Here is a 57,671-nt window from a genome sequence, read left to right as displayed (position 1 = left end):
ATCTACTCTTAGAAAGTCTGGGAATTGATAAGTGTTGTGGTCAATAACAGTTAAGAGTTAGAAGTTAAGAGTTAGGAGTTAGGTTTGTCTCCATTAATAACTCATCACTCATAACTCATCACTCATAACTTTTTACCAACTAGACTTAACAACTCCAGGCAAAAGACCCTCATGTGCCCATTCCCGCAGCACGTTCCGAGACAACCCAAAATCGCGGTAAACGCCTCTAGAACGACCAGTCAACCAGCAACGGTTGCGGTGGCGGGTGGGCGCACTATTCCGGGGTAGCTGTTGAATCTTCCGGTGGATTTCTAGCTTATCCAAAGGAGATGCTGCACTTCTGAACTCTTCCAAAAGAGCTTCCCGCTTGTCAGCATACTTTTCTATCAACCTGGTGCGCTTTTTTTCGCGCTCAATCATGCTCTTTTTAGCCATATATTCTCTAACTTAATTTAAAGACACCGTTTTCCATTCTACAATCTCTCCATCAATTCTGGGGTTACTTGTGTCGCTTATCCTACAACCACTGGCTGATTCGCAGCAGGACATAAATCAGCAAGCTCACAAGCAACGCAGATGGGAGAGCGGGCTTTACAAATAGCACGACCATGATAAATTAGCCGAATTGACCAATTTTCCCAATCAGGCTGCGGCAATAAACCCATTAAATCTTGCTCAATCCGAACGGGGTCTGTATGTTCAGTTAAACCCAAACGTCCGCTGAGGCGCTTGACGTGAGTATCTACTGTCACGCCAGCGTTAATGCCATAAGCATGAGCCAAGACTACATTTGCTGTCTTCCGCGCCACACCAGGAAGCTTTAACAACTGTTCCATTTGGTTGGGGACAACAGAGTTAAACTCACTTACAATCATCCGACAGGCGGCTTGAATGTTTTTAGCTTTATTGTGATAAAACCCTGTGGAACGCACCAAACTTTCTAATTCTACCAAGTCAGCGATCGCCAAACTCTCAGCATCAGGAAACTTACCAAATAAAGCTGGTGTCACTTTATTTACCCGCTCATCAGTACACTGAGCCGAGAGAATCGTTGCCACCAAAAGTTGTACTGGCGTTGAGTAGTTCAGAGAGCAAGTAGCATCTGGATAAAGACGCTTCAAACGAGCTAAAATTTCTAGCGATCGCTTCTTTAAAGGTAAAAGTTTCTTTTCCCTACTCCCCACTCCCTACTCCCCACTCCCTATTTTTACTGGAACAATTTTTGTACCCACTCCAATTGACTAGTTAATTGAGTGGTTTCTTTGACAATCAGAAAAATTCCTAAGCCTAAGAGTAACACCAAACCGGTTTGCATTACACCTTCTTGAATCCGGGCGGGTACAGGCTTACCGCGCAAACCTTCAATCAGCAGAAAAGCGAGTTGTCCGCCATCCAGAGCAGGTAAAGGCAAAATATTGATAATAGCCAAGTTAATGCTGATAATCGCCGCAAAAGACAACAGATTTACACTATTATCCTCAGCTAATTTCGCACCTATTTTGACGATATTAACTGGACCAGAGACTTGTCCAGCAGTTTGTTGAAAGTTGGTAATTAACTGACCAAAACCGCTGAGTGTCCCAACAAATAATTGTTGAAATCTATTAGCAGCAAGACCGAAAATTTCAAAAGGACTATTAGGGCGGCGATAAATTGCTGTAGCATTTGGACTGAGTGCCACACCAACTACGCCTTTGCCATCGGCTCCCAGTTTCGGCGTTAATTTCAGGGTTTGTTGTTGTTTCTCACGCAGAATTTTCAGTTCGATTTGCTGATTGGGATGAGTTTGAATTTCTTTTGTCAGCAAAGGAGTTGATTTATCAGAAGCCGGGAGTTCTTGACCGTTAACAGCCAGAATAATATCTCCTTCCCGAATTCCTGCTTGATAGGCAACAGATTCTTGATTAACAGGCTGTACAAGGACACCAGCTTGATAGGTTAATTCCTTGGGAATGCCGACAATACCCAATTGCAGAGCCAACACCAAGTAAGCAAATATTAGATTGGCAATTACTCCGGCACTGATAACTATCGCTCGGTCTAAAACTGGACGGTTACGCAGTAGATTTGGGTCATTGGGTGGAACATCGCTATCGGGGTCATCATCGGGAAAGCCCACAAAGCCGCCCAAGGGAAAAGCGCGGATAGCATATTCGGTTTGTGAACCTTGGTACTTCAAAAGAACTGGGCCAAAACCCAAAGAAAAACGGTTAACGAGAATGCCTTGAGAACGGGCTGCAACAAAATGTCCCAACTCGTGTACCAAGATCAAAACAGCCAAGACTGCGATCGCTGCTAAAACTGACATAGAGTAAATTAGTGAAGATATTAAGCTATAGTTATCTCCATTCTAATTGGGCATTGGGCATTGGGGAGGCAGTGCGGTCTTGGGGTCTCTCCAAGTGGAGCAACTGCTGTCATGGGGCATGGGGCATTGGTAAAAGACTAATGAAAAATTATAAAACTTCACGTCCCAAGTAAGGTTGCAATACTTCTGGTATCTTCACCGTTCCATCAGATTGTTGATAATTTTCCAAAATTGCTGCCATCGTCCTTCCCACCGCCAAACCCGAACCATTCAGAGTGTGTACGAACTGAGTACCTTTCTTCCCCGCCTCTTTGAAGCGAATATCAGCCCGTCGCGCCTGGAAATCTATAGTATTGGAACAGCTAGAAATTTCGCGGTATTTGCCAGAAGAGGGCAACCAAACCTCTAAGTCATAAGTTTTGGTAGAGGCAAATCCCAAATCTCCAGTACTTAAATTTACTACTCGATAAGGCAACCGTAAAGCCTGTAAAATTGCTTCTGCATTCCCCACCAATTTCTCCAGTTCATCAAAAGAGGTGCTGGGTTCGACAAACTTCACCATTTCCACCTTATTAAACTGATGCAGGCGAATTAATCCCCGCATATCGCGCCCATAACTACCAGCTTCGCGGCGAAAACAGGGAGTAAAAGCACAATGGTAAATAGGCAAATCTTCAGCAGCGAGAATTTCACCTCGGTAGAGATTTGTAACTGGAACTTCAGCTGTCGGAATCAGCCACAAGTCATCATCAGCGCATTTAAAGCTTTCTTCCGCAAACTTAGGTAATTGACCGGTCGCCGTCAAAGACTCAGTATTCACTAACAACGGCGGACTGACTTCCACATACCCAGCTTGAGTATGGAGACTCAGCATAAATTGAATTAATGCCCTCTCCAATGCCGCACCAGCGCCTATCAATGTCACAAAGCGACTTTGGGCAACTTTTACAGCTCGTTCGACATTGAGAATACCCAGCTTTTCGCCAATTTCCCAGTGAGGGAGAATATTCGGATTTTGGGGAATGTATTCATCACCCCAACGGCGCACTTCTACATTATCTTCCTCATTCTTACCAAGGGGTGTAGAGTCGCTTGGCAAGTTGGGAAGTGCCAACACAAGTTGGTGAATTTCAGCTTTGAGTTCTTTTTCTTGGGGTTCCAGTTGACTCAACGTCGCTTTAACAGAGTTACCTTCATACCGCAAAGCTTGAATTTCTGGGTCTTGAGGATTAATCCCAGATTTAATTTTCTGCCCGACAATTTTACCAATTTCGTTGCTACGGGCTTGCAGTTGACTACGCGTCCCCTCAAGTTCCCGTTGTTGCCGATCTAACAGTAATATCGGTTCGATGTCGTATTTACCACTACGACTATTCAATCTTTCTTGAACGAATTGCGGATTTTCCCGTATTTGCTTGATATCCAGCACAGATTTTTCTCAGTTTTTAGCCTATTATCTTTTTGTCAATTACAGTTAACACATAAGCATCCAGCATATAGTAATTTCGGTTTGCTGTGACTGGGAAAACAAAGTTTTTTAGAAAAATCAGTCTTAACCTATTATCAAAATTTTACTCTAGCATCACTCCCAGGGCTACGAAAGCAGATAATGCATTCAACCAATCATGGACTAGTATTTGAAGTCACTGTCGTTTCAGCAACCTGAGCTAGAATCTGACCATTGCCATTAGCGTTTTCAGTTGCGGCAAAAGTCTTTTGAGTAATATTCGGTGGTTCCTTCTCGTCTCTATTTTGCCCAGGTGAAGGTAGCCAGTAGGCAAGTACACTTGATAAACCACCCCAGTAAAGCGCAATATTCTTCTCATCCCCTGGTGAACCAAGTTTGAAAATGCACAGTCCCAGTACGATGCTACTAAAGAAAACCTGTACGCCAAATCTCCAAGCTTCTTGATTAAATTTCCGTCCTAGTTGATTTTTCATAGTGTAAGACTTCCAAAAAAGATGTTTATCATCCCTGTGCCACTTTTTAGCAGGATGTTTTTTTCAAATAATCTATAGTTGTCTTCACACCTTGGGCTATATGTTACGGAAAAGTAGAATAGGATTACGCAATTAATTTGCTAAATAAAAAAAGATAAGGGGAAATTATTTACTCTCCCCGACTCCCCACTTGTATTAAGGTCGGTTAATCCGATTGAGTAACCAAAGTGACGCCACCAGCCCTGCAAAGTGCGCTGAGACGGTGTTGGTGTTTGCCTGTACCACAAGCATATCTAGACCGCTAATAATTCGGGTAGGGTCAAAAAATTGGGTAGTTATCGCTTGCGGAGAGATGGATCTTGCTACCAGTGTGCCAACGATCGCTTGCGCCCCCAAAAGAGTCACTAGCGTTCCCCCTAAATTCACCCACACCCCTAAGCGTAATACTTGCACAGTCTCGCTTTTCCGAGGGCGGTTGCTGGGATTGGAAGATTCCAATTGCTTGCCAATTCTAGTGTAACGGTAAGCTAAATAAATCCCCCCACCCAAAACAACCAATCCACAAATTGCTAAAAATACACCAAAGCCAGTCCCAGGATTATTACTAGGACTGCCAGTTTTTTGATTGAAGACGGCGAACAGCAGCACAATTATGCTAGAAACAACGCCTAGCACTAGCTGAATCCAGAAGCTAATCCAACCTGTAAGGCGAAAAGTTTGGGCAATTGCCCTAAGAGTTGAGGAAGATGATGGGGCATCGGGAGTTTGTGACATAGTACCAATGTGCTGCGCTTGATTAAGGGACAAGGGGAAACGGTGACGTGGGGACATAGAGAATTCTTTCCTCGTGTCCTCGCTTTTCCCTATCTTCTTTCTGACTTTTCACGGTATTTAGAAAACCTCTCTTCTATTTCTCTCTGCTTAAAGGAGAGAGACTTTGAATTTTCCCCCCTTCCCGAAGCGGGAAGGGGGTTAGGGGGTTAGGTTTTCGTGGGCTTTTCCACATAACTTGAAAAGTCAGGTTTTTCCCCCGCCTTTGAGTCTTCTTTAGATAAATTTACTATCACACTTGCCACAAGAGACAAGAGATTCTCTTGTCGAGGAAACCAGCAATGGTTGCTACTTAAGTGTTTTCACTGGCGTAGCAGCTTTAACCCAGACATATCCCTTAGCGTAAGCTTTGATAATCCGCACTGGGAAAATTACTGTAAAACAAAGTGTTTATTAACATTTACAGACAAAATAGCATTTTACCTGTAAAATTTCTTCGATGGCATTTTATTGCTTAAGCGGTTCTAACCACTTTGGCATCACTTAACACCAAGATAGTGACTTCGCCACTGTCTGTTCGCTCCTCAACACACTGTATCGAGCTTAGGTAGGGATACATTATTTTGTACCCCTAAAGCTCGCAAACTCTTCCCACAACTTCACAGACGTGGGTGATGATTTGGTGTTTACGCAATGGATATCTAGTCTAAGTAGCTTTATATGTATTACTCACTTAGCAGTAGCACTGTATACTGACTACAAGGATTGTAGACCTTACCCTAAGGTATTTTTTTAGCCATTCACTAACCATGAAACTTGAGGATATATATCAATTTTTTGAGAATCCTCCGCCAACTTACCTTTGTCAGGAACTAGCAGTTTGTTACATACTGTCTGTTTTATTACAAGGTGAATCCTACGGAACCGAGTTGATCGAGCAATTAGAAACTGAGTATCCCATCTATCGGCTTTCAGATACCGTACTTTATAGTGCAATCAAATTTCTGGAAGACCAAGGGGCAATCACTGGATATTGGAAGAAACTCGAAGGACGGGGACGCCCCAGGCGGATGTACCAAGTTTCTCCCGAATGGCAAGTTCAAGCTCAGGATTTAGCTTTTCTGTGGCAACACTACATTAATGGGAGGACAAAGTAATAGGATTTTAGATTTTTGATTGTGGAAGAGTCGCTGGTAATCGCTTTTTGGCGCTCTACTTTGTCGCAATCATTGTTCAAATTGGTATAACGAATAATTGATAATGAATAAGTCTCCTCCAGTCAAACATTAACAATTCGTTATGGATACTGCTATTCTGCCATCTACGTTCCTGCTAACCTTGTTGTTATCGGTTGGGCTGTTTTTCTTTATTCGTGCCTCGACTAAAGACCGCACAGAAATAGTGCAACTGGTATCTGAGCAAGACGAAGTTGCTTTAATGTCTCAATTAAAAGAGTATTTTCGATCGCGGTCTTACCGAGTGGCAGCGGTAGACCGAGAACAAAACCAAGTGACTTTTGAAGGTTTTGTTCGCCCCAGTTGGTTCTTAGCTATATTCCTAACTTTACTCGCAGCTACCGGGATTGTTTGTCTATCTCTGGTTGTATACCTGCTTTTTCCTCGCCTGAGTACCGTCGTTCTGGCTATGGTTATGCTGTCGCCTTTAAGTGGTCTATTTTATTGGAAAAAGTCTGGAAGACTTGAGAAGGTGTCGCTCAAAGTAGAAACAACTCAGAGCGAACAAACCTCCTCAAGTAGGATCACCGTAGTTGCCCATCGAGATGAACTCAGTGAGTTGCAAAGGACTCTACAGCTAAAGCCTGGGAAATAATTGTTGATTTTCGTGACCATCTTTTAACTATGATATGCAGACTTCTGACCTGACCTACTCTTTAGGCAATGGAAAGTAGGAAGGAGGAAATCAAGACTAGTGCTTTGTCAGTTTTCCCCGCGACTTGTGTCGTGGGGAAAAAATTTAAATTCATTAACTTAAATTCATTGACAGAGCTTTCTCAATATCTACGGCATAAGAGCGCAACTTCACTAGCACTTTTAGACGCGCCTGGCTCCATACCAACTCCCTTCTGCATTATCAAAATAGTATCAACCCATGCAATCTAGCGTGGTTTGAGACAGGTTTACTTTCCAACTACCTGGACTAGATTTACTGGCAATCAGCTACAAACTAAAAAAAAATTAAATTTTGCATAAACTTAGCAATTTTGCCAGTTAATGATAGTCAGGAGCCACATTCAATGCCTAAGATGACCATTTATAGGTTCACCTACCAGCTAAAGCAAGAGGTTCCTGACCTGGCGAAGGTTCTAACACCCTCAAACTAGGAAACAAGAAATGGTTTTCCTCTACGTATTGAGCACCAAACAGTCCCTTTTCTGCCCAGAAATAACGATCTGTAGTGTGTTCATTGCGCTTTACGAGTAGCAACGCTGGTGGCAAAATCCCTTCAGCTTGAATGAATCTTCTCGCTGCTGTCACAGGCTTTTCTTCGCCACTTTCGATGCTATATTGAGGCACGTGTTCCAAAATGCGCCGTCCTTCCTGACGACGACGACTCTTCCTTTTGCGTCTCCTTGCCAATCTATTGTCCTCCTCTTTCAAGCTATAGATTGTAGTGATAGCTACAAAATCCGTCGTCATTATATAGGTTCTAGTTCAGAATATCAATAGTTTTTAACCTTTTAATATAAGAAAGTTAATATCTTTGAAGATAGACAAAACAAAATCACCTAAGAATATAATCCCTTAGTAGAAACCATCTCTAAGAAAATTTTAGTTAAGCTTTATTAAATGAGTGAGGTAAAAATTAAGTATCCTCTCTTACATCATGCCTCAAAATCTATAATCTTGAGCAAGAGCTAAAAAATGTTAATGTCTGCCAGTTCCGATTTTCTTGCTCTGTGTCGAGAGCAAATAGCACTGCTAACCCAAGGGCTGGGAGCAACTTTAAGTATTGTGTACTTAACACAAGAATTGGTAGAGACTCCTTCTGGTGATGCAAAACTTATTCCTGTGGTAATTTACCCCGAAACAGCATTATTACCAGGGGAGGAGACTGCTGAAGCGACGGCATACAAGCAACTTCAAGTTGGAAATGTGTTTGTATTACCCAATCATCACCGAAGGTTATTGACAACAGGTTTAGAATCTCCAAATTCGTCACGGGAGTCTGAGATACCAGATGCGTCTCAACCCGATCTAAAAGAGGAATACCTACTTAGTGGCAACCAAATTGTTTTACCTCTGGTCTATGAGGGTGTGATGATGGGGTTACTAGTGACAGGTAGAAAAGATCGGGCATGGAATGAACATGAGCAAAGTCAGATTCAACGGATAGCCCAAACATTAGCGATCGCATGTATTTTAGATCAGAGACGAGCCTGGTTTGAGCAGCAGTTACATGAGCAACAAATTCTTCAAGAAAAACAGCGGGATTTGCTAGATAACCTGTTGCATCAGTTTCGTAACCCATTAACGGCGTTGCGGACTTTTGGCAAACTGCTGTTGAAACGACTACGACCAGCAGACGCTAACCGAGATGTGGCAAATAGTATTGTGCGGGAAAGCGATCGCCTCCAAGAATTGCTGCAACAATTTGAGCAAGTAATTGACTTGACAGAGACAGATTTAGCACCACTTCTGACAGAAGATGAAGTATTTGTAGAAGCAACTATTCAAAAAGACGCGAAGCCGCCGCTATTATTGCCGGGAACGGGAGATAAAGCAGTTGACTGCTCACTTACAGATATATTAGAACCATTATTAATATCAGCCAAAGCGATCGCCCAAGAGCGAAAGCTAAAACTCATAACTGAAATTCAACAAAATTCATCCCTAGTACGTGCCAACGTCAAAGCATTACGAGAGGTGTTAACTAATATTATTGATAATGCTTTGAAATACACTCCCACTGGTGGTAAAATTTTGATTCAGGCGGGGCAAAAAAAAGCGAATTTTCAGGGAATAGTGATTAGTGATAATGGCCCTGGAATTCCACCCCAGGATTTAGAACATCTTGGAGAACGGCATTATCGAGGTGTACAAGCGCAAACAGAAATCCCCGGCACAGGTTTGGGGTTAGCGATCGCTAAACAATTAATAGAGCAAATGCAGGGCGAAATCGAGGTTTTCAGCCCTGCAATCAACTCTAAGCTAACTTCACCCAATGCACCGGGAACTACATTTATTATTTGGTTGCCGGAAGTTGGAAAATAGTTAGGAGTTAGGAGTTTGAAATTAAAAACTGGCTTCAATTCATAACTCCTCACTCATAACTCTTCACTCCTAACTATTTTAGTGAAACCAACAAGTTTTGATTGATTGTCATTTGTAAATCGGTATTTGGGTCAATGGCAATTAAGTCAACACTTTTCTTACCGAAGAACAGACCAATCAATGCACCGATACCAGCGCCACCCAAGACTTCTTCTGTGGCAATGGCGCGATCGCCTGTAACAGCAGATACCGCTGCGGCTGCACCTGCGCCTAATACAGTATTTCTGATAATTGCACCAGTACTAGTACCCTTGTTGACGGTTTCAGTTTTGGTAATCACGTCAGAAGTAGCATTAAGCTGATACTCTTGACCATTGGTCAAAACCAGTTTCTCAGCAACGAATTGAGAACCGCCTGTAGCAGGTTTGAGTTGACCAATAACTTGACTACCAGCAGGAATCACTACAGATCCGTCTTGCGTAACCACGTTTTGGGATACTGTCAATGTCAAGGGCGATGTTTCATCTTTGGTAACGAGAATTTTTTCTGCCTTGTCATACTTCACAGGAATAGCAGTCCCTTGGGGAATTGTGACTGATACAGGTGTTGGGGTAGTAGACCCGACAGCTACAACATAAGGCGAGTTAATTGCTGAGGCTTGATTAGAACTAACTAATGCTTGGTAAATAAAAGCAGCTACCTGGGCGCGAGTTGCAGTTGCAGTTGGATTCAGGAACTTCACATTCGGATAGTTCACCACAATTTGCTTTTCGGTTGCCGCTGCGATCGGGCTACGGGCATAGCTAGCGATGCTAGAGGCATCGTTGAAATATTGCAGAGTGCTTTCAGTATTAGCACTGGGGCTATATTGCAGACCGTTAGCGAGGGAAACTAAAACCTGTTCGCGGGGAATAGCTTGGTTAGGCTCAAAGCGATTACCAGGATATCCTGATAAGAAACCAATGGTATAAGCTTGCTGAATGGCACTCGATGCCCAATAGTTGCTAGGCACATCAGCAAAATTGATTGGCTGCCGTTGCTGCGCTTTTTGGAAAGCTTTATTGACCATCGCGGCAAATTGAGCGCGTGTCACTGGTTCTTCTGGGCGGAAGCTACCATCAGGAAATCCGGCAATTACACCTCGCTGTGACAATTGTTGAATAAATTGTCCTGCCCAATAGTTAGATGAAACATCAGAAAAAGTAGTTTGAGCTAAAGATGGCGAAGCTGTCATGAAAGGCGCTACAGTACCGACTGTGACGCTCAAAGCCATAAGTGCAGCTGTTCTAGATTGCCAACGATTTAAGTTAAACATTATTTTTTACTCCAGTTAAATTAGTTTTTTTACTGTTAATTAATTAGACATTTACTAAAGTCTTAGGTTCCATTTTTTTGTGCTTTTTGTAAAAGCCATTACTTTAGTCATACAGTGACAATCTAAAAATCTCCATCAAACGGAGTAGGTAATAGAAGTAGTATCATTACCCGATTATCTCTTTACAGAATTAAATTAGTATTGGGATAAATGTCGATACTTAGTAAAGACGATACAGAGATAGAGTAGTTGCTGAAAAATGGATTTTTTAGGGTTAAAAATTGAGGCGATCGCACACTATATTTAAAGTGGCGATCGCCTATTGAATAACTATCTAAGTCAAGAGATTCTAATTGTGACCTATACAGGTGTTGAAGTAGTAGACCCAACAACCACTGTATACAACGAATTAATTACTGAGTCTTAACACAACATAAGGCGAGTTAATTGCTGAAGCTTGATTAGAACTGACTAATGCTTGGTAGATAAAAGCTGCTACTTGCGCCCGTGTAGCATTTGCAGTTGGCTTCAGTAACTTCACATCAGGATAGTTCACCACAATTTGCTTTTCAGTGGCGGCTGCGATCGGGCTACGGGCATAGCTAGCGATGTTAGAGGCATCGTTGAAATATTGCAGAGTACTTTTGGTATTGCCGCCAGGAGTATATCCCAAACCGTTAGCGAGGGAAACTAAAACCTGTTCGCGGGGAATCGCTTGGTTAGGCTCAAAGCGATTACCAGGATATCCTGATAAGAAACTAATCGCATAGGCTTGCTGAATGGCACTAGATGCCCAATAGTTATTTGGCACATCAGTAAAATTGATTGTCTGCCGTTGCTGTGCTTTTTGGAAAGCTTTATCGACCATCGCAGCAAATTGAGCGCGTGTCACCGGTTCTTCTGGGCGGAAGCTACCATCAGGAAATCCAGCAATTACACCTCGCTGAGATAATTGCTGAATAAATTGTGCTGCCCAATAGTCAGATGAAACATCAGAAAAAGCAGTTTGAGCTAAAGATAGCGGGGAACATCCCACTTTCGTAAGTTTATCTTGTGAAGGATAAGTCACTGGTTCACAAACAAAACTTGCCAACTTAGGCTCTACATCAGTCCGTGTAGGCGGATTTTGTTTATCTAGTTGCGATTTCCAATCACCAGATATTTTTTCTATAGTGGGATGCTTACTTAAAAACTCTGAGTCTGCAACAATATCGTGAGTCCCCTTAACACTGATCTTAGAACTATTTATGTAGATATTATAATCATAAACAACGTTTGTGTTTTTAGTGTTGTTATTAATATCCTTCCCAGGAAAAGCATAGAGAATGTTCCTGAGAATTCTGACATCAGATGATGTATGAGCAAATATTTGCCCCCCTTTAATTTCTGGACTCTGATTATTTAAAACTGCTGTGTTATTTACAATATCAACATGATCGCTGAAAAAGGCATGAATCCCCGATCCACCATTGTTAAATGCCAGATTATTTTGAACTAAAGTACGTCCTTTATATGCACCCAATTTGGGGTTGCCATCATTTCTTGTACTATCGATAATAATGCCATTACCGTCTGTGATCTTTCCAACTGCAATCCAAGGGATGTACATACGATTGTTGTAAGTTTTGTTGTTGGTAACAAACATCTTGTATCCCTGCTTGTTGTCAAAATTCCAATTGCTCAACATCGAAATGCCACTGCAACCATAAACGCTATACCAGGCATTATTGAACACCACGTTATTATCTACTGTCACATAATCCGACTGAATCGCTGAAATACCTGCTCCTCCGCAGTCATGCACTTTGTTGTTGACAATACGGATGTGATGAACATGACCATTAGTTCGTCCATCCACATTTATACAGTTTCCACTTGTCAGCGGATTTTGTTTGTTAGTCTTCTCACTCATCGCATAATCAAGGGTTATATTGGCATTGTTTCCTACTACTTCCAGCCCATTGATCTCGATATACGAAGCTCCACTTGAAATTAGGATACCGTTCCATGTATTGTGCTGAATTTTTGGGAAATGCCCAGGATACGCTTTATACCTAATCCAGGCATTTGCAGTTCCAGAACGTTTAATACTTATTACACTCCCATCTTTGGGTGAATTTGTGTATACTCCGTTCATAATCAAAACTGTATCACCGGGGTTGGTAAGGTCTGCTGCCTTTTGAATTGTCCTAAAGGCGGATGATGTAGAAAGTCCGCTATTTTTGTCGTTTCCACTACCACTAACATAGTATGTTTTCGGTGTTGAATTCGCGCTGATTAGCTCACGACCGGATAAGCTAATTTCCTTGTTAGCGGAAACCTGACGGACATTTTCAGCTAAAGATACTTTTATCCTTTCTCCCTGAGCCAAAATATTTAATACTATGGGAATTGCCAGATATGCGCTTAAACCGAAACCTTGAAGTACCACAATAGAAGGCTCCTTTATCGTCACTACTTAATAAAAGTACCAGGATATTTCGTAAGTTTGAATACTCTTTTGGATAGAGAATACAATAGAGTCAAATTTACTAGCTATCCCATAGCATACTTAAATAAGTATTCCAATAAATATTGATACTAATTAAGACGATATAGAGGTGAAAGAGTTGCTGCTAAATATAATTTTTTCGGGTTAAAAAATGAAAGCGATCGCACACTATAGTTAAAGTGGCGATCGCTGATAAGGGATGATTAAATTCACAACTGGAATGAAGTTAAATCTAGTAGCGAGAACGTGGTACTAAATTCAAGTTAGAATTTAGTGTAAGCCTTAAATCCTGTGCAGGTCTGATGACAAAAGCATTTACTTCTTTTTTCCTCAATAGTACACTAGCACCCGCACCCGCAGCCGCACCAATAACAGGTTTTAAATCGTCAATTCTGTTGTTACCAGTAATTAGTGAACCTAAAAGACCAGCACCCCCACCAATAGCTGCATCAGTTAAAACCTGACCTGTGCTAGGCCCTTGTGTAACTTTTTGAGTTGTGGTGTATGTCCGAGAAGTTGCATTAATCGACTGACGCTGACCGTTAGAAAATTCTAATTCTTGAGCTACAAACCTTACGCCTTTTCCTTGGTTATCATCTGTATTTCTTGTATCTCTTGAATAACTATCTAAGTCAACAGATTCTAACCGTCCATTAACTTTAGTACCAGCAGGAATTAAGACATTTCTATTTTTGTCGATAATGTCATTGGCTATTCTCAAGGTTATAGATTTACTTTCCCCAGGAGCAATAGTAATTGTCTCTTTTTCGTAGGTGACAGGAAAAGCAACCCCAGAAGGAATGGTCACGTTTCCGTATTGTGCAGTTCTGTTTTGTCCAATGTATTGAGCATTAGCAGGAGCCAAGCTGAATAGGGGGCTAATGGCGCTTGTAGTAACGGCCATTGTCATAAATGCAGCGGTTCCATATTTCCATTGATGTAGGCGAGTCATAAGAGCATTATCCTTTGTGTATGTGATGTATTTAATGACGAGGATTCACTGAGTTTGTTTCTGACTGTTTTTAAACCTGTCTATAGGCGTATTCCGAAGATAAAAGTACTTATATATGATGTGGAGTATCTGCGATCGCAATCACTCTTCAGAATTTTTATCCTGCTAATGTGCGTCACTCCAAATTAGATGCGAGACACTTATAAGACGTAAATGAGTATCATTTTGTTCCAAAATGCTGTTTTACTACTCATGTCCACATATCTAAGCCATTGAATAGAGGCGAATCGGCTGACTGCGAACTCTTACTTTCATTCTAGATTGATTTGCTAGGACTTGGGAAATATTTTCGCTTTTTTAACGAATGATTTACTATCTGTTATATAGGTATTTAAGATTACTGCTGACGCTGTTTAATCTCTGCGATCGGTAATAACAAAGTATCTTCTATTTGCTGTCGCACCTCACGGCTGACATAACAATCGCTATTTAGACAATCTACCAGTAATTTATTGGCATCATGATACTGCTTAAGTAATTCTTTTTGCTTATCGGTGAACTGCCAATCATGACCAATATTACGATGTTTAATCATCACTAATTGTAATTTTTCAGTCCAAGTCTGACTGTTAATTTGCCACCAATGCTTAAATCTCTCCTCGTCAATTTTTGGATCAGGAAGTTGCTCTTGTAGCTCTTGTAGTGTTTGCTCCAACTCAGGCACAAGGGCAAGGTCATGGGCATGCACCAGATCAAGAGCGCATTTATGAGAAAAAGTCAGAGTATTTGAAAGAGCAATGGCACGCTGGTAAGACAAAGCATCTTCCAGTGTATAGCGATAAAGGGAACGCACAAGGGCAAGGGTATGCTCAAGGGCACGAGAAAACGCATCGGTATTAGTATATTTCAGCCGATAATCAAGGGCATTAGCAAGGGCAAATTTCCCGTCATTTGTAAGGTCACGATCAAGCTTAAGATTTCGGTTATCATGAAGGTTAGAAGGAGAAAAAATACGGTTAGTACTTGTGATATGCCAACAGGTAAGGTCAAAATAAAAAGATCGAACTGCTGCTAAATTATAGGGAAACTTAAAAGAAATAGATTTTTGATTTATCCATGTCATAAACTTCTGCAACTTATTATTAATAGCTATAATTCCATCTATTTTCTCTTTTATTAATAGCAATAAATTATCTGCACTTGGTGACATTCCAACTACAAGCAGAAAAACTTCCCGCCAGCTTTTCTCGTTAATGTGGCTAACTAAATTTTGTAAAGCCTCCTCTGAAGACTGTTTCACAAGCACAAAATCTCTAGCAGTAAAATACTCGTGAAATGTCAGATGGGAAAATGAGTAAATTCCTTTAGCCCGTTCTACTAATAACCCATGTTGCGATTCAATGGACTTGAGAACTCTTTCACTGTCCATTTGCAATGCTTCTTGGTCAAGATTAGCATCAGGTAAATTGCGAATATATTCTGTAATATATTGTTCAGCTACTTTCTGCTTAAAGAAATAGTCGCCCTGAGCAAATGTAGTTAGGGCAATTTTGCTGAGTAAATCTTCCTTGCGTTGGACTGATAGTTTTTTATAAACCTGCTCACGCTGAATTCCACGTTTAGCGTCCCATTTTTTCAATAACGCATCTAATCCTTCTTTGTATAATTCAGAACGATTTGCTGGAAAATCCCCTGATTCTTCAAATGCCAAACATAGCAGCGTCAACAGTAATGGACTTGCCGCAAGTTGTTTAATGCGGTTATTTTCTTCGAGACGTTTAATAAAACTCTCTGGTTTGACAGGTTTATCTTTAAACCAGTTAGTTGCAAATGTAGTAATTTGTTCATGTGCAAAATCAGCAACTTCAACCTCTGTAAACTTATCAAAAGTATATTCGTTCGCTGCAATACGGCAAGTAGTTACAAAATAATTTGTATAAAACTTTTGAGGAAATTTTGTCCATAGCCATTTCAGTAATCCACCAGGAAAAGATATATTGTAAATCTTTTGGTATTTATCTGAGTCTTTTTTGAAGTCTTCTGAGTATTTTAAAGAGTCTTTTTTGAACTCTTCAGATAAATAAAAATCGTTAGAAGATTCCCGAATCTGATATATAACTCTACTGTTGTCCTCTTCTCTAACTTCATCTAGTCCATCAAGCAAAACCAATACTCTACCGTGTTTAAATAAATCAGCTACTTGAGTAGTGACTATTCCGCAACTAGAGAATAGCTGACTTATATATTCTAGTAATCCCGGTTTATTTGCAGCTTCAGCAAAATCTTTGAGTGTGATAAAAATTGGCACGCGATTACCTTGAAACTTACCTTCAATACACTGAATTGCTAAATACTTCAAAAATGTGGTTTTACCTGCTCCTGGCTTACCCAAAATCATCAACTTAGGATATTTTTCTACCGCCTCTAGCCCTGGTACTCGTTTTTGAGTAATTCTGCCCAGTCCAAAGCGATCAAAATCTTCGCTAGTACACTGTTGTAATAATTCATCAATTCCTAGTCGTTGTCGTCCAGTGATTTTTTCCAGAATATTGACGCTGGTATAGATGTCATTTAAGCCAATGGGTTGAGTCATATCTAGCACTCGCATTGTGCCGCAGCGCTCTTGAATGAGGGGTTTTATCTTTTCGCGTACTTCGTGGACGATCGCATCAATATCAATGCTGTTGTCTTGATTTACCTCTGCTTCACTGGCTGGTTCAGCGACTATTTCTTCCCACTCTAGGTCTAGCCTGTCGCAAATCTCGACAAAGAGATTGCGGTCAACAGGTTTACCTGTAAAAAATTTTCCGATCGGCTGGCGAGTTACTTCTAACTCTTCAGCTAATGCCTTTTGAGTTAAAGAATAACGAATTAAAGCTTTTTTTGCTTTTTGGATACCTTCTAGAGAACTGCAAAGCGATCGCCCGGACATAAGCTAACCATTAGACTTTTGCTGATTCTAACTACCAATTTGGCAATTCATCCTCATCGCATACACAACTCACTCATATCTCAAACCTGTATTTAAGCCTAGAACAAACACTCACCTGTCAAAGTATGGATGTAATGATTCAAACCATTTAGGAGGGAGTCGATGTTATCCAAGAAATTTCCTTTAAGAGATGAAGTGCTGGCTGTCGTAACGCTAATTATGGTGATTGGTTCTCTCACTCTTGCTGTTATAGATGAGAAGAGTCGCCCTCCATTTCTAGATTTAACCAAATTTGCTGTCGGTACATACATTGGATTGCTGATACCTCGGTCAAAGTCAAGCGATGTCTAGGACGGGTTACGCCTACGCAACTAGCCAATGACAAATTAGATAAGAAAGATCCCGACTGATTTTAAAAGTTAGGGATCTGTAACTTTCAATTCTCACAAATCCCATAAGAATGTTTTCTTCTCAGACAACAGCAAGAAATAACAAAAGCCTCCTGGAGAGTTTCATTTTTCTCCGAAGACAGTAAAACTTTTTCATGCAACAAGAAAAATTCACTCATCATATTGTAAATTTTTGTAAATTTGATGTCTTCAAGACTAGAAACCTGATATCTAGATAGCTAAACTAACAAACAGTGCATCTGTACTGTTAATTATTAAAAGTAGATGTGGCGCTATAGCGTGAATGATCCCAGTACAACTTATCCTCAAAAACTTCCTCAGTTACCGTGATGCAACTTTAGATTTTGGTGGTTTGCATACGGCTTGTATTTGTGGTTCCAATGGTGCGGGTAAATCTTCTCTTTTAGAAGCAATCACTTGGGCAATTTGGGGTGAAAGCCGTGCCACTGCTGAAGATGATGTCATCTATTCTGGTGCGAAAGAAGTTCGGGTTGATTTTACTTTCCAAAGTAACCAGCAAAAATATCGGGTGATTCGCACCCGAATTCGGGGAGGTACTAGTGTCCTTGAATTTCAAATAGAAATACCATCTGGGTTTCGCTCACTCACTGGCAAAGGAGTAAGAGCAACCCAAGATTTGATTTTAGAACACATCAAGCTCGATTACGATACATTTATTAATTCTGCCTACTTACGTCAAGGTCGTGCAGATGAATTCATGCTCAAGCGTCCCACAGAACGCAAAGAAATTTTAGCAGAGTTGTTGAAACTCAATCAGTATGATGATTTAGAAGAACGGGCTAAAGAATCTTCTCGCCAATTTAAAGCAAGGGCAGTAGAGTTAGAGCGTTCTTTGGAGTCGATAAAAGTTCAGCTGCAACAACGCGAAATCACCCAAGCGCAAAGAGTGGAGTTAGAAGCCGAACTCAACCAACTGCAACAGGTACAAGCTTTTGATAATATCCAATTGCAAAGTTTGCAAGTTGTCCAGCACCAGCGCCAAAATTGGGAACAACAACTCAATTTTGTAAAACAGCAATACCAAAATCTTACCCAAGACTGCGATCGCCTCCAACAAGAACAATCAGCTATTGGCTCTCAGCTATCAGATTTAGAAAAAATATTACACCAAGAAGCTGAGATTAAGGCTGGATACGCCCAATATCAAAGTCTACAATCTCAAGAAGAAGGTTTTGCTGTCAAATTTGAAGAATACACCCGCGCCCAACAGAATCGCCAACAAAAGCAACAACAGCTTACCAAACAAATTCACGAAATCGAACGGCAACTACAACAAGCCCAAGCGCAGCTAGAAGCTTTGCAGCAACAAGAGCGAGACATTCAACAAACTCTGACTAAATCAGGTGAAGTAGAAGCCGCTTTGTCACAACTAGCCGCAGCCCGTCACCATGTTGCTCGTTTAGATCAACTGCAAATGCAAGTGACTCCCCTGTTGCAACAACGAGCAACTTTACAAAGCCAACTCGATCGCACTCATGCTGGTTTAGTAGCGCGACTCGAACAACTCCAAAGTACTGAGAACCAATTGCAACGCCAGCACCGCCGCCAACCGCAACTGCAACAAGCGGTGATGGATGTAGCAATTCAGATTGAGGAACTGGAGAAAAAGCGGGTTTATCTACAACGAGTGCAAGAAAAAGGGCAAGAAAGGCGGCACTTTATCGAACGTCTGCAAGCTCATCAACGGGATTATGAAAAACTGCTGGGGGAATTAGAGCAGAAATTGCTTATGCTCCAAAATCCTGAAGCACTTTGTCCATTATGTGAGCGTCCTTTAGACGAACATCACTGGAGTCGAGTGGTGGAAAAAACCCAAAGTGAGTTAGAGGATACTCAAGGGCAGTTTTGGGTAGTCAGAGAACAAATGGCTGTGTCTGACCGAGAAATTCAGGTACTTAGACAGGAATATCGCGATATATCCCAACAATTGGCTGGCTATGATGGTTTACGCGAACAACGGGGACAGTTGGCAGCCCAGTTAGAAGCAACAACTGATGTGCAACAACAGTTACAACAAATTGCTGCTGAAAAACAACATTTAGAGCGATCGCTCCAAGCTGGTGATTACGCTCCCGATAAACAAGCGGAACTCCGACAGCTAGACCAATATCTGCAACAAGCTAATTATAATGAACAAGACCACGCCCTGGCGCGGAGCGAAGTTGAGCGGTGGCGCTGGGCAGAAATTAAACAAGGGCAAATTAAAGATGCGACTAAGCGACAAGCGCAACTATTAGCCCGAAAACCAGAATTACAAGCTAGTATTACTCAATTACAAGCCAGAATCCAGCAAGATCAGATTGATTCTGAATGTGCTAAACAAATCGCCGCTCTTGAGCGTCACATTACCGAAATTGGCTACAGTTCTGAGCAACACAATAATTTGCGTATAGCTGCAAAGAAAGCTCAATCCTGGCATTTGCGGTATCAACAACTGCTATCAGCCCAGCAGCAATATCCGCAACTCCAGACGAGATTGCAAGAGTTAGAGGAATCCAAAAGCGCCAGATTAACCGAGCGGCAAAAACTCGGCGGCCAAATTGAAAGCATTATTCAACAATTACAAGCGACAGCTAACCCATCTGCCCAAATTCAAGCTTTAGAGCAGCAGTTAGCAATCCGCAGACGGCAACTCGATGAGCAAATTACAAAGTTGGGGCGTTTGGAACAGCTGGCGCATCAATTGGAAACGCTACAAATTCAGTATGAAGAACAGCAGCAGCAATTACAAGCTTGCAAGCAGGAATATCGTGTTTATCAGGAATTAGCGCAAGCTTTTGGTAAAAATGGTATCCAAGCACTGATGATTGAGAATGTGTTACCGCAACTGGAAGCCGAAACAAATCAACTACTTTCGCGGTTGAGTGGCAATCAGTTTCATGTACAATTTATTACTCAAAAAGCTGGGCGTAGTGCTAAATCAACTAAGAAAAATGCCAAGCTGATAGACACTCTAGATATTTTAATCGCCGATTCTAGAGGAACACGAGCTTATGAAACTTACTCTGGCGGCGAAGCCTTTAGAATTAACTTTGCCATCCGTTTGGCTTTAGCGAAATTATTAGCGCAACGGGCGGGGGCGGCGTTGCAATTGTTGATTGTGGATGAAGGTTTTGGTACACAAGATGCTGAAGGATGCGATCGCTTGATTGCCGCGATTAATGCGATCGCTTCTGATTTTGCCTGCATCCTCACTGTCACTCACATGCCCCACCTCAAAGAAGCCTTCCAAGCCAGGATTGAAGTCAATAAGACTCAAGAAGGTTCACAGTTGAGTTTGTCAATTTAACCAAATCTTCCCAGTCCCCAGTTCCCAATCCCCAATTCAATTGAATTTTACCCGTGCATCAAGACCTAATGAGCGGAGCTTTTTCGTTAGCGTTTCTGCTTGGGTGCGATCGCTAAATGCTCCAGCATTCACATAATCCCCTAGACCAGATTGCTCTGCTATAGCACCGGGTATATATTGTTGCACTTTACTTAGAGTATCATTATTGGAAATTGGAATTATGACTCTGTAAGGATTATTAGCAACTAAGGTGTTGCCATTGGTAACAGGCACTACATATTCATTGGCAGGAGGTAATACATAGCGATTATTTTCAGTATAATTAGCTGCATTTGAGTTATTCAAACCTAATGCTTCCCAAGTTTGCCAATCTACATTTCCAGTCGAATTCAGTCTAGAAGATTGCTGGAATGCAATCACAGATTGTCTGGTGTAATCGTTAAAAAGTCCATCAGGGTTGGTATTAGAGAAACCCAACTGTGACAAACGCTCTTGAACTAATCTGACATTTTCTCCGCGATCGCCTAAAGTTAGATAATCTCTGCCCGATTGTTGAGTACCACCTGTGGAGGCTCTACGTACTGAGTCTAATACTTGGGCATTGGCGATGCCATCAACAGGTAAACGGTTATTTCGCTGGAATGCAATTACAGCTTCTCTAGTCATTGGGCCAACATTCCCAGTGGCATCAGCATTTAAATAACCTAACTGCCGTAAATGCACTTGGAGTTCTCTCACTTGTTGAGTAGAGAGACTTGATCTAGCTGGAGTTGGAGAGGAACCCGCTAATGCGTTCCAAGTTTGTCGGTTGACAATGCCGCTAGCAGGTATGCGATAATTCCGCTGAAATGCAATTACAGCATCTTTAGTAATTCGTCCAAAATTTCCGGTGGGATTAGCATTAAAGTAGCCTAACTGCCGTAGACGCTGTTGCAATCTTGTCACGGCTGCACCAGTTTTACCTTGAGAGAGAGTAGGATATTGACCAACTGGCGATGCCTGGATTGGGCTGCGCCTAACTAATGTGCTATTAGAAGTTCGACTCTGGCATGCTCGTTGCAAGGCTTGTTGAGTACTAATACCCACAACTCCATCAGCAGTTATTCTATTGGCTTGCTGAAATTTGATCACAGCATTTTGAGTCAAGCTAGCAAACTTGCCACTTACCGGGCCGTTAAAGTAGCCTAATTTTTTTAAACACCTCTGGCTGCTGCTAACTTCAGGCCCATTACTTCCTATTTTCTGAAGTGCTAAAGCTTGCCCAGCAATACTCAGAAGCCCCGTAATCAGTGCCACAGATAAAAGACGCATCGCCGCACTGCTAGATAACTTTTTCCAATTCAAAAATTTGAAATTAGCTACGGTAGGAACAACCTTGACGCTTTCAGATGCCTCATATTCCAAGGCGATCTCAGTTAAATAGCTATCTAACCCTGTTTTCACTTGCTTTTTTCAAGTCATGGCTAAACAAAATTATACCGCCTTCTCTGTATTATGCTTGTTTTTAGTATGATTCTTTACAATAAAATCCCCAAGTTAATTATGATACACAAACTTCTGTAAAGTCCAGAAAAGGCGTAGGGACAATACCCTGCGCGAAGCCGCTCCGCATCTACATGAATTGTCCCTACAAAGGGTTTCAGGTAATGCATATTTAATTTTCACTCATATATCTATTGTCCATCAACTTTTCCATCAACTTTTTCAGTATTACCTGCTTTTACCCAACCTTCTTGTTCGCTACCTTCCAAACGGATCTTTTGCCAGGATTTATCGTCGCTTTCTTCCAAAATAATAATTTTTTGATTAAAACCAACCCCACCAATACGTTCAGCTTCTTGATTTGGTTGCGATCGCAAACTCAAACCTTCAGCCCAACTCACACGCCCTCGGTAAGCTCCTGCTGGCAATGGTTTTGGTGATGGAGTAGCCTTTGGTGATTCTGTGGGAGTAGAGGTTGGACTTGGAGACGATTGAGCTTGATTCCCAGGTGTTAGGGTGGGTTTACCTCCTCTAGGCTCAGTTGCTTTTGGAGCTTGAGCTTTCACCGAGGGACTATCGTTAGAAAAAACGGGTTTGGCAGGGGGTACACCGGTGCGATTCATGAAGTAGAGTGCAACTGCAACGCCGCTACCGATTAACACAGCGATCGCTAAGAAAAATCCCAATATAAACTTTGTTAAGCCAGACAACATAATTAAAACCTGATTATCAATAGTTAAGGGTGAAGGAGAGCCAGTTATCTGTGTATTTTCCTCCCATTGAGAGGAGTGGCGTTAAACTAGCTCTCAAGGGTTACAGCAAGTAACCCAGCCGATAAGAATCAATAGTCCATAATAATTCATCATTAACTATTGGCTATAGGCTTTTGACTAACTCATTATTGTAGCTATGGCTGAATAGACATCGACCAAATGTAAAAGGGACTGGGGACTGGGGACTGGGGATTAGGGATTAGGTGCCAAACCCTTAAAATTATGGTGGGGGCTTTTACGCACCACCATAATTTTAAAAAACTTTTTCCCAGTACCGAACTTTCGTCTATCACGTAGTACGTCGGAGGCGTTCGCTTAAAGGACTGTGTTTCGATGCTAAACGCGCTCTCCCAGCCGCCGCCCATTCTTGGAGTTGCTGAATTTGCTCTACAGCAGTTCGCGCCAAGGGTATGATCTGACTTGCTGCTTCTAAAATATCGTCGTTAGCAAAGTCGCGGTTTTGGCTAAATCCAATATGCATCGCTTCGATTAAAGTTTGCTCAATCTCTGCCCCAGAAAAATCAGGCGTTTCATAAGCTAGCCTGTCGATGTCATAACTTTTCAAGTTATGGGGACGCAATCGGGATAAATGAACATCGTAAATTGCTTTTCTCTCTTCTTGAGTGGGCAAACCCACAAAGAAAATTTCATCAAATCGCCCCTTACGGAGCATTTCCGGCGGTAAAGCTTGAATGTCATTGGCAGTGGCGACGACAAACACAGGTGAGCTTTTTTCGGCTAGCCAGTTAATAAAAGTGCCAAACACACGGCTAGCTGTTCCGGCATCCCCTTTACTACCAAGTCCGGCAAAAGCTTTATCTATTTCATCAATCCACAAAATACAGGGGGCGAGGGCTTCAGCTACTTGGATCATTTGCCGAGTCCGAGATTCTGATTCACCCACCAAACCACCAAATAATCTGCCCACATCCAGACGTAGTAAGGGTAAATGCCAGTGATGAGCGATCGCTTTTGCTGTTAACGATTTACCAGTTCCCTGAATACCCACCAACATTAAACCACGGGGGTGCGGTAATCCGTACTGTCGCGCCTTATCAGTAAATGAGCCTCCCCGGCGAATCAGCCAGTCTTTCAAGTTATCGAGTCCGCCGATATCAGAAATTTGCTCAGTGGCGGGGTAGAAGTCCAAGATTTGGGTTTGGCGGATAGTTTGGCGCTTTTCTTCCAAAACCAGATCCACGTCTTCTGGTTGCAATTCTCCGTGGGTGGCGATCGCTTTTGCTAAAACTCGGCGAATCCGTTCCATTGAAAGCCCTTGACAAGAGCGTACTAAGTCATCTAAAACTTTGCCAGAAAGGGAGTTACTAGTACTTTGCAGTAAGCGTTCCACCTCAGTTTTAATTTCTGGGGCGGCGGGTAAGGGAAACTCGACGACTGTCAGCACTTCCGTTAAGTCGTCAGGGATGGCGATGCGTGGTGATAGTAGGACAATATTTTTTGGTTGCGACTTGAGGAGTCGGGACAGGTTGCGGAGTTTGCGAGCGATCGCTACATCATCTAAAAAGCGATGATAATCTCGGAGAATCAATACCGCAGGTGCCGAAGCTGGTAATTTTTCGATAAATTCTAAAGCTTGCAACGGGTTACGCCGCCCAAAGCCAACATCATTGGGGTTTCCCTGGTACCCATCGACAAAATCCCAAGTATACACTGGGCGATTACCCTGGTTGGTTGCTTCTTCTCGGATAGCTGCTTCTACCCGTTCCTCCTCATAAGTGGGAATATAAATTAAAGGATAGCGGGCGCGTAGCAGCAGTTTAAACTCTTCACGGAAGTTCATATTTAGCTGTGGTTATTAGTTCTTCTCTCATTGTTCAGGTTTGTATCACCTATCACAACTAAAAAACCAACATCTACCAGTTCTATAGCAGTTGCCAGTGCGATCGCTCTATGTGAGATATTCCTCAAGGGTGAGCGATCGCTCGGTTGTGGTAATTGGGATTAGATAATCAGTATAAAAATAACTACTGACTTTTATGTAAAAAATTTCCTAATTCTTTAGCCAATTCAGACAAGAAATCAGGTTTATTCTCAACTAGCCATTCTGTAAGCTTTTTAGAGTGTTTAGTCTTTCTAAATTCCAATTTATTCTCACCGAATTCTTGAAATATACTTGAAAGTATCTTTGCACCGTGAATCTTAGATAACCAATTATTATCTGAAACTTCTTCTCTTTTTCCACCTTGAGGCAGATAGGATTTTTCCTGTTCTACCTGTTTGATTTTGTCAAGATATTCCTGAACCTGAGTAAGTCTGATAGGCGTTTCTAGCCATGTAGCTTCTTCATTAATTATCTCTGATATAGCTTGAGCATCAAGTAGATAATTCTCATACATACGCCGAGAGAGAAATTCAACAGGCTTTGTACTTATTTCTCGCAAAACCTGCTTATTTTCTTCAGTCTTCTTCTCACTATCCAATAAGAATCCAATGGCAGGTGGAAATAGGTTTGCTCCCTCACTCAGCTTGTTATAAATATCAAATATAATCTTAGCGCGTGTTCCTTCTAAATCACCTGTATTCTTAACAGCAAGAATTTTAGTGCCATTTAATTGTCTATTTGCAACTTTCTCCAATATCAGTGGAAAACATTTCTCCTCAGTTTGTCCTTCCACCCAGAGAATATTATCAGCACCAAAAACGTCGGACAACCTAACTCCCAGTTCAGTTAAAATTTCATTTTGTGACTCTATCTCTTTTGTATTTATTACTGATGCAGTTGTTTGACAATCTTGATATTGGAGCTTGATAATAGTAGATGGATTCGCAGATGCGATAATTTCTGGCGAATGAGTAGCAATAATATATTGGTGCTGTGGAAATTGTTTAAGAGTTTCTATAAGTTTTTTTGCTGCTCCTGGATGTAAAAATGATTGTGGTTCATCAATAATGATAGTGCGTGGATCTTCAGAGGTAATCAAAATGCATAAAATTACCAGAACTTGACTTACTCCAGTTCCACATGATTCAAGTGGGAATGATAAGTCATCTCTTTCACTCTTAGGATCTATTGTCCATATCATGATTTCAACTATTGAATCATCTTTCTGTCGAACAGAAACAGCTTTTATTTGTGGCAAAATACTCGAAACGGAATCATTAAACCTTCTAAAACGTTCTGGATTTCCTCCTTGTAATATGCTGAGAACCTCAGCCAGGTTAGACATATCTGATTTTAGTTCAGGGTTATTTTGAAAACTGCAACTTCCTATGATTAAACGTTCAGCTTTAAATCGGTATATTTTTTGTACGAAATAATTAATAATTTTAAACCCAATACTTCCATTAATATCTGCCTCGTAATAATTATAAGTACCATCATCATATTCAAAACCACTATGGTTTATATCAAGGTTTAGTTTTTTATTAATATCATATTTAAGCTGATAAAATATGTCCTTATACTCTTCCAATGAACTATTAGGCAAATATGATAATCGGTGATTAAATGTTAACAAATTTTCTAGACTGCTATTATCTATTTTAAAAGCAGGAGCTATAGATAATTTTATTTCTATAGGCTCAGGATTATCTAAAAAATCTCTAAATATTTCAAAATTATGCCTTAATGAAATCTCATGACGTTCGCGTGGATTATCTTCGTCATTAAAGTATATTTCTGGTGATGCATGAATTCCAACTGGAGACGTACTTTGTTGTATGAAAGACCGTAATTCTTTTTTTTCTAAGGTTAAATAAACCTCAATTATTGATTGCTCCTTTATTATTGAGGATTTATCTGGTAACGTTTCTAAACTTAAATGTGGTTGGTTATCAAAATTTAGTGTAAGTGCTTCAAGTAAAGAAGTTTTCCCTGAATTATTTTGTCCAACAATTATATTGATCCCTGGAGTAAATTCTATTACACCAGAATCGAGATATGACTTGTAATTAAATACTTTAAGCTTGGAAATAAACATTTTGTATCAATTATCTTATGAATGCATTTTAGGATTTTACAATATTAAAAATTTCTTTTATAAAAAAATATTTAGATATACCAAATTTTATGCGAAAAAATTAGAAACCCGACTTCTTCAAGAAATCGGGTTCTATATAAATCTCATAAATTAACTGAGAAAAGTACTAGATTACGTTACTGTCCGGGAAGTTGCTTTTTCAAAGCTTCCAGAGAAGCCCAACGGTTATCAACCGGAGTTTCAGGACTATCAGAACTATCAACAGTACTACTTACAGGAATACCTGGACAATTGCGATCGCATAGTTGCCGTTGTGGTACTGCCAAGCACATCTGCTCATACAGCCATTCGTTGGGATAAAAATAACCATCGGGCGGTAAACTTTCCAGCAACTCTTCCATAACCACTTCCCTTTCTAAGGGTAAGTCATTTGCCTGATTTGCAGTTTCGTCTAACCAGATGATTTCTTTCGTATCAAGCCCTAAACGTCGATTGTATTGCTGCAAACAGCGGTTGCAGGTACAAGTAATAATTGTTTCTGCCTGACTAGACACTTGCAAGTAATTACCATGATGCTGCACGCGCACGTGGCCGCGAACTGGCGTCAAGGTTTCCAGACCAGGCAGAAATTCATTAACCTGAACTTCCTCTGTCCGCTCCGGGGCTTGAGTTAGCTGCGGAATATAAATTGCGTCCATAGGATTCGTGAGATATCCTCACTAAAATTTATCTTCATTATCAGCAATTATACTGATAATACATCTTTATTTTATCTCTTAAGAACAAGAGAAATTTTGAAATTATATAGTTATGAGTTTTCAATTAACTCATAACTCTGACAATTTTAGATTTTGGTTCGCACCTTTGGTGCGCTTACAGCGCAACTTGGATTTTGGATTGAATAAAAAATCTAAAATCTAAAATCTAAAATCCAAAATTGAACGACTCCTAACCCTCAACTCCTTCCAAGGAAGCTGGACGGACAACCAGATGACGATGCGGTTCTTTACCCCGACTGAAGGTTTCCAAATCTCCAAATTCCTTCAAGAAGGTATGGACTTGGCGACGTTCAGCAGAACTAAGAGATTTGATTTCCACTTCTCTACCAGAAAAGCGCACTTCATCGGCTGCTGCTTCTGCTAATGCGCGAATTTCGGCTTCTCTTTTGACGCGGTAGCCATTCAACTCAATGGTGTAAGAGGCTTGTTCCTCTGGGGGTTGACTGAGGTTTAGAACCGAATTTGCTAGATACTGAATCGCATCTAGTACAGAACCATCAGCACCAATTAATACCTGGATTTGTTCTGAGGTTAAATTAGTTTGGTCAATTGTCAACCAGTAGTTATCTGGTTCTGGGGAATCGCCATCTTGAGATTGGGCAGTTTCTAAATGACCCTGAATCTCAGATGGTATTCCAGTGAGTTCTAGCAGTGTTTTTAACCACTGCTGACCTCGCTGCATCGAAATGTTGCTCATGATCCCCCTGTAGCCTTTTTCTTGGCACTTTTTGGTTCAAATGGGAGTGCCTTTTGTTCTGTAACTGCGACTTCTTTCTCCTGGGTTTCCACGATTTTTTGCAGTTCTTCTGGTAGAGGCTCGCGGGAGAGAAGATAAGTTTGTGCGGTTTGGAATATATTACCAATCACCATATACATCAGCACTCCAGCCGGCAGGGGGAAGAATAAAAACATCCCAGAAAAGATGACGGGAGTGATTTTGTTAACTGTATCCTGCTGCGGATTGCCACCACTGGAATTTTGCCCAGAAAGCATTTGGCTAACATAAAGGCTGATTCCAAAAAAGACAATCATGGCGACGATATCCCAGTGGATTGTACCGTCTGGATCTTGTGCGCCAACCCTGCCTAAGGCATCAATGAATAGAAAGCCTTTTTCTGCTGCTAGTCCGGGAATTGTTCCTTGAATGCTAACTTCTCCCGGTTGCAAGGCTTCTACATTGCCCTGGGCATCAATTTTTATCTTATCTTCACCTTTGGTAATTTTCCAATCAGGAATCAGCTTATTTTCTGGGTGTTCTGCTAAAAGCACCTGAAATGGTTTGCCTTCAGTAGTCTGATACTGTATCTTGGTTTGCTCTCCCACCGCTAGTTTGGTACCGCTGGGAATGATGGCAGCTACTTTAACGTGTTCCCCATCGGCAACGTAAATATTTTGAGGAGCAGTAGCAAAGGCTTGCGGTTGAATTTGTTCGATTTGTTCTGCGGGAACAATTTGCAGGTTAACGCTGTAGCTTGCACTTGCAAAAGGTGAACCCCGCAAAGTGGCAAACAGCGCTAATAAGACTGGCATTTGTACTAGTAATGGAAAACAGCCTGCCAAGGGGTTGCCAAATTCTTTTTGAACATTGACCATTTCCTCCTGCTGCTTTTGCGGTTCATCCTTATAGCGCTCTTTGATTTCTGCCATCCGCTTCTGCATCAGAGGTTGTACAATTCGCATCTTCCGCATGTTGCGAATTGAGCCAGCACTCAGGGGATAGAGCGCGAAGCGGACTATCAAGGTCAAAGCAACGATCGCTAATCCGTAGCTAGGCACTATACCATAGAAAAAATCTATGATTGGCAGCATCACGTTGTTCGAGAGAAAGCCGATACCAAAATCCATTATTCTGAATTCAACCTGAGGTACTGTAAACTGAATCTAATTTATCTAAATACATGATTTGTCGGCGACTATCTTTCGCTACGGATAGCCGCACATTCCAAATAGGGGAGTAGGGAGTGGGGAGTGGGGAGTGGTATGAAGTTTTTAGTAATTGAGAAGTTCGGAATTTTAGATTTGAGATGAGTAAATTTTGCATTCACTATTCCCTACTCCTTACTCCCTACTCCCCATTCCCCACTCTCATCACTTGTTGGCAGCGGCGACATATTCGGGATTTTTGGCGGCAATTCTTTCATTGATGTAGTCATAGACTTCCCGAAAATTGGGAACTGCACGTAATTCGAGACGACTGCCATTTTTTAGGGTGATGGCCATATCTCCCCAAAAGCCAAGGCCACGGGGGACTTTGACAATTTTGACAATTTCTGAATAAATTACGTCAGTGCGATCGCGCCCTTGCCAACCTCCAATCACCGTAATTCGGCGATCGGTAATGCGAAAACGCAGCCACAATGCCCTGACAATTGCCCCGACTGTTAATGGTATGCCAACAACAGTTAGACCAATCAACAGGTTGATAATTAAATCCCCAACGTGGGGGCCACCTTCATAATAAACATCTTCACGAATTCCCATCGAACACCTCAGCTTGTGCCAACAACTGCTCTAATTCTTGCAGAAATTGTGGGCTTACGCACTTAGATTCTGCTGCTGTGGGTTTGACAATGACCACTAGCCGCCATCCCGGTGATAATTTTGGTAGTAAATTGTGTAAGGCAGCAGTAATTTGCCGCTTGATTCGGTTGCGAACTACTGCCCTTTTGCTGACTTTTGTGCTTATGGAAATTCCAATCCGCGTGCTGGCAAAATGTGCTGAGTCAGTTGCTTGTGTAGTCTGAGTGGCAGTGTCTAATGCAGGTTTGATTGAATGCAGCGGTTTTAAGGCTCTTAATGTTAAATAAGAGCCATGACGCCGAATTCCTTCCCGGAAAACTGCCTGGAAATCCTTTCGGGATTTTAGCCGATTTGCTTTGGGCAAAGCCACAGATGCTCTTTTAGCTTGATATTCCCTAAACGCTCAAACGGTGACGCCCTTTTCTTCTTCTGGCGCTAATCACGTTTCTGCCGTCTGGTGTCCGCATCCTAGCGCGAAAACCAGAGGTTCTTTTTCTCTTACGGCTAGTACCGCCCAGTGTTCTTTTCATACTGTTCTCCTCTTAGGTGATTTTTATAAAAACTCACAATCTCTAATTGTATCACTTTTTTAGGTAATTGGGAATTGGGGATGGGGCATTGAGAAGAGGCAGAGGGGGGGGGTGCTGCTCTTGCTGAGGGGAAAACTCTTCTTCCCTGCTCTCTGCTCCCTGCTCCCTGCTCCCTGCTCCCTGCCCCCTTGCCTCTTCCCTGCTCCTAACTGATGCTCACAATCCATGTTCCCAGATAACGCAGCAGTGGTACATCGCCAGGGGAGAGGACTTGACAGTTAAAATAGTAAACTCCACCGAAGGGTGGGTTTTGTACGTTAGATAAGACTACCTCAACCTTACTACCTGCTGGCACCGGCTCTTCGGGAAAAATATTAATCAGCTTACCTTCTTTGTCCCACTTGACTTCCGAAAGCTTAACGGCTTTGTCTTTGACTCGGACTTCAATGTTTTTCGGGTCAAAAATTCCTTTGTAATAATCAGGGTAGGTAATGGCAAATTGACCAACTGCCAATTTCATTTTTTGGGCTGGAATCCTCAATATGTATCGATCCCAACCATTAGCTTGTCCACCAAAATCTAACCGAAAAGGCAGCTGATTCTCGCCTTTGATGCCGCTAAACAGCGTTAATCCAGGTAAACTTTGCGCCCAAGTCAGGGCTGGTAATCCAGTAACCAAAAAGCTAGTCACGGCTAAAGCAGAAAGTAAACGTCGCATAATCAGGCTTCCTCTTACCAAAAGATAAATCTGTTATCTAAAATAACTGTGTGTTAGTATTCTTTACTAAACTTTACTACTGACTTCCTGACAATGGACGTTTAATTGTGATAAAAAGTGCCATTTCCCCCAAAGTTTGGTTGATAGTAAAATTACTTAGTATTAGATTGGACATAGGATATTAAATTTACTTCATTCCCTTGTAAAGTCTTGATTTGATTAATTTAGTTGGTCAAATTTGAACTAGATAGAAACACAGTTGGGATTAGATTGTATTTCTAAATATGTATAAGTGTATCTAAATTTGATAATTTTGTTATAAAAATTGAGCCGCGCCATCAGCGATCGCCAGTTAAGTTGAGATAGATTGATTAAAATAAGTTGGAATGAAAGTCGTAATCATTAAAATTTGATTGGGAAATTATCAAGCTTTCAAAATTCGGTCAATATTACTCTATAAGAAAGGAATACCAAAATTTCTCAATCCCGAAAACAAGCTGAAGATAAAGATGCAAAATTTGGGAATCAATTTAGGATGTGCAATACGTAACCCTGTTTGCAACTATCTGAAAATATGACATCTGCAAGCGGCAAAGTGAGGCTTTGCCTAAAGAGCTAAGAGTGGGAGAGGAAAAATTCAAGGTTCAATCTACAAGTAAAATTCATGGCTGATATTGCTGCCTAAGTACTATGAGCGCAAGACACCCATCGTCTAGACAATCGCTTACTTAGCAGAGATTAAGTATTTATCTTCAGGAGATTTCATGAGAATAGCTGTTGCTAAAGAAATTGAAGTTTGTGAACGTCGTGTGGCATTAATTCCTGACACCGTTGCCCGATTGGTAAAACAAGGTTTGGAAGTGTGGGTAGAAACAGGTGCAGGAGAGCGATCATTTTTCAGCGATCCTGACTATGAAGCAGCAGGAGCTACAATCATCAGCGATACTGCCAAATTATGGGGCGAAACAGATATCTTACTGAAAGTCAGTCCACCGCAAGAACGAGAAAATGGACGCTCAGAAATTGACTTGTTAAAGGAAGGGGCTGTATTAGTCAGTTTCCTCAATCCGTTAGGGAATCCGGTTGTGGCGCAGCAATTGGCAAATCGGAAAGTCACAGCCTTGAGTATGGAGATGATCCCTCGTACCACCAGGGCGCAAAGTATGGATGCTTTGTCTTCGCAAGCTTCATTAGCAGGTTACAAGGCAGTATTAATTGCCGCAGCTGCATTACCGAAATATTTCCCGATGTTAACCACAGCCGCAGGCACGATCGCACCAGCGAAAGTATTTATTATGGGCGCTGGTGTAGCCGGATTGCAAGCGATCGCCACCGCCAGACGTTTGGGAGCAGTGGTAGAAGCCTTTGATATCCGTCCTGCTGTTAAAGAAGAAGTGCAAAGCTTAGGGGCAAAATTCGTTGAAGTTAAATTAGACGAAGAAACTGTCGCCGCAGGTGGTTACGCCAAGGAAATCTCTGAGGCTAGCAAACAACGCACTCAAGAAGTTGTCGCCGAACACATTAAGAATTCTGATGTGGTGATTACCACCGCTCAAGTACCTGGGAGACAAGCACCACGACTAGTTACAGAAGAAATGGTGGCACAAATGAAACCTGGTTCAGTGATTGTAGATTTGGCCGCTGAACAAGGTGGTAACTGCGCCTGTACCGAACCTGGCAAAGATATTGTGTGGAATGGTGTAACAATTATCGGCCCCATCAATCTCCCATCATCGATGCCAATTCACGCCAGCCAATTGTATGCCAAGAACGTAACTTCGTTGATGCAACTGCTAATTAAAGACAAAGCTTTGCAGGTGGACTTTAGCGACGATATCGTTGATGCGGCTTGCGTTACCCATGCAGGTGAAATTCGCAATCAACGAGTGCGGGATGCGCTACAGGCTTTGAATACTCAACAACCAGCAGTTAATTAGGGAGTAAGGAGTAAGAATTTTAGATTTTAGATTTTAGATTGAAATTTAATCCAAAATTTAAAATCCAAAATCCAAAATTGAATCGCCCAATGCCCATTTACACAAGGAGTTTTGATTTCATGACAGAGGCATTACTTGCTGCTTTGTTTGTATTTGTTTTGGCATCTTTTATCGGCTTTGAAGTCATCAACAAAATCCCACCGACTTTACACACGCCCTTAATGTCAGGCTCAAACGCGATTTCTGGCATTTCGGTACTGGGAGCAATAGTTGCTGCTGGTGCTAGAGAAACGAATGTGTCGGTAATTCTTGGTTTGATTGCTGTGGTATTAGCAACAGTCAACGTTGTGGGTGGTTTTTTAGTGACAGACAGAATGTTGCAAATGTTCAAGAAGAAGGAGATTAAGGCGTGAGCGACTTTTTACCAACTGGCATTCAGCTGACGTACTTAGTCGCTGCATCGTTATTCATTCTGGGCTTGAAAAAGCTGGGATCGCCTGCTACAGCGAGAAATGGTAATATTGTAGCGGCTGTGGGGATGCTACTAGCAATTGTGGCAACAATGCTGGATCAACACGTGTTGAACTACGAGATGATATTGTTGGGCTTGGCTATAGGATCGCTGATTGGTGCGATCGTTGCCTACAAAGTCCAAATGACCGAAATGCCCCAAATGGTGGGTTTGCTCAACGGTTTGGGCGGTGCGGCTTCGGCATTAGTAGCCGTTGCCGAATTTTGGCGATTATTGGATAGTTCTCAGGCGATACCTCTTGATGTCAACATTTCCATGCTATTGGACGTGTTAATCGGTGGTGTTACCTTCACCGGTAGTTTTCTCGCCTTTGCCAAATTGCAAGGTTTAATTAGCGGTTCTCCGATTACATTTCCATTCCAGCAACCATTTAACCTCTTGCTTCTGGGTGCTTATATAGTAGGTAGTGCTTACTTAATCATCACACCAGATAGCTTACCCATATTCTTGGGAGTGGTTGGCGTTTCATTGGTGCTAGGCGTGATGTTCGTTATCCCCATTGGTGGCGGCGATATGCCAGTAGTAATCTCGCTGTTGAACTCCTTGTCAGGTGTGGCGGCGGCGGCGGCTGGATTTGTGGTGATGAACAATATGTTAATCATCGCTGGTGCTTTGGTAGGAGCATCCGGCTTAATCCTCACCGAGATTATGTGTAAGGCGATGAACCGCTCCTTATTTAGTGTGCTGTTCAGCGCTTTTGGTACAGGTTCTAGTTCTGGTGGTGCTGCTGCTAGTGGTGGTGCGATCGATCAAACCGTCCGCAGCATCGATCCTGAAGAAGGGGCGATGATGTTGGGTTATGCCCGTTCTGTGGTAATTGTACCTGGTTATGGTATGGCAGTTGCCCAAGCGCAACATAGCGTCCGTGAATTGTCGGATCAGTTGGAACGGATGGGTGTTGATGTCAAGTATGCCATTCACCCCGTTGCTGGGAGAATGCCGGGGCACATGAATGTATTACTGGCGGAGGCAAATGTGCCTTATACGCAGTTATACGACATGGATGATATTAATCCCCAGTTTGAGCAAGCGGATGTGGCTTTAGTAATTGGGGCAAATGATGTGGTAAATCCGGCGGCGCGGAGTGATACAAATAGCCCAATTTATGGTATGCCAATTTTGGAAGTAGATCGGGCGAAGCAGACGATTGTAATTAAGCGCGGGATGAGTACGGGTTTTGCTGGTGTAGATAATGAGTTGTTCTACAAGGATAAGACGACGATGCTTTTTGGTAGTGCTAAGGATATGGTGGCGAAGTTGGTTTCGGAAGTGAAGCAACTTTAACGAACCGCCAAGACGCAGAGAGCGCGGAGTAAAGAATTTAGAGAGTTAGCTTGCCTTGGGGGTTTGATGCTTCTGAGGCAATTTTTTTCTAAGCTACTAAGTATTTTCTGCTACTAAATAATAATAACTAGATTTTTGTAAAAATAAAAGTCATAAGTTATACTTGAACTCCCGTTCTTGAAAATATAGCATTATGGATGAAGTTATCAGAAAAGTTGTTGCTATGGGATTACCAGGTGTAATACTTGTGATTGTGATGGCAACTACAGGTCTTGCTGGCGGGGCTGCTATCGTATCAGCGTTAGCATTTCTCGGTGGTCCGGCTGGTATGCTTGGAGGGATTGCAGTACTTGGATTTACTGGAGTCTTGGGGGATCTTCTTACTAAGATTGGTTTGGAACTTTTTCTCATGAGGATATATGAAGAACGTGCTAAAACTGAATCAGTAGAAAATCTCTGTCGAGAAATTGATGGCTTACCACTAATCAGCACAGAATTAAAAGATAAGGTTAAAAGAATAATTGAGAAGAAGTTTTTATTTGTACTTGTGGGTCGTACAGGTGTTGGAAAATCTAGTACCATCAATAACCTTTTAGGTAGCCAAGTAGCTAAAGTCGGTGACTACGAAGCAACAACCATGTCAGCTACATTATATAGACATGAAATAAATGGATTAAAACTTGCAATAGTTGATACTCCAGGTTTATGTGATGAGCTAGAAGAAGTTGGCAATGATCAACAATACTTGGAGTTAATTAATTCAAAAACAACTCAAATGGATTCAATGTTGTTTGTAAGCCGTTTGGATGAAACAAGAGTTACGAGTGATGAAAAACGAGGTATTAAACTAATTTCAGAAAACTTGGGAACAAAAGTATGGGACTATTCTGTTATTGTCTTTACGTTTGCGAACTCTGTCCCTGCATCAAGATATCAAGAAGCTTTAGAGAAAAGAACAGAATTAATCCGACATGAAATTGCTAAATACATTGGAGAAGATAAAGCTGATAAAATTCCTTCAGTTGCAGTAGATAATCAAAGTAAGACAACTCCTGATGGAAAAACATGGCTGGGAGAATTTTTCACAAAAGTTTTTATGAGAGCATCTGAATCGGGTTCTTTACCCTTTGCAGCAGCAATGAAAGACAGCTTAACTTCATCTTCAGGTGAAGCAAGAATTGATCTTGATGATAAGCAAAAGGCTGAAGTTAACAAAAAGATTAATAAACTTTTGATTGGGGGATTGGCTTATGGTGGGGCAGTTGTTGGTCAAATATTTGGACCAGGAGGAATAATAGTTGGTGGTTTACTAGGTTCCGCAGTGGGACTATGGATGGAGCTAGACCGTCGTAGAAATGCGTAATTTTTTAATTGTTGGACGTACTGGGGTTGGAAAATCAAGTTTCATTAACTCAGTTGTTGGCAAATCTATTGCTGAAACCTCAAAATATGAAGCTTGTACTAAACTAATTAGGCATTATGATCATATTAGCCATTTAGGTGATATTTGCTTGATTGATACGCCTGGTTTAGCAGAAGATGATATAGAATGCGACAAAAAATATTTAGATTTGATTATTAATAGTGTTGATTTGAATACAATCGATACATTAATTTATGTTTCTCGCTTAGATGAAACAAGATTCCGTCCAGAAGAAAAAAGAACAATAAGCTTGTTGACAGAAAAATTAGGAGCATTTATTTGGAATAAAGCTTGGCTAGTTTTCACTTTTGCAGCATCAGTTCCTAATGAAAAGCGTGATATAGTTTCAAAAAACAGAAAAGTACAAATTGAAGAATTTGTCAAAGCTATTACATCAGAATATAATCTTGATCCAGCTTTTCAAGGATTTAAGCTAAAAATAAGAGTTGATAATAATTCAAAAAATTGGTCTTCAAAAAGTACGCCAATAACGTCCTTGGCGGAGCTTTCAGAAAAGTGATCGCCTACAAAATCTCCAGTGTGCGATCGCTCTCTCCTTACTCTGTGTCCTCTGCGCCTCTGTGGTTCGTTAAAAAGAGCGATCGCACAATGTCAATAAGATTAAAATATTCTCAATAAGTCCAATAATAATCTCATTAATCCTTGCTTACCGACAAAGATTTTAGCGTTGTCGTAGCCCGGCTTAGTAATCGCTTTGAGGCTTGAAAAGTAAATAAAACTGGAAATACTGATTTTTTGTTGCTTCTTAGGGTTGGTTTCGATCAAGAGTAATTTAGATGTGTTTAACCTCTATATCTGGTCTATTTGCCATGAAATTTAATGAAGAGGTGGTGACAATTCCCAGTGTACAACTTTGATAACTGTCCACAATACTGTTGCACGTCTCAAGCTCATGGTAATATTATTTTACTGTCAGGGAGATATTATTTTATACATCAAATTGCAACCATGCTGAAACAGCTAGTTAAATGTGCTGCTTCCAAAGAACAAAAAATTATTCGACCTATCCAGGAAATCAACGAAAGCACCAATCTGCAAGGCATGGAGCTTTTGAGATTTTGCTTATACAAGATACTAAAGAGCTAAACAAAGCCTTTTTAGGAATCATATCAGCCAGCTAAAAAGGCATAAAAAACTTTTGGAATGGCAAAAAATTAGACAAGAGTAAATAGAAAAATTTTGACACAATGTCAACTGTTTTTTGTATATGTAAAAATATCAAAAAGCCCGATTTTTGTTGTCAACGATACATGCGTATTGTGTGTTTTATTTAGATATTGATTATTTTTGTATTTAGTTACCTGTATATAAAAGTTCTATTTGATTGGTGAAAACTTAAGCTACCTCTACCAAATGAGACAAATACTTAAATTCAACAAATGATTTAGGACTGCTAGATCAATCTTGATTTAGTAAAAAATCGATTATTAACAAAGTAACTAAGAGTAACAGGAAAAACATGAATATCATTGTTAGTTTGTTTGGAGCGATCGCTCTCCAAGTATCTCTGCTGGCTGCGATGTCTAGTATGGCAATGGCTGATGACAGACCTCTACGCGTCCGTCTCCGGGAGAATCATGCTGTTTCTCAACCGAAAGCAACACAGAGGATTTGCTCTTTAGATCCCATTGAGGACTTATTGCCTCCACCACAAACTAAGACAAATAACTCTTTACTTTCTTACCTTGCTGAACAGGGTTTTACACAGAATAAAGAGGGTTCTTGGGTCTGCTATGCGAACGATCCTAAAAAAGAAGGGCGTTACTTTACTCTATTTAAGGTTAAACAAGTTGATAACAGGCTTATAGCAAGCTCTTTCCTCGATGAGGGGAGTCTGATTCAGGGGCAGGAAAATCGTAGTTTGGACTTCTTTATGATGCTGATTGAGCATCATACGAATACTACTCAAGAGAACCGTCAAGGTATTCGTAGATATTTAGAAGCCTTCGTTTCCTTAGTAAAGCAAGGGAAGATAAAACCCACACGTCGGGGGTTTCTTTTCGACCAACCAAACCGGGCATTGGTCTTATATCACTCACTCTCATCAGGAAATCTCAAAGGTACAGGAATCACGATCAACATTTATTTACCTAAGAGTTGAATTGGGGACTGGGGACTGGGGACTAGGGACTAGGGACTAGGGGAGATAGAACTTGAAGTATTCACATCAAAGACTCATTCATTTCTCAAACCAGCTAATTCCCAATCCCCAATCCCTAATCCCCAATTAAATCGTTGTCGTTTAGTGGAGGTGCATCTTGCCTAAATCAAGTGTTCAAAGAATTGCGATGTCGAAAGCGAGTCGGTTTGCAGCGATCGCATTTTCATCTGTTGCAGTAGTACTTACTACATGTCAATCTGCTTTTGCACAGTTAAATGTTGGACGCTATGGTATCCAACAAGGACTGGAGTCTGAGTATCTCCAGTACCAACTCAATAACCAGAATTTGAACCAGATGCGAGTCATTCCTGCATGTGATGTGGGATTTGGTCTGACCTGCAATAAAACAGGATCGGTAATCCAACAATTAGTGGAGTTAAATAACGGAACTAGTTATCAAAACCTCCTGATGCGAGCAGCTGGTGGTGAAAAAAACTTTCAGAATTTCGCTAGCTTCTACGGCAATAATCCTAATCTCTCTGCGGTACCTTACGCCTCATTTTGGAGAAACGCATCTCCCACAATCATGGATGGATCTCAATACCTTCTTGGACAACCTTTTGGTCGCAATCCAGTAGAAGGACTCGGACTTGTAACTAAGCAGTTCTACTGGGCACCGTACTCAGGAGTCGATAACTCAGTTAGCCTCCGTAGTGGGTTACTAGACCTAAAATTGTCATACGGACGACTGCTGTTTGAAGAGGCCTCGAAAATTCCCAACATTAATGAGCAGATTCAATCTCTAGGTCTATCGCCAGAGATGACAAATTTTTATTTAGATAAAATCTCTACAGGCTTGGATGCATTGAGTTCTGGAGATCAGAACCAACTCCAACAGAAGATTTTTGAAGTACTGTCCTTTCCATACTCCGAAGACGGTGGGGAACTCGGACGCCCCAATAACGGGATTCCACAAGAATTTAATCAGCTCTTAGGAGAAGATATCGCCGGAGATACTTTACTAAGTGACAATCCAGCACCCTTGGATGGAGAAACAATTGCTTTCGATGCTTTCCCTGGTTCTGAGGGAGATGTTTTGACACCCAACAATTCTGATTCATTTCCACTCGGGCCAATAATCGGAGTTGCAGGTCTTGGTTTAATTCTACTTCTACTACTGAGTGGTGATAGTTCTTCAGCTAAATCATCAGTTTCTTTAGGAAATACACCTTCTCCAACAAATACACCTTCTCCAACAAATACACCTTTGTCTCTCACCAACAAAGGTGAATGCGATCTCACTCCTAGTGGTAATGGTTCCGATCACACACAGATCATGGAAATTCCGTGTAATGTTACTCCTAAACCCCCTACGGAAGTGAGGAAAGTAGTTGAGCCATCAATGATGAAAGCGCTTATATTGTTAATTGTTCTACTATGTATAGTGCGTTATAAACAGCACTCTTTAACAAGTCGTAATTCGTAATTATGTTACGGGGATTTAGAACCTATCTAAAACAAAGCTACCTATGGAGGTAGCTTTGTATAGATGTCTATAAGCGGTTTGGCATTCTTGATAGTATTGCTATATCCCTATGGGGATCTTGCTACGCGCAGCCTCTCGTAAAGAAGAGAAGCTTACCGTTGGCGTGGCGTTCCAGAGGAAAGGTATCGCCTGTTAATCTGCGGCCAATTCACCACATTCCACCAATTATTCAAATACTCAGCCCGACGGTTGCGATATTTCAGGTAATAAGCATGTTCCCACAAATCATTACCGATAATCGGATATGAACCGTCCGTAATCGGGTTATCTTGATTTGCTGTAGTGACAATCTGGAGTTGATTTTGGGGGTTACGTACTAGCCAAACCCAACCACTACCGAAACGAGTAGTACCCGCTGCATTAAACTGTTTTTTAAAGGCGTCAAAACTGCCAAAAGTTTGGTTAATTTCTTGAGCGATCGCTCCTGATGGTTCTCCTCCACCTTGGGGACTCATCAGTTGCCAAAAAATCGTATGGTTGAGATGACCACCAGCGTTATTACGTACCTTTGTCCGAATATCTTCAGGTACGCTGTTCAAATCCAGTAGTAAACTTTCAACACTTCTTTTTTGCAAATCTGGATATTGCTTCAATGCGTCATTTAAGTTTTTGACATAGGTGGCATGATGTGCATCATGATGCAATTTCATCGTTTCAGCATCAATAGCTTTTTCTAGTGCCCCATAAGCATAAGGTAATGGTGGTAGCTGTGCTGGAGAAGCACTTAATGACCTATTAGGATAAGCTATATTGGTAAACGATCTAGCAGCTGTTGGTGTTGGTGTAGAAGATTGTGCTTCAGCTATTAGTACTAGTTCATGAGAACTTAGCAGAATTGTCAAGATGATTGTTGTAAAGAAAAAAACTATTGTTTTTCCCCAAAATTTTATCATAAATTGCGGCCTCAAAATCAATATTATTGGCTTCTAATCTGATCGTAGACTGTTGTTTTACAGCTAAATCAAGCCAAATAATACGTATATTACCTTAGTTGTCAGGTAATTAGAGCAAAAATAAAATAGCTAATGCCATTTTGGATTTTAGATTTTAGATTTTGGATTGGGAATTGCCTTCTCTGGCTGGGTTCTATTAATCCATATCTCTCAAGTACCGCGATCGCTATGGTCTTGGGTTTAAGACAAGAACTCCAAATTTTCAATTTGGTGGCTCTTTTTCAGGAGGGTTTGAATCCCCTTCTGAAAAAAATCTTCTGCCTTCTTTCTGCCTCCTGCCTCCTGCCTCCTTCATCTGTCTGTAGATAGCTGCAATGTTGCGGGCATCATCAATACCACGATGGTGTGTGCCTTTTAATTCTATTCCCAACTCATTGAGAGCTAGTGCCATACCAAATTTTTTAGACACGCCAAGATATTCTGAAAATTCCTCTTTGATATTTATGTGTTCTGAAGTAAAAGGATAAGAGAAATTATGAAACGCGCAATCTTGAATAAATTGCTTTTTGTCATAATTGCCCCAAGAACAAAAAATATGATTGGGAAATGAATAAATCCATTCTTGGAAGCGAGAAATTGCCTCTAAAAATTTTGGTGCTTCGTCAACATCTTGCTGCCGAATACTAGTCAATTCGGTACAAAAATCTGTCAGTTGTGGATGTCTCACAGGTTGGATGAATTGCTGAAATTCAGAATCAATTTCCCATGTTGTTCGATTGAGCATCACCGCACCAATTTCGATGATTTCCATTTCGTGACGGGGAATAGTTCTACTGTTACAGCACGTAGCTTCAAGATCGATTATCAAATAATAGTGGGATCTTTTAGTTTTCATATTATGTAATTGAGTATTGATAATTAGTACTAGTTATTATTTATACGTACTTCTGGAAAAATGCGTAATTAGTGTAACTTTATTGTATTTATTATAATACAATAGCGTGATGCTTACAGGCTTTTTTATCTATTTGAACCACAACTCTCTACCAAACAAGAACTTGACAAAGAGAATTTAGATTGATGAAAAAGGTTTAACCCAGCGGAATTGAATAGCGAGATCAAGAGCGATCGCAGCCAACACAAACCACAATAAACTTTCTGCCGCCAATACCAAAAAAGGCCAAATCGTGCTATTAGAATTCCAGCCAAGTTCTATCTGAGTTAATCCCCGCACCAAACCAAAAGCCAAGACACCGCCAGCTTTGAGTTGAGGATTTTGATCTGAGCGGATGATATAGCGGTAGGTAATACCAAATAGGAAACCAATAAAAGTTGCGATCGCACCACTTACCCACAAGTGCCAATTCACATTACTTTGCAGACTTACGAGTGTCTGAAAATACTTCGCTAGTACGAAAGTATTCAAAAGACTGGCGATCGCGAAGGCAGAAAATAGCGAAAAACCTCCAACTATTCCAGCCTTGAGGGATTCTAGGCGCTCTGCCATTAATTGAGGATCTAAAGTTGCCTTCACTGCTTTAATAAACTTACTCAAATAATTGTAATTAATTAAATGCTCTCATCGGGGATTTTGATGATAAATTCGGTTCCCCCACCTGGTTGAGAATTCACTTCTAATACACCGTTGTGTTTTTCTACAACTATTTCATAAGCAATCGACAAGCCAAGTCCAGTACCTTTACCAACAGTTTTTGTGGTAAATAATGGCTCAAATAAGCGTTTTTTCAGCCGTTCAGGAACACCAATCCCATTGTCAGCAATCCGAATTACAACCAATTGTTCCGAATTTATTTCTGTTGTAATTTTAATCTGAGGGATTAGATTACTCATTTTTCCTTGTATGATAGCGTCATCAAGGGCATCAACTGCATTTGCCAGAATATTCATAAATACTTGATTCATCTGTCCTAAATAGCAGTTGATATGTGGTAATACTCCATAATTTTTAATAACTTCAATCTGGGGACGATCGCCATTAGCCTTGAGGCGGTGTTGCAAAATCATGAGTGTACTATCTAATCCTTGGTGCAAATCAGCAGAGATTTTTGTATCACTATCTGAGCGACAGAAGTTGCGGAGTGAATTAGAAAGGTTCTGAATTCGTTCGCTTCCTAGCTGGAGTGAGTTCAAAATTTTTACCATATCTTCGAGAACAAAATTCAGATCCAAGTTCTGAATAGCAGTAGTAATTTTAGCTGTTGGGTTTGGATACTCTTGTTCATACAGTAGAAGCAACTCGCTTACTCCGGCAATGTATTCTTGCAAAGGTGGAATATTGCTAGAAATAAAGTTGACGGGGTTATTAATTTCATGGCCAATCCCAGCGATTAACTCTCCGAGTGTTGATAGTTTCTCTTGCTGCACTAGTTGGACTTGGGCTTGTTGCAAAGCCCTGGTGCGATCGCTAACTTGTTGTTCCAAAGATTCATTCAATTGTTTGAGTTGTAAATGCACGCGCACTCTAGCAATGACTTCCTCTTGTGCAAAGGGTTTCGGGATATAGTCTACTGCACCAAGGGAAAATCCCTTCGTTTTACTCTCTATATCTGCTAAGGCAGTGGTGAAAATAATTGGAATGTTTTGGGTGACAGGATTGGCTTTGAGGCGACGACAAGTTTCAAATCCGTCAATACCTGGCATTTGTACATCCAGCAAAATCAACTCTGGTTGATTGCGTTCGGCTTGAGCGATCGCACTTTCTCCATCGACTGCAACACGTAAACGAAAACCCTCACTATTGAGCGCTTCACATAGGACAGATAAATTTGTTGGATTATCATCCACAATCAAAATAAATCCAGTATTTTGGTTCTTGTTCATGATCCATTTAAAAGTAAAATTCAACTCAAATTAATTGATGTATTGTTCAACAAAAGTTTCCAAGCGTTTGAGTTGGAAATTACTAGCAAGCTGGCTCAAATGTTGGGCGAAAATATTTAGTTGCTCATCAGATGTAGAAAGTTGTTCAGCCAGTTCCAAAACTTTTTGAATATCGCCGTCTTGGATGAGTTCGAGTAACTGTTGTAAAACCTCATTGCCGGGATAAATTATCTCATTTTTTTGATCCAAATCACTCGCCTGGATTCTTTTTATTGCGTCTACCTTACCATCAAAAATCCATTCCAGTTGCAAAAATTGTCGTAGTATTTCCAATAGTGCTTCAGCTTCTACAGGCTTTGGTAGAAAGGCATCTGCACCTAGATCAATGCTCTTATATTGGTCGGCTGCAAATACACTTGCTGATGAAGCGATGACAGTAATGTCTTTAAAGTTTTCAGATTTACGCAAACGACTAATCAATTCAAATCCATCCAATATAGGCATCACTAGATCAGTGATAATCAAGTCTGGTTTGTGTGCTATGGTCTGTTCCCAACCTTCCTGACCATGACTAGCTTCTACAACAATAAACCCAACTGGCTCTAGTAAATTGACAATTACCGATCGGTTTTCCCATTTGTCATCTGCAATCAAAATGGTGCGGCGTTGTCCCTGATAACCAATAATAGTTCCTTGCTCAACTATTCTAGAAACCTTTGCCCAGTCTTTAGATTCTGAGAATTTTGCTTCAAACCAGAAAGTGCTGCCTTTACCAAGTTCACTTTGTACCTGAATTTGACCACCCATCAACAAAACAATTTTTTGGCTGATTGCTAATCCCAAACCTGTACCTTCCGATTGTCGTTTCTGATTTCCGACTTGCTCAAAGGGCTGGAAGATTTTCTCGGCTTGTTCAGGGATTATACCCGTACCAGTATCTATGACCTCAAAGCGAATTTTGTAGTTAGTTTTTTCATTAGTATTTAATTCTTTCTCAATGACTTTAACCTTGAAAGTGACATTGCCTTGATTAGTAAATTTAATGGCATTACTAAGTAAGTTTATCAATACTTGTCGTAAGCGTTTTTCATCACCATGAATGCCCGTTGGCAAATTAGGATCGAGTTGGACATCAAAGTCAATGACCTTTTGTTCTGCTCGGATGCGACAAATTTCAGTCACGCTATCTAGAAAGGAAGGTAAGAAGAAATCAACAGGATGCAGTTCCAGTTTTCGAGCTTCTATCTTGGAGAGATCCAGGACATCATTAATTAGGGTTAAAAGATGAGAACCACATTGATAAATAACGCCGACTCCTTTACGTCCTTTTTCACTTAAAGATTCTGTGCGTTGGAGGATTTGGGTATAGCCAAGAATGCCGTTGAGGGGTGTGCGTAGTTCATGACTCATATTTGCAAGAAATTCACTCTTGGCTTGGCTGGAGTTTTGAGCGACTTCTTGTGCAAGGCGTAGTTCTTTTTCGATGCGCTTGCGTTCGACAATTTCAGTTGAAAGCACTCGATTGATCGCTTCTAATTGGGCAGGGCTAGGTAGCGTCAGGGCTTGAGGCATGAGATCAATTAACGCGAATGCCGTATATATTGAAATAATGGCAGTTAGAGCCTTTAAAGCACCTGCAATCCAATAGTCTGGATGCCAAAGCGTCCAAATTTCCATCAAGTGTCCAGTACCGCAGGCAATGATAAAAGCACCAAATAATAGAAATACTCCATTAAAAGGAACGTCTTTGCGCTTAGAAATAAAGTAAATTAATAGAAAAGGAATAGAATAATAGGCAAGAGCGATCGCGGCATCAGAAATAATGTGCAACCAAACTAATCCAGTTTGCCAGAGATAACAATGTCCGTGGGGAATAAAATCGTTAGTTTGGAAATAATTGTTGAAAAATGTCGGCATGATACTAAGGGTTGCGAGATTTGAAATATATATCCATCACCCTAGTATTCCCAAATCATCAATTGGAAAAGCGCGATCGCTACTTTTTTACATTATAATTACGTAAAGTAGTAGGGTATCAATAAAAGATAGTGTCTCCCTGGTGTGGGATCGCCAAAGTTCCAATGTCATTGGATAAAACAATCTGAGCCTGCCTAATCCCTGTATGATAAATATTAGAAACCTTTTGTAATTATTTGAAAAGTGGGACTATGGAGATTTTGACACTAGGTTGGGTATCGTTGTTAGTTGTGTTCACTTGGTCAATTGCAATGGTAGTGTGGGGACGTAACGGACTGTAGAGGCATTGTGGAAAGTCCATTTTTGAGTATTTTAGCAATAGTAGCCGTACTGCTACTCGTAGTAGTCACTGGTGGTATTGGTTATTTAACCCTGGCAGATTGGCGCGATCGCCGTCGCCGAGATGAAGAGAAACGCACCACCCGCAGCGCCCCTCCTAAGCGGCGATAATTCCTTTGTGGTTGAAAAATCTTTTTGTAGGGACACGATAGTATCATGTCCCTATATTGTTTTTTTCTGACATTCCCAGCAAATAACTGTTACCTTTGCGATCGCAACGGGAATCATGAGATAGAAGACTTTCAATACTTAAAGTCCCACTGGGAATGGAAAACTCCTCTACTACTCAACCCATAGAACCAAATTCAGAACAACAAGAATCTCATTCAGATGTGATATTTTCTCTCCGTCAGAATGAGCAACAAAAAGCCTTGTCTGGAGTTATTGCCCATATTCGGGAGTCTCTAGACATAGAAACTATCTTCAAAATTACGGTCACTGAAGTACGTCAGCTTTTAAAAAGCGATCGGGTTGGCGTGTTTCGTTTTTATCCTGAGTTGGCATGGGAAGGGGAATTTATCTATGAAGATGTGGGAACAGAATGGGGTTCGGCACTAGCAGCCAAACTCCGTGACCACTGCTTTAGTGAGGAATTCTCAGGACTGTATCAGCAAGGTCGAATTAAAGCAATAGCTGATATTTATCAAGTTAATGCCAGTGAGTGCTACATCAAGATTCTGGAAAGATTCCAAGTACGTGGCAATATAACTGCCCCCTTGATGAAAGGTAAAGATTTATGGGGCTTGTTGTGTATTCATCAGTGTAGTAGTCCTCGCCAATGGGAAGATTCAGAAATTGAGTTTGTGCAATTAATCGCCGAACATCTCGGAGTTGCTTTGCAGCAAGCAGATTACCTGGAACAAGTCAAACTACAATCAGCAGAACTAGCACAAGCAAAAGCCAGAGAAAAAGCAGCCGAATGGCAGAAAACCATAGCCATCACCATTGAGAAAATTCGTCAGTTCCTAGACTTAGAAAGCATTTTCCACACAACCACCGGAGAACTTAGGCAACTGCTAAATGCCGATCGCGTCGCTATCTACCGCTTTAATCCCGATTGGAGTGGTGAATTTGTGTTTGAATCAGTGGCAGAGGGTTGGATTTCTCTCATCCATGAACAATCGCAGCGCCCAGAATTGAAAGAAAACGTCAGTGAATGTAGCGCTAAAGATTTAGCTAAACCCCCTGTTGCTGATACTTACTTACAAGATACAGAGGGTGGTAGTTTTAGTAGATGTGAAGTTTATCGTGTTTGTAATGATATTTACAATTCAGGCTTTAGCAACTGCTACATTAAAATCTTAGAGATATATCAAGCCAGAGCTTATGTAATTATTGCCATTTACCACGGTCAAAAGCTCTGGGGGCTGCTAGCAGTGTATCAGAATGCTACAACCCGTGATTGGCAAAAAGATGAGGTTTACTTGCTTACCCAAGTGGGCACTCAATTAGGTGTAGCTTTGCAGCAAGCAGAATTTATCCAACAAATGCAGATTCAAGCAGCAGAGATCAGCAAAGCTGCTGAAAGGCAAAGGGCGCTGGCAAACACCGTAGAAAAAATTCGTCAGTCTCTTGATATTGAAGCCATCTTTAAAACCACTACTCAAGAAGTCCGTCGGCTATTGGAAGTTGAACGAGTCGCAATTTATCGCTTCTATCCTGATTGGAGTGGCGAATTTGTGGCTGATTCTATTGTTGATGGCTGGACACCAGTGGTTATGCCGCAGCCATTGACCGAAAGCGTTTTTGTCCAAAGAACGAAAGCAGGTAAGTACGCACGTAATGAAGTTTTTGTCCCAATTTCTCAGGGCGAAAAGCTGTGGGGATTGCTAGTAGCTTATCAAAATTCCCAGCCTCGTTATTGGCAAGATGAAGAAATCAATTTGCTAGCACAAGTTGGCGTTCAATTGGGGGTAGCATTACAGCAAGCTGAGTCCTTGAAACACATGCAGGTGCAAGCCCAAAAACTGGCTAAAGCCGCCGAACGAGAAAGGAAAGCAGCCCAAAGGGAAAAGGCTTTAGCCACAACGGTGGAGAAAATTCGCCAGTCTCTTGATATTGACACCATCTTTGCTACCAGTACGGAAGAAGTCCGGCGGCTATTGGAAGTCGATCGAGTAACAATCTATCGATTCGGGGCTGATTGGAGTGGGGAATTTGTTGCTGAGTCATTAGCCCAAGGTTGGACAGCAGTCAAGGATATTGTACCTGCGATGTCTACGACCGGCTACGCCTACGCCAGTAATTACTTGCAAGAAATCCAAGGCGGAGATTTTGCTAATAGTAAAACTCTTGTTATTAAAGATATTTACAGCACCGATGATTCTATTCCTTATATTGCCCTAATCGAGCTAATGGAGGCTAGGGCATATATGATTGTGCCAATTTTTCAGGGTGAGAAACTTTGGGGATTACTAGCAGCTTATCAAAATATCAGACCTCGTGATTGGCAAGAAGATGAAGTAGATTTGCTAATGCAAATTGGTACTCAGTTAGGGGTAGGACTCCAGCAAGCGGAATTACTCGAACAAACTCAACGTCAAAAAGAAGAAATCACACAGACTCTTAAAGAATTGCAGTACACTCAGAGCCAGTTAATTCAAAGTGAGAAAATGGCAGGCTTAGGGCAGTTAGTTGCTGGTGTAGCACATGAAATTAATAACCCCATTAGTTTTATTTATGGCAACATCACTTATGTTACAGAACATGCTGAAAATTTATTGAAATTACTACACCTTTATCAAAAACAGTATCCTAAAACAACAGAAGAAATTCAAAAGCAAGTAGCAGCACTAGATTTAGATTTTATTAGTGATGACTTCCCTAAAATTCTAACTTCAATGAAGATAGGGGCAGATCGAATCTCTCAATTAGTCTTGTCATTACGAAGCTTTTCTCGACTTGACGAAACAGGAATGAAGCCAGTAGATATTCATGAAGGCATAGACAGTACTTTGCTAATTTTACAACATCGACTGCAACCAGAGACTAATTCTTTTGCAATTGAGGTAGTTAAACAATATGGTGAATTACCCCCAGTAGTCTGCTATGCAGCCCAGATAAATCAGGTGTTTATGAATATTCTCAACAATGCGATCGATGCACTGGAAAACTCAGCAACTAGTGGAAAAAAAATTCAAAATCCCAAAATTTTGATTCGTACAGAAGTCATAGAAGAGAATACGATTCTGATTTGGATTGCTGACAATGGTTGTGGGATTCCAGAGAGGATGCGATCGCGCATCTTTGAACCTTTCTTTACCACCAAACAACCTGGACAAGGTACTGGTTTGGGGTTATCTATTAGCTACCAAATTATTGTCGAAAAACATGGCGGTAATATCAAGTGTGTTTCTGAAGCTGGTAAGGGCTGTGAGTTCTGGATAGAAATTCCGATGAAACGGACTGTTAGTTAACAGCAATTATCGCAATGTCCGCAACGCAACTTAGCTGCTTCTTTGTCAAAACCAAAGGCGTTTAACAAAAATTGCCAACGACACTGCTTTGTAGTCAGGTATTGCTGCATTTGTTTGGCGGCGTGTAATTGCGTCGGTGGCTGATTTCCGGCTTTTTGCCCAATGCTGTAATGAAAAGGGTCAAGCCAGTTTAACTGACCACTGCTATGGAGTAAAGCTAGCGCCGTCGCACCTTCGGGAAATTGTCGAGTTACTGCATTCACTTCTCCCTGTTTTGGTAATTTTTTCACAAGTTGCTGCGCTATTTGTTGTTGCGATCGCATTTGTTCGTGAAAAAACTCCTGTCTTTGCTTATCTCCTGAATCTAACCACCCCGTAGGTTCACTCACCAATGTCAACGCTTCGGCTGGTTTCCCATCCCTTCCAGCCCGGCCAATTTCTTGCACATATTCAGATAACAAATGTGGCGCGTGAAAATGTGCTACCCAGCGAACATCACTTTTATTTATCCCCATACCAAACGCACAGGTACAAACCACAAAAGGCATTTTACCACTTAACCAGCTTGCTTCTACTTCACGGCGTTCGGTTGCACCTAATCCCGCATGATAGCTAGCTGTAGCGTAACCCATCTCTGCTAACCATTGGGCTAAATCTTCGCTATCTCTCCTGGTGCGAACATAAACTAATCCCGATTGTTGCAGTCTATTTTGAATAAACTTTAATAATTGTTGTTTCCTACCTCGTGGTGTCCAAGCGATGCGAACGCTGGGATGCAAATTCGGACGGTAAGGATTCAAGCGGAAAATCTCTGGTTGTTGTAATTGTAAAACTGTTTGAATAATTTTTTGGGCTGAGGGGTCAGCAGTAGCAGTAAAAGCAGCGATACTAATTTTTGTTCCTGGTGGTTTTGATTTTAGCAATGCCGGACGCACCACCCCTAATCTGCGATAAGCTGGGCGAAAAGTATCACCCCATTGCACCAAACAATGAGCTTCATCTAAAATCAAACCATTAATTTGCAATTGCGGCTGACATAATCTTTCCCACACTGGCACACTTAGCAAAGTTTCTGGTGACAAATACAGTAATCTTAGCTGTTGACGTTCCAAAGCTTGCAGAGTTGCACGACGTTGAGATGAAGATAATTCACTATGCAAAAGTGCTGCTTTTTGGTGGCTTTCTCGTAGTTCCTGTACTTGATTTTCCATCAACGCCACTAAGGGTGAAACTACCAAAGTTAATCCTGTTTGTAGCAGTGCGGGAAGTTGAAAACAAATTGACTTCCCGCCACCTGTGGGCATAATAATCAGCGCGTCTTTTTGTGCCAATAAACTGCTGACAATTTCTCCCTGCGGCGGACGAAAATCTTCATAACCCCAGATTTTTTTAAAAGCAGCGATGACTTCTTGCCAAGATTTTGTTGTAGGCTGATTCATAATCAATGCTAGATGCACCCATATACTTCTGAATATAGCCTTTCTTATCCAGCTAATGGTTCAGTAATTTCATCATCTTAGGTTGCAAACCACTGACCGCGAGAATCAATTATAGTTAACGTGAGTTCGACTAGTCATCTCATGTCCACCCAAAAGACCTCTAAGAAGGTTTTACTACGCAAAACCTGTCCCTCTCCGAGTCGGAGAGGGACAGACTTGAACTAAAGTTCAAGGCAAGGAGAGGTCTGTCGAACTCACGTATAGTTATTATTATTTTTGGCTCTTCAGTTACTTTTATGGATAATTACTGGTAACAGTGACTTAGAGAAGTTGCAGCGTTATCTGGAGGTTACACTTAGATTTTTTCAAAAATCAAATCGGATTGCTATATTTATTAAATATCCACTGATAATTCTGGATTAAAGTAATTATTTGGTTCATCTGGATAACCACGCGGATTACAAATAACGCGAGTCAAACCGATTTGATAATCTAATTGATTGTGAATGTGGCCATGAATCCATAATAATGCTCCAGACTCCTCAACTAAAGTATCAAGATTTGATGCATAAGCAGCACTTAAAATATCTTCTTGATATTGAGAAGGTATAGACTTTGCACTAGGAGCATGATGACTGATAATTACATTTTTACCAGACAAGCCAGATAATGTATTTTTTAACCAATTAACTGAGTTTTTACAAATTAGGGCTGTGTCAATAGTTCTTAACTTTGAGTATTGAGGACTTAATCTAATTTTCTTGTAATCGTTCATGACTTGACTAGCTTCTACACCTGCCATACGTGGCTCACCAAACAGTTTAAAATCAGTCCATAAAGTACAACCTAAAAAATTTACACCTTCAATGGTAACTAAATCATTTTCTAGAACATGAACATTAGTTCCTAATGAATAATCTTTCAGCTTCTCAACAAGCCTTGGATAAGCACTTCCATAATATTCATGATTACCTAATACATATATCACTGGTTTATTGGGAATGTTTTGAATTGCCCATTTAATTCCTCTTTCTCTTAAATTAATATCTCCAGCTAAAACAACAATATCCGCATTTATATCAGGAGTATTAAAGGGTTTAAATTCAAGATGTAAATCACTTAATATGTGAATTTTCATGCTAGTTCCATAATTGAAACATTTCAAAATGCTATATATACTTAACTTCTATTATACTTATATCGTATTTGTATTGTACTAAGTTAGTTTTATGCCCCTGAATAGAGCGATAAGTACTAGACCAAAAACCTAGTTACAGTTTAATTATTAATCTACGAACAAAGATTCTAAATCTCGATAACCACTGGCAACACGAGTAATACTAATTCCGTCTTCCCTTGGATAGTAAAATATAATGTAATCATTCACAACAAAACCGCGCAGATTTGGTACAAGCTTTCCATAGCTTTTTCCCATATTGGGGAAACTCGCTACTAATTTACATTTGGAGCGAATGTCATCAAAAAGTTTACTAGCTGCTTTTGGGTTACTCCGAGCAATATATTCACAAATTTCATCTAAATCTCCAATTGCTGCATCTGAAAGTGAATAATTACTCATTCAGAGGACTCCTCTGCAATTAGACGAATTTTTTCTTGTAATCTGGCAAATACAACTTCGCCGTCAGTTACTTGTCCCTTAGCAATTTGTTCAGTTCCTATAGAAATTTTTTGTCGTAATTCTTCAAGTCGCTGCTCTCTTTCTTGTAACAGTTTAAAGGCTTCATTGATGACATCATCTGCATTCGTAAATCTACCACTTGCAAGCTGTGCCTGAATAAATTGCTCTAGTTCTGGTTTAATTTGGATATACATATTTTTTAGCTTTATAGAATTAATATTCTTATCTAGATTCTAACAACATTGCTACATCAAAAGCAATTCTTGAACGGTAACTAAGCAATCGATATTTACCTTTCTCGTACCAAGGTGTTTCGTCAAGGAAAAGACGCTCATGGACTTTATCGACGTTATGGGTTTAAAAATTTGACAGAACCAGAGAAAATTATGATGCGTTTAAATTCCAATGTTAATCAAGCTTGAGCAAACCAGTGCGTAGGCGTAGCCCGTCGTAAATATCGCTAACCCGCATTCACAGTTAGATTACAATCTAGGTGTAGTTTCTCTGACTGGAGTTGTTCATCGGGTGATTCAATCCGATTCAATGACAAAGCACACCAGACAAGTATTACTTAGTGCGCTCAAGGTGGTTGTCTTATGCCTGACGCTGTTCCTACTATGCACAAGCAATAGCTGGGCGCAAATCACTACTGACAGCAAAATTGCTCCCCTGATTCAGAAGCTCATAGATAACGATGCCCATATCAGTAGCATTGCCGCAGATGCCTTAGTTAATATCGGTTCCCCAGCAGTACCGTCTCTGATTGAGGCGTTGAAAAATCAGGATATTAATCTTCGCTGGCACGCCGCTTCGGTTTTAGGAGATTTGGGTGCAGAAGCAGCACCAGCAGTTCCAGCTTTAAGTGCAGCATTGCACGATGAGGATGGACAAGTCCGCCTGTACGCCACCTTAGCTTTAGGAAATATTGGTACAGCAGCCAAAGCAGCAGTTCCATCGTTGATGGCGGCATTACAAGACAAAGAGCAATTCGTTCGCATTTATGTTCCTTCTGCACTGAGGAAAATTGGTGTAGAAGCGAAAGTAGCTGTCCCAGTATTAACCGCTGCCCTAAAAGATAATAACCCGGCTGTACGTTATAATTCTGCCTACGCCCTGGGTGCAATGGGTACAGAAGCAGTATCGGCTGTCCCTAATTTAATTACTCTGTTGAATGATAACCAGTTTTACGTGCGTTTAGGTGCTATCAAAGGTTTAGGAGGAATAGCGGCAGGCTTTCAGGACAAAGCAAATGCTTTACCTAGCTCAAAGTTGCAGAAAGTCATCTCAGACTTTGAGCAGGTATTGACAACTATCCAAGAACATAAAGATAAATTCACAGAGACGGACAGTAGGCTGATACGTCGTCCTCTCAATGCCTTGAAAGCAGAAAAAGAAACTCGCCTCTTTGATAGAGTTCTAGAATGGCTATTTCAGCATAAATTACTCTTGGGAATTGCCGCCTACCTGATCTTATTACCTTCCGTGTGGTTAATTCTCTTGCGATTAGCCCCTTTATGGTTGTTGAAAATTAACAACGCCCTCAAACCCTACACAGATTTTTCCCTACCATTTATCAGCGTCAATGTACCTCTGCGATATGTGCTATTTGTTGGCTGGTTTCATTACCATCCTAGAGTATTAGATGCGTGGGTAGCTAAATATATCAAAGCAGCCCGCGAACAATTTCCCAAAAAGGATACGGTTAGCAGTCGCGCCTGTTACATTCCCATTCCCGTTGTTCTGGATGGTACAACAGTTCCCCAACTAATGAATGAGAATTTGCGCTCAACTTTCGAGAAACAACGTAGCTGTCTAGTAATTGGCGGCGAAGGGGGTGTAGGTAAAACCAGTTTAGCGTGTCGAATCGCTGGGTGGGCAATGGCTGAGGATGAAGACCAACAACTCTGCAAACATTTGATGTTACCAGTGCTGTTAGAAGAAGAATTTCGGGTAACTGAAGGTAAGTCGCCGCTTTTAGAAGCTATCAGAGGACAGTTGCAAGCTTTAATTGATGAGCCAGAGCCGATTTGTCAAGAATTACTGTTACGTCTGTTAAGAAAGAAACGCATTCTAGTGATTGTAGACCGTTTCTCAGAAATGAATGCGACTACACGAGAAGCAATTGAGCCGGAGTCGCCAGAGTTTCCGGTGAATGCATTGGTGATTACTTCCCGAATTGAGGAAAAGCTGGGGCGGGTTAATAAGACGATAATTAAACCTCTGCGGATTGAGGCGAATAAACTATCGTCCTTTATGGAAGCTTATCTCATGCAGCGAGGTAAACGCGATCGCTTTACCGATCAAGAATTTTTTGACGCTTGTAACCGCCTGTCTCTGATGGTAGGTCAACATAATATCACTGTCTTGCTGGCTAAACTTTATGCTGAACAGTTAATTACAAGTAGAGAGGTTGCATCTAATATTTCGGCGTTACCAGAGAATATTCCGAACTTGATGCTGGGTTATATCAATGAACTCAATCGTGATGTTACAGACAATCAATTTGACGATCGCACTGTTCATCAAATTGCCAAAGCCATCGCCTGGGAATGTTTGCAGCAAAGTTATCAACCAGGAACCGCCAAGCGTGGAGATGCTATTGTTGCATTAGCAAATTTGGGTATTGATGACCCAGAAACCGACCTCGATTATTTAGAAAAGCGTCTGCACCTGATTCAAACTATCGGTTCTGCTAAAGATAGAATCCGTTTTTGTCTTGACCCTTTAGCTGAGTATCTTGCAGGTTGGTATTTAATCGAATTATATGACAATAACGATGGCAAATGGCGATCGCATTTTTTCAAAAAGGCAGATGATTTAGTCAAAACAGGCAGACAAGATGCCATCAAAGGCTTGTTGTTGGCGGTGCGAGATTGCTACTTATCTGAGGTTCAAGGTAGCAGAGAAACGGACTTTGTACCCCAAAAGTTGGGTAAGCTGGCTGGATTTACACCTCCAGTCACACCAGTTAGTACTGTACAAACAGTAATACCATGAGCGATCGCATTGATGTAAGCATAGCTAAATTCCTCTTTCTGGGTACTGATGTACATTCAACTGAAATTTATTGTTTATTCTTTATAGCAATTGTTGAATGAGGGGCATTGTAAATCCCTGTTAAATTACTTCCACCATCGCGCCACATCCACAATCGCACGGGCAATTTCTGCCGTTGCTGCTTCACCACCTAATGCAAAGATAACTGGAAACAATACCTCGATATCTTGCAGCAAGTCAGGGCGAGTGCGAAGGGATAGCTGATGAAGTGTATCTTGCCAAAGAGGAAAAAGTTCGGCAGATGGCATTTGTGACAAACCGGAAGCTAAGGCACTCAAGACATTAGCGCGATCTGTTTCATCCTGAATCGCCCTGGCAATAGCAAGGGCTTCTGGCAATAACTCTGGTGACAATTTTTCAGCTAAAGCAGTCAATAAAGCACTCAAGGCTTTGGCGCGATATGTTTCATCCTGAATCGCTCTGACAGCAGCAAAGGCTTGTGGCAACAATTCTGGTGGCAGTTTCTCTGCTAAGGCACTCAAAACATCAGCACGATATCTCTCATTCTGAATCTTTTTAGCAGTAGCGAGGACTTCTGGCAATAACTCTGGTAGTAGTTTTTCAGCTAGGGCAAAAAGTATTTTGGCACGATGCTCTTCATCCTGAATCGTTCCTGCCACCAATATTGCTTCTGGCAAAAACTCTGGCGATAGTTTTTCGGCTAAGGGAAAAAGTATTTTGGCACGATACTCCTTATCTTCAATCGTTCCTGCCACCCATATTGCTTTTGTCAATAACTCTGGCGGTAGTTTCTCGACTAGCGCAGAAAGAACTAAACAGTGCAAATACTCACGTTGATTTGATAACAAATTAGGAAGATATCTTGCCATATCTGGGTGTTACCCTTGCATGATAGAATCAGAATAGATAGTTAAAAGATGTTGAAAAAACCTATCAAAAATTATTTTGCCTGCATTCTAGCAAGAATGTTTCTAAAATTTACTTACACCAGAACATAAGATTTTTCTCATTTGGAATCATAGTAAATCTCTGTTAGGGCTTCTAATAACAACTTTGGCGTTAGTTCCTCGGCTAAAACATAAAAAGCATACTTACCATACTTATGCTGAATGGCACTCTGCACCGCCAGGGCTTCTGGTAACAACTCTGGCGGCAGTTTCTTAGCCAAAGCACAAAGGAATAAGGCGCGATACTCTTCATACTCAATCGTCCTTGCTATAGCTAGAGCTTCTGATAACAACTCTGGCGGCAGTTTCTCAGCTAAAATACAAAGGACATCAAGCCGATGATGTAGCGCCTGAATTGCTGTTGTTATAGCTAGGGCTTCTGGTAACAACTCTGGCGGCAGTTTCTCAGCTAAGACACAAAGGAATAAAGCGCGATCGCTCTCATTCTCAATCTCCCTGACAGCAGCCAGGGTTTCTGGCAATAACTCTGGTGGTAGTTTCTCAAGTAAGGCTCTCAAGACTCTGGCGCGATCGCTCTCATTCTGAATCTCCCTAGCAGCAGCAAGGGCTTCTGGCAATAACTCTGGTGGTAGTTTCTCAGCTAAGGCACTCAAGGCATTGGCGCGATACCTTTGATCCTGAATCTCCCTGGCAGCAACAAGGGCTTCTGGCAATAACTCTGGTGGTAGTTTCTCAGCTAAGGCACTCAAGGCATTGGCGCGATACCTTTGATCCTGAATCTTCCTAGCAGCAACAACGGCTTCTGGCAATAACTCTGGTAATTTCTCAGCTAAGACACTTAAGGCATTGGCGTGATCATTCTCATTCTGAATCTCCCTGACAGCAGCGAGGGTTTCTGGCAATAACTCTGGTGGTAGTTTCTCAGCTAAGGCACTCAAGGCATTGGCGCGAT

At 41.1% G+C, this 57,671-nt stretch carries 49 protein-coding genes and 2 pseudogenes (1 of these 51 running past the window's edge); 18 read left to right on the top strand and 33 right to left on the bottom strand.

The features are described from left to right. Positions 1 to 47, top strand: partial view of a hypothetical protein gene (locus tag V7L07_RS08220; RefSeq protein ID WP_012410384.1) — the 3' portion only. It extends 283 nt beyond the left edge of the window; 47 of the gene's 330 nt are visible here — the last part of the coding sequence; its start codon lies off the left edge, out of view; it ends in the stop codon at positions 45 to 47. Positions 48 to 132: 85 nt separating this feature from the next. On the opposite strand, the gene rpsN is transcribed toward V7L07_RS08220, so the two are convergent. The 6 genes from rpsN to V7L07_RS08190 all read right to left on the bottom strand — a co-directional run bounded on the left by rpsN (position 133) and on the right by V7L07_RS08190 (position 5,023). After that, positions 133 to 435, bottom strand: a complete 303-nt coding sequence (gene rpsN / locus V7L07_RS08215; protein WP_012410383.1) for a 30S ribosomal protein S14 — start codon at positions 433 to 435, stop codon at positions 133 to 135. 77 nt (positions 436 to 512) lie between these two features. Further along, entirely contained in the window at positions 513 to 1,184 is a 672-nt protein-coding gene (nth, locus tag V7L07_RS08210) for an endonuclease III (RefSeq protein ID WP_335056724.1), read from the bottom strand. 23 nt (positions 1,185 to 1,207) lie between these two features. Next, positions 1,208 to 2,308 carry an RIP metalloprotease RseP gene (gene rseP / locus V7L07_RS08205; RefSeq protein ID WP_335056722.1) on the bottom strand — a complete coding sequence of 367 codons (1,101 nt, stop codon included), beginning with the start codon at positions 2,306 to 2,308 and terminating at the stop codon, positions 1,208 to 1,210. Between the two features lie 148 nt (positions 2,309 to 2,456). Further along, positions 2,457 to 3,737 (bottom strand): serine--tRNA ligase, encoded by a 1,281-nt coding sequence (gene serS, locus V7L07_RS08200; protein WP_335056720.1) that lies wholly within the window; start codon positions 3,735 to 3,737, stop codon positions 2,457 to 2,459. 194 nt (positions 3,738 to 3,931) lie between these two features. Next, positions 3,932 to 4,249, bottom strand: a complete 318-nt coding sequence (locus V7L07_RS08195) for a hypothetical protein (RefSeq protein WP_335056718.1) — start codon at positions 4,247 to 4,249, stop codon at positions 3,932 to 3,934. 195 nt (positions 4,250 to 4,444) lie between these two features. Then, entirely contained in the window at positions 4,445 to 5,023 is a 579-nt protein-coding gene (locus tag V7L07_RS08190; RefSeq protein ID WP_335056752.1) for a DUF3611 family protein, read from the bottom strand. An 806-nt stretch (positions 5,024 to 5,829) separates the two neighbouring features. On the opposite strand from V7L07_RS08190, the gene V7L07_RS08185 reads away from it, so the two are divergent. Then, positions 5,830 to 6,177, top strand: coding sequence for a PadR family transcriptional regulator (locus V7L07_RS08185; protein WP_334711490.1), 348 nt, complete (start codon positions 5,830 to 5,832; stop codon positions 6,175 to 6,177). Positions 6,178 to 6,319: 142 nt separating this feature from the next. Beyond that, positions 6,320 to 6,850 carry a cofactor assembly of complex C subunit B gene (locus V7L07_RS08180; RefSeq protein ID WP_335056715.1) on the top strand — a complete coding sequence of 177 codons (531 nt, stop codon included), beginning with the start codon at positions 6,320 to 6,322 and terminating at the stop codon, positions 6,848 to 6,850. A gap of 449 nt (positions 6,851 to 7,299) precedes the next feature. On the opposite strand, the gene V7L07_RS08175 is transcribed toward V7L07_RS08180, so the two are convergent. Further along, a complete protein-coding gene (locus V7L07_RS08175; RefSeq protein WP_099100497.1) occupies positions 7,300 to 7,617 on the bottom strand; it encodes a DUF3155 domain-containing protein in 318 nt (105 codons plus the stop codon). A gap of 285 nt (positions 7,618 to 7,902) precedes the next feature. Here V7L07_RS08175 and V7L07_RS08170 point away from each other — a divergent pair, with 285 nt between their 5' ends. Beyond that, positions 7,903 to 9,252, top strand: a complete 1,350-nt coding sequence (locus V7L07_RS08170; RefSeq protein WP_335056713.1) for a GAF domain-containing sensor histidine kinase — start codon at positions 7,903 to 7,905, stop codon at positions 9,250 to 9,252. A 73-nt stretch (positions 9,253 to 9,325) separates the two neighbouring features. Here V7L07_RS08170 and V7L07_RS08165 read toward each other — a convergent pair whose 3' ends face one another. The 4 genes and pseudogenes from V7L07_RS08165 to V7L07_RS08150 all read right to left on the bottom strand — a co-directional run bounded on the left by V7L07_RS08165 (position 9,326) and on the right by V7L07_RS08150 (position 16,942). Continuing rightward, positions 9,326 to 10,567: an S-layer homology domain-containing protein gene (locus V7L07_RS08165; RefSeq protein WP_335056711.1), complete on the bottom strand. Its 1,242-nt coding sequence runs from the start codon at positions 10,565 to 10,567 to the stop codon at positions 9,326 to 9,328. A 427-nt stretch (positions 10,568 to 10,994) separates the two neighbouring features. Further along, positions 10,995 to 11,636, bottom strand: a pseudogene (locus tag V7L07_RS08160) (S-layer homology domain-containing protein); the annotation flags it as partial. 1,654 nt (positions 11,637 to 13,290) lie between these two features. Then, positions 13,291 to 14,010: a conjugal transfer protein TrbI gene (locus tag V7L07_RS08155; RefSeq protein WP_335056709.1), complete on the bottom strand. Its 720-nt coding sequence runs from the start codon at positions 14,008 to 14,010 to the stop codon at positions 13,291 to 13,293. Positions 14,011 to 14,407: 397 nt separating this feature from the next. Beyond that, entirely contained in the window at positions 14,408 to 16,942 is a 2,535-nt protein-coding gene (locus V7L07_RS08150) for an NACHT domain-containing NTPase (RefSeq protein ID WP_335056707.1), read from the bottom strand. A 162-nt stretch (positions 16,943 to 17,104) separates the two neighbouring features. On the opposite strand from V7L07_RS08150, the gene V7L07_RS08145 reads away from it, so the two are divergent. Together V7L07_RS08145 and V7L07_RS08140 are read left to right on the top strand one after the other, a co-directional pair. Continuing rightward, positions 17,105 to 17,293 (top strand): hypothetical protein, encoded by a 189-nt coding sequence (locus V7L07_RS08145; RefSeq protein WP_335056705.1) that lies wholly within the window; start codon positions 17,105 to 17,107, stop codon positions 17,291 to 17,293. Between the two features lie 342 nt (positions 17,294 to 17,635). After that, on the top strand, positions 17,636 to 20,662 hold the full coding sequence (locus V7L07_RS08140) for an SMC family ATPase (RefSeq protein ID WP_335056703.1): 3,027 nt from the start codon (positions 17,636 to 17,638) through the stop codon (positions 20,660 to 20,662). A gap of 36 nt (positions 20,663 to 20,698) precedes the next feature. On the opposite strand, the gene V7L07_RS08135 is transcribed toward V7L07_RS08140, so the two are convergent. The 3 genes from V7L07_RS08135 to V7L07_RS08125 form a co-directional block, all read right to left on the bottom strand. After that, complete coding sequence (locus V7L07_RS08135) at positions 20,699 to 22,105, bottom strand: peptidoglycan-binding protein (RefSeq protein ID WP_335056701.1); 1,407 nt, start codon at positions 22,103 to 22,105, stop codon at positions 20,699 to 20,701. Between the two features lie 230 nt (positions 22,106 to 22,335). Further along, complete coding sequence (locus tag V7L07_RS08130) at positions 22,336 to 22,857, bottom strand: SH3 domain-containing protein (protein ID WP_335056699.1); 522 nt, start codon at positions 22,855 to 22,857, stop codon at positions 22,336 to 22,338. Positions 22,858 to 23,206: 349 nt separating this feature from the next. Continuing rightward, the gene (locus V7L07_RS08125) at positions 23,207 to 24,718 is read right to left on the bottom strand and encodes an AAA family ATPase (protein WP_335056697.1); all 1,512 of its coding nucleotides are present in this window, start codon (positions 24,716 to 24,718) and stop codon (positions 23,207 to 23,209) included. A 30-nt stretch (positions 24,719 to 24,748) separates the two neighbouring features. Between V7L07_RS08125 and V7L07_RS08120 the strand changes: the two genes are divergently transcribed. Further along, entirely contained in the window at positions 24,749 to 24,883 is a 135-nt protein-coding gene (locus V7L07_RS08120) for a hypothetical protein (protein WP_335056695.1), read from the top strand. Between the two features lie 19 nt (positions 24,884 to 24,902). Here the strand turns inward: V7L07_RS08120 and V7L07_RS08115 are convergent, their stop codons facing one another. The 8 genes from V7L07_RS08115 to V7L07_RS08080 all read right to left on the bottom strand — a co-directional run bounded on the left by V7L07_RS08115 (position 24,903) and on the right by V7L07_RS08080 (position 31,405). Next, the gene (locus tag V7L07_RS08115) at positions 24,903 to 26,858 is read right to left on the bottom strand and encodes an ATP-dependent nuclease (protein WP_335056693.1); all 1,956 of its coding nucleotides are present in this window, start codon (positions 26,856 to 26,858) and stop codon (positions 24,903 to 24,905) included. A gap of 176 nt (positions 26,859 to 27,034) precedes the next feature. Continuing rightward, on the bottom strand, positions 27,035 to 27,556 hold the full coding sequence (locus V7L07_RS08110; RefSeq protein WP_335056691.1) for a YceD family protein: 522 nt from the start codon (positions 27,554 to 27,556) through the stop codon (positions 27,035 to 27,037). A gap of 250 nt (positions 27,557 to 27,806) precedes the next feature. Continuing rightward, on the bottom strand, positions 27,807 to 28,334 hold the full coding sequence (locus V7L07_RS08105; RefSeq protein WP_335056689.1) for a Jag family protein: 528 nt from the start codon (positions 28,332 to 28,334) through the stop codon (positions 27,807 to 27,809). After that, on the bottom strand, positions 28,331 to 29,482 hold the full coding sequence (yidC, locus tag V7L07_RS08100; RefSeq protein ID WP_335056687.1) for a membrane protein insertase YidC: 1,152 nt from the start codon (positions 29,480 to 29,482) through the stop codon (positions 28,331 to 28,333). Before yidC ends, V7L07_RS08105 begins: the two co-directional genes overlap by 4 nt. Before the next feature lie 243 nt (positions 29,483 to 29,725). Beyond that, entirely contained in the window at positions 29,726 to 30,118 is a 393-nt protein-coding gene (locus V7L07_RS08095) for a PH domain-containing protein (protein ID WP_179066406.1), read from the bottom strand. Next, positions 30,105 to 30,527, bottom strand: a complete 423-nt coding sequence (rnpA, locus tag V7L07_RS08090; protein ID WP_335056685.1) for a ribonuclease P protein component — start codon at positions 30,525 to 30,527, stop codon at positions 30,105 to 30,107. Before rnpA ends, V7L07_RS08095 begins: the two co-directional genes overlap by 14 nt. A gap of 25 nt (positions 30,528 to 30,552) precedes the next feature. Beyond that, the gene (rpmH, locus tag V7L07_RS08085; protein ID WP_094327629.1) at positions 30,553 to 30,687 is read right to left on the bottom strand and encodes a 50S ribosomal protein L34; all 135 of its coding nucleotides are present in this window, start codon (positions 30,685 to 30,687) and stop codon (positions 30,553 to 30,555) included. 205 nt (positions 30,688 to 30,892) lie between these two features. Next, a complete protein-coding gene (locus V7L07_RS08080; protein WP_335056683.1) occupies positions 30,893 to 31,405 on the bottom strand; it encodes a DUF2808 domain-containing protein in 513 nt (170 codons plus the stop codon). A gap of 764 nt (positions 31,406 to 32,169) precedes the next feature. Here V7L07_RS08080 and V7L07_RS08075 point away from each other — a divergent pair. The 7 genes from V7L07_RS08075 to V7L07_RS08045 all read left to right on the top strand — a co-directional run bounded on the left by V7L07_RS08075 (position 32,170) and on the right by V7L07_RS08045 (position 40,189). Further along, a complete protein-coding gene (locus V7L07_RS08075) occupies positions 32,170 to 33,342 on the top strand; it encodes a Re/Si-specific NAD(P)(+) transhydrogenase subunit alpha (protein WP_335056681.1) in 1,173 nt (390 codons plus the stop codon). Positions 33,343 to 33,461: 119 nt separating this feature from the next. Continuing rightward, positions 33,462 to 33,755, top strand: coding sequence for an NAD(P) transhydrogenase subunit alpha (locus tag V7L07_RS08070; protein WP_179066403.1), 294 nt, complete (start codon positions 33,462 to 33,464; stop codon positions 33,753 to 33,755). Then, the gene (locus V7L07_RS08065) at positions 33,752 to 35,158 is read left to right on the top strand and encodes an NAD(P)(+) transhydrogenase (Re/Si-specific) subunit beta (protein ID WP_335056679.1); all 1,407 of its coding nucleotides are present in this window, start codon (positions 33,752 to 33,754) and stop codon (positions 35,156 to 35,158) included. Before V7L07_RS08070 ends, V7L07_RS08065 begins: the two co-directional genes overlap by 4 nt. Before the next feature lie 193 nt (positions 35,159 to 35,351). Then, positions 35,352 to 36,521: a GTPase gene (locus V7L07_RS08060; RefSeq protein ID WP_335056677.1), complete on the top strand. Its 1,170-nt coding sequence runs from the start codon at positions 35,352 to 35,354 to the stop codon at positions 36,519 to 36,521. Then, positions 36,514 to 37,101 (top strand): GTPase, encoded by a 588-nt coding sequence (locus V7L07_RS08055; RefSeq protein WP_335056675.1) that lies wholly within the window; start codon positions 36,514 to 36,516, stop codon positions 37,099 to 37,101. Before V7L07_RS08060 ends, V7L07_RS08055 begins: the two co-directional genes overlap by 8 nt. A gap of 960 nt (positions 37,102 to 38,061) precedes the next feature. After that, positions 38,062 to 38,703: a hypothetical protein gene (locus V7L07_RS08050; RefSeq protein WP_335056673.1), complete on the top strand. Its 642-nt coding sequence runs from the start codon at positions 38,062 to 38,064 to the stop codon at positions 38,701 to 38,703. A gap of 157 nt (positions 38,704 to 38,860) precedes the next feature. After that, on the top strand, positions 38,861 to 40,189 hold the full coding sequence (locus tag V7L07_RS08045; protein WP_335056671.1) for a hypothetical protein: 1,329 nt from the start codon (positions 38,861 to 38,863) through the stop codon (positions 40,187 to 40,189). A gap of 152 nt (positions 40,190 to 40,341) precedes the next feature. Here the strand turns inward: V7L07_RS08045 and V7L07_RS08040 are convergent, their stop codons facing one another. From V7L07_RS08040 to V7L07_RS08020, 5 genes are all read right to left on the bottom strand, one after another. Further along, positions 40,342 to 41,142 (bottom strand): superoxide dismutase, encoded by an 801-nt coding sequence (locus tag V7L07_RS08040; protein WP_335056669.1) that lies wholly within the window; start codon positions 41,140 to 41,142, stop codon positions 40,342 to 40,344. 262 nt (positions 41,143 to 41,404) lie between these two features. Further along, positions 41,405 to 42,037, bottom strand: a complete 633-nt coding sequence (locus V7L07_RS08035; protein WP_335056667.1) for a 3'-5' exonuclease — start codon at positions 42,035 to 42,037, stop codon at positions 41,405 to 41,407. A gap of 177 nt (positions 42,038 to 42,214) precedes the next feature. After that, the gene (locus V7L07_RS08030) at positions 42,215 to 42,649 is read right to left on the bottom strand and encodes a hypothetical protein (protein ID WP_335056750.1); all 435 of its coding nucleotides are present in this window, start codon (positions 42,647 to 42,649) and stop codon (positions 42,215 to 42,217) included. Positions 42,650 to 42,711: 62 nt separating this feature from the next. Continuing rightward, on the bottom strand, positions 42,712 to 43,983 hold the full coding sequence (locus tag V7L07_RS08025) for a sensor histidine kinase (RefSeq protein ID WP_335056665.1): 1,272 nt from the start codon (positions 43,981 to 43,983) through the stop codon (positions 42,712 to 42,714). Positions 43,984 to 44,013: 30 nt separating this feature from the next. Continuing rightward, positions 44,014 to 45,900, bottom strand: a complete 1,887-nt coding sequence (locus V7L07_RS08020) for an ATP-binding protein (protein ID WP_335056663.1) — start codon at positions 45,898 to 45,900, stop codon at positions 44,014 to 44,016. Positions 45,901 to 46,151: 251 nt separating this feature from the next. On the opposite strand from V7L07_RS08020, the gene petN reads away from it, so the two are divergent. The 3 genes from petN to V7L07_RS08005 all read left to right on the top strand — a co-directional run bounded on the left by petN (position 46,152) and on the right by V7L07_RS08005 (position 49,715). Further along, complete coding sequence (gene petN / locus V7L07_RS08015) at positions 46,152 to 46,241, top strand: cytochrome b6-f complex subunit PetN (protein ID WP_012408302.1); 90 nt, start codon at positions 46,152 to 46,154, stop codon at positions 46,239 to 46,241. 7 nt (positions 46,242 to 46,248) lie between these two features. Beyond that, entirely contained in the window at positions 46,249 to 46,410 is a 162-nt protein-coding gene (locus tag V7L07_RS08010; RefSeq protein WP_335056660.1) for a hypothetical protein, read from the top strand. 155 nt (positions 46,411 to 46,565) lie between these two features. Then, complete coding sequence (locus V7L07_RS08005) at positions 46,566 to 49,715, top strand: GAF domain-containing sensor histidine kinase (protein WP_335056656.1); 3,150 nt, start codon at positions 46,566 to 46,568, stop codon at positions 49,713 to 49,715. Here the strand turns inward: V7L07_RS08005 and V7L07_RS08000 are convergent. From V7L07_RS08000 to V7L07_RS07985, 4 genes are all read right to left on the bottom strand, one after another. Beyond that, complete coding sequence (locus tag V7L07_RS08000; protein WP_335056654.1) at positions 49,712 to 51,154, bottom strand: RecQ family ATP-dependent DNA helicase; 1,443 nt, start codon at positions 51,152 to 51,154, stop codon at positions 49,712 to 49,714. The genes V7L07_RS08005 and V7L07_RS08000 overlap by 4 nt on opposite strands. A 394-nt stretch (positions 51,155 to 51,548) precedes the next feature. Next, positions 51,549 to 52,292, bottom strand: a complete 744-nt coding sequence (locus tag V7L07_RS07995) for a metallophosphoesterase (RefSeq protein ID WP_335056652.1) — start codon at positions 52,290 to 52,292, stop codon at positions 51,549 to 51,551. 147 nt (positions 52,293 to 52,439) lie between these two features. After that, entirely contained in the window at positions 52,440 to 52,733 is a 294-nt protein-coding gene (locus tag V7L07_RS07990; RefSeq protein WP_335056650.1) for a type II toxin-antitoxin system RelE/ParE family toxin, read from the bottom strand. Beyond that, entirely contained in the window at positions 52,730 to 52,987 is a 258-nt protein-coding gene (locus tag V7L07_RS07985) for a type II toxin-antitoxin system ParD family antitoxin (protein ID WP_335056647.1), read from the bottom strand. Before V7L07_RS07985 ends, V7L07_RS07990 begins: the two co-directional genes overlap by 4 nt. A gap of 349 nt (positions 52,988 to 53,336) precedes the next feature. On the opposite strand from V7L07_RS07985, the gene V7L07_RS07980 reads away from it, so the two are divergent. After that, positions 53,337 to 55,790 carry a HEAT repeat domain-containing protein gene (locus V7L07_RS07980; RefSeq protein ID WP_335056645.1) on the top strand — a complete coding sequence of 818 codons (2,454 nt, stop codon included), beginning with the start codon at positions 53,337 to 53,339 and terminating at the stop codon, positions 55,788 to 55,790. A gap of 125 nt (positions 55,791 to 55,915) precedes the next feature. Here the strand turns inward: V7L07_RS07980 and V7L07_RS07975 are convergent, their stop codons facing one another. Together V7L07_RS07975 and V7L07_RS07970 are read right to left on the bottom strand one after the other, a co-directional pair. Continuing rightward, positions 55,916 to 56,680 (bottom strand): hypothetical protein, encoded by a 765-nt coding sequence (locus V7L07_RS07975; protein WP_335056642.1) that lies wholly within the window; start codon positions 56,678 to 56,680, stop codon positions 55,916 to 55,918. A 137-nt stretch (positions 56,681 to 56,817) separates the two neighbouring features. After that, a pseudogene (locus V7L07_RS07970) lies at positions 56,818 to 57,671 on the bottom strand (hypothetical protein); the annotation flags it as partial.

This window comes from Nostoc sp., from assembly GCF_036916985.1.
Taxonomy (GTDB): domain Bacteria; phylum Cyanobacteriota; class Cyanobacteriia; order Cyanobacteriales; family Nostocaceae; genus Nostoc.
Note: the sequence above shows the minus strand (reverse complement) of the source record. Positions and strands in the feature narration are given on the sequence as shown.

Coding starts and splice junctions, on each gene's coding strand:
- V7L07_RS07985 (WP_335056647.1), bottom strand. CDS start 52,987: ATGTATATCCAAATTAAACCAGAACTAGAGCAATTTATTCAGGCACAG.
- V7L07_RS08050 (WP_335056673.1), top strand. CDS start 38,062: ATGAATATCATTGTTAGTTTGTTTGGAGCGATCGCTCTCCAAGTATCT.
- V7L07_RS08125 (WP_335056697.1), bottom strand. CDS start 24,718: ATGAACTTCCGTGAAGAGTTTAAACTGCTGCTACGCGCCCGCTATCCT.
- V7L07_RS08165 (WP_335056711.1), bottom strand. CDS start 10,567: ATGTTTAACTTAAATCGTTGGCAATCTAGAACAGCTGCACTTATGGCT.
- rseP (WP_335056722.1), bottom strand. CDS start 2,308: ATGTCAGTTTTAGCAGCGATCGCAGTCTTGGCTGTTTTGATCTTGGTA.
- V7L07_RS08170 (WP_335056713.1), top strand. CDS start 7,903: ATGTTAATGTCTGCCAGTTCCGATTTTCTTGCTCTGTGTCGAGAGCAA.
- V7L07_RS08035 (WP_335056667.1), bottom strand. CDS start 42,037: ATGAAAACTAAAAGATCCCACTATTATTTGATAATCGATCTTGAAGCT.
- V7L07_RS08195 (WP_335056718.1), bottom strand. CDS start 4,249: ATGAAAAATCAACTAGGACGGAAATTTAATCAAGAAGCTTGGAGATTT.
- V7L07_RS07995 (WP_335056652.1), bottom strand. CDS start 52,292: ATGAAAATTCACATATTAAGTGATTTACATCTTGAATTTAAACCCTTT.
- yidC (WP_335056687.1), bottom strand. CDS start 29,482: ATGGATTTTGGTATCGGCTTTCTCTCGAACAACGTGATGCTGCCAATC.
- rpmH (WP_094327629.1), bottom strand. CDS start 30,687: ATGAAAAGAACACTGGGCGGTACTAGCCGTAAGAGAAAAAGAACCTCT.
- V7L07_RS08180 (WP_335056715.1), top strand. CDS start 6,320: ATGGATACTGCTATTCTGCCATCTACGTTCCTGCTAACCTTGTTGTTA.
- V7L07_RS08095 (WP_179066406.1), bottom strand. CDS start 30,118: ATGGGAATTCGTGAAGATGTTTATTATGAAGGTGGCCCCCACGTTGGG.
- V7L07_RS08040 (WP_335056669.1), bottom strand. CDS start 41,142: ATGATAAAATTTTGGGGAAAAACAATAGTTTTTTTCTTTACAACAATC.
- V7L07_RS08020 (WP_335056663.1), bottom strand. CDS start 45,900: ATGCCGACATTTTTCAACAATTATTTCCAAACTAACGATTTTATTCCC.
- V7L07_RS08005 (WP_335056656.1), top strand. CDS start 46,566: ATGGAAAACTCCTCTACTACTCAACCCATAGAACCAAATTCAGAACAA.
- V7L07_RS07980 (WP_335056645.1), top strand. CDS start 53,337: ATGACAAAGCACACCAGACAAGTATTACTTAGTGCGCTCAAGGTGGTT.
- V7L07_RS08190 (WP_335056752.1), bottom strand. CDS start 5,023: ATGTCACAAACTCCCGATGCCCCATCATCTTCCTCAACTCTTAGGGCA.
- V7L07_RS08105 (WP_335056689.1), bottom strand. CDS start 28,334: ATGAGCAACATTTCGATGCAGCGAGGTCAGCAGTGGTTAAAAACACTG.
- V7L07_RS08140 (WP_335056703.1), top strand. CDS start 17,636: ATGATCCCAGTACAACTTATCCTCAAAAACTTCCTCAGTTACCGTGAT.
- V7L07_RS08000 (WP_335056654.1), bottom strand. CDS start 51,154: ATGAATCAGCCTACAACAAAATCTTGGCAAGAAGTCATCGCTGCTTTT.
- petN (WP_012408302.1), top strand. CDS start 46,152: ATGGAGATTTTGACACTAGGTTGGGTATCGTTGTTAGTTGTGTTCACT.
- V7L07_RS08130 (WP_335056699.1), bottom strand. CDS start 22,857: ATGTTGTCTGGCTTAACAAAGTTTATATTGGGATTTTTCTTAGCGATC.
- V7L07_RS08155 (WP_335056709.1), bottom strand. CDS start 14,010: ATGACTCGCCTACATCAATGGAAATATGGAACCGCTGCATTTATGACA.
- V7L07_RS08110 (WP_335056691.1), bottom strand. CDS start 27,556: ATGGACGCAATTTATATTCCGCAGCTAACTCAAGCCCCGGAGCGGACA.
- V7L07_RS08150 (WP_335056707.1), bottom strand. CDS start 16,942: ATGTCCGGGCGATCGCTTTGCAGTTCTCTAGAAGGTATCCAAAAAGCA.
- V7L07_RS08070 (WP_179066403.1), top strand. CDS start 33,462: ATGACAGAGGCATTACTTGCTGCTTTGTTTGTATTTGTTTTGGCATCT.
- V7L07_RS08055 (WP_335056675.1), top strand. CDS start 36,514: ATGCGTAATTTTTTAATTGTTGGACGTACTGGGGTTGGAAAATCAAGT.
- V7L07_RS07975 (WP_335056642.1), bottom strand. CDS start 56,680: ATGGCAAGATATCTTCCTAATTTGTTATCAAATCAACGTGAGTATTTG.
- V7L07_RS08030 (WP_335056750.1), bottom strand. CDS start 42,649: ATGGCAGAGCGCCTAGAATCCCTCAAGGCTGGAATAGTTGGAGGTTTT.
- V7L07_RS08075 (WP_335056681.1), top strand. CDS start 32,170: ATGAGAATAGCTGTTGCTAAAGAAATTGAAGTTTGTGAACGTCGTGTG.
- V7L07_RS07990 (WP_335056650.1), bottom strand. CDS start 52,733: ATGAGTAATTATTCACTTTCAGATGCAGCAATTGGAGATTTAGATGAA.
- V7L07_RS08025 (WP_335056665.1), bottom strand. CDS start 43,983: ATGAACAAGAACCAAAATACTGGATTTATTTTGATTGTGGATGATAAT.
- V7L07_RS08115 (WP_335056693.1), bottom strand. CDS start 26,858: ATGTTTATTTCCAAGCTTAAAGTATTTAATTACAAGTCATATCTCGAT.
- V7L07_RS08145 (WP_335056705.1), top strand. CDS start 17,105: ATGTTATCCAAGAAATTTCCTTTAAGAGATGAAGTGCTGGCTGTCGTA.
- rpsN (WP_012410383.1), bottom strand. CDS start 435: ATGGCTAAAAAGAGCATGATTGAGCGCGAAAAAAAGCGCACCAGGTTG.
- V7L07_RS08185 (WP_334711490.1), top strand. CDS start 5,830: ATGAAACTTGAGGATATATATCAATTTTTTGAGAATCCTCCGCCAACT.
- V7L07_RS08080 (WP_335056683.1), bottom strand. CDS start 31,405: ATGCGACGTTTACTTTCTGCTTTAGCCGTGACTAGCTTTTTGGTTACT.
- V7L07_RS08060 (WP_335056677.1), top strand. CDS start 35,352: ATGGATGAAGTTATCAGAAAAGTTGTTGCTATGGGATTACCAGGTGTA.